The sequence below is a fragment of the Vibrio phycocola genome, from assembly GCF_054404255.1.
On record NZ_JBTAMQ010000017.1, the window covers coordinates 1 to 57,671 of the forward strand.

General features: G+C 41.6%; 50 protein-coding genes. 14 read left to right on the forward strand and 36 right to left on the reverse strand.

Going from position 1 to position 57,671, the window contains the following annotated elements:
- Nucleotides 1–101: 101 nt before the first annotated feature.
- The 18 genes from hemG to mioC form a co-directional block, all read right to left on the reverse strand.
- Nucleotides 102–626, reverse strand: a complete 525-nt coding sequence (hemG, locus tag ACXJY6_RS17805; RefSeq protein WP_458769156.1) for a menaquinone-dependent protoporphyrinogen IX dehydrogenase — start codon at nucleotides 624–626, stop codon at nucleotides 102–104.
- 22 nt (nucleotides 627–648) lie between these two features.
- Nucleotides 649–2,106 carry a TrkH family potassium uptake protein gene (locus ACXJY6_RS17810; protein WP_456052958.1) on the reverse strand — a complete coding sequence of 486 codons (1,458 nt, stop codon included), beginning with the start codon at nucleotides 2,104–2,106 and terminating at the stop codon, nucleotides 649–651.
- 15 nt (nucleotides 2,107–2,121) lie between these two features.
- Complete coding sequence (locus tag ACXJY6_RS17815) at nucleotides 2,122–2,760, reverse strand: YigZ family protein (protein WP_456052957.1); 639 nt, start codon at nucleotides 2,758–2,760, stop codon at nucleotides 2,122–2,124.
- Nucleotides 2,761–2,866: 106 nt separating this feature from the next.
- Complete coding sequence (gene glmU / locus ACXJY6_RS17820; RefSeq protein WP_458769157.1) at nucleotides 2,867–4,228, reverse strand: bifunctional UDP-N-acetylglucosamine diphosphorylase/glucosamine-1-phosphate N-acetyltransferase GlmU; 1,362 nt, start codon at nucleotides 4,226–4,228, stop codon at nucleotides 2,867–2,869.
- Between the two features lie 161 nt (nucleotides 4,229–4,389).
- Nucleotides 4,390–4,812 (reverse strand): F0F1 ATP synthase subunit epsilon, encoded by a 423-nt coding sequence (locus ACXJY6_RS17825; protein ID WP_456052955.1) that lies wholly within the window; start codon nucleotides 4,810–4,812, stop codon nucleotides 4,390–4,392.
- 18 nt (nucleotides 4,813–4,830) lie between these two features.
- Complete coding sequence (gene atpD, locus ACXJY6_RS17830) at nucleotides 4,831–6,234, reverse strand: F0F1 ATP synthase subunit beta (protein WP_456052954.1); 1,404 nt, start codon at nucleotides 6,232–6,234, stop codon at nucleotides 4,831–4,833.
- Nucleotides 6,235–6,269: 35 nt separating this feature from the next.
- Nucleotides 6,270–7,139, reverse strand: a complete 870-nt coding sequence (atpG, locus tag ACXJY6_RS17835; RefSeq protein ID WP_456052953.1) for a F0F1 ATP synthase subunit gamma — start codon at nucleotides 7,137–7,139, stop codon at nucleotides 6,270–6,272.
- Between the two features lie 43 nt (nucleotides 7,140–7,182).
- Nucleotides 7,183–8,724, reverse strand: a complete 1,542-nt coding sequence (gene atpA / locus ACXJY6_RS17840; protein WP_456052952.1) for a F0F1 ATP synthase subunit alpha — start codon at nucleotides 8,722–8,724, stop codon at nucleotides 7,183–7,185.
- Between the two features lie 12 nt (nucleotides 8,725–8,736).
- On the reverse strand, nucleotides 8,737–9,270 hold the full coding sequence (gene atpH / locus ACXJY6_RS17845; RefSeq protein WP_456052951.1) for a F0F1 ATP synthase subunit delta: 534 nt from the start codon (nucleotides 9,268–9,270) through the stop codon (nucleotides 8,737–8,739).
- 14 nt (nucleotides 9,271–9,284) lie between these two features.
- Complete coding sequence (atpF, locus tag ACXJY6_RS17850; RefSeq protein WP_456052950.1) at nucleotides 9,285–9,755, reverse strand: F0F1 ATP synthase subunit B; 471 nt, start codon at nucleotides 9,753–9,755, stop codon at nucleotides 9,285–9,287.
- Nucleotides 9,756–9,820: 65 nt separating this feature from the next.
- The gene (gene atpE, locus ACXJY6_RS17855; RefSeq protein WP_456052949.1) at nucleotides 9,821–10,060 is read right to left on the reverse strand and encodes a F0F1 ATP synthase subunit C; all 240 of its coding nucleotides are present in this window, start codon (nucleotides 10,058–10,060) and stop codon (nucleotides 9,821–9,823) included.
- A 37-nt stretch (nucleotides 10,061–10,097) separates the two neighbouring features.
- Nucleotides 10,098–10,880 carry a F0F1 ATP synthase subunit A gene (atpB, locus tag ACXJY6_RS17860; protein WP_456052948.1) on the reverse strand — a complete coding sequence of 261 codons (783 nt, stop codon included), beginning with the start codon at nucleotides 10,878–10,880 and terminating at the stop codon, nucleotides 10,098–10,100.
- A gap of 12 nt (nucleotides 10,881–10,892) precedes the next feature.
- Nucleotides 10,893–11,252 carry an ATP synthase subunit I gene (locus ACXJY6_RS17865; protein ID WP_456052947.1) on the reverse strand — a complete coding sequence of 120 codons (360 nt, stop codon included), beginning with the start codon at nucleotides 11,250–11,252 and terminating at the stop codon, nucleotides 10,893–10,895.
- A 139-nt stretch (nucleotides 11,253–11,391) separates the two neighbouring features.
- Nucleotides 11,392–12,285 carry a ParB/RepB/Spo0J family partition protein gene (locus ACXJY6_RS17870; protein WP_456052946.1) on the reverse strand — a complete coding sequence of 298 codons (894 nt, stop codon included), beginning with the start codon at nucleotides 12,283–12,285 and terminating at the stop codon, nucleotides 11,392–11,394.
- 21 nt (nucleotides 12,286–12,306) lie between these two features.
- A complete protein-coding gene (locus tag ACXJY6_RS17875; RefSeq protein WP_456052945.1) occupies nucleotides 12,307–13,080 on the reverse strand; it encodes a ParA family protein in 774 nt (257 codons plus the stop codon).
- Nucleotides 13,081–13,095: 15 nt separating this feature from the next.
- Nucleotides 13,096–13,728, reverse strand: coding sequence for a 16S rRNA (guanine(527)-N(7))-methyltransferase RsmG (gene rsmG / locus ACXJY6_RS17880; protein WP_456052944.1), 633 nt, complete (start codon nucleotides 13,726–13,728; stop codon nucleotides 13,096–13,098).
- The gene (gene mnmG, locus ACXJY6_RS17885) at nucleotides 13,728–15,623 is read right to left on the reverse strand and encodes a tRNA uridine-5-carboxymethylaminomethyl(34) synthesis enzyme MnmG (protein ID WP_458769158.1); all 1,896 of its coding nucleotides are present in this window, start codon (nucleotides 15,621–15,623) and stop codon (nucleotides 13,728–13,730) included. Before mnmG ends, rsmG begins: the two co-directional genes overlap by 1 nt.
- Nucleotides 15,624–16,046: 423 nt before the next feature.
- Complete coding sequence (mioC, locus tag ACXJY6_RS17890) at nucleotides 16,047–16,490, reverse strand: FMN-binding protein MioC (RefSeq protein WP_456052942.1); 444 nt, start codon at nucleotides 16,488–16,490, stop codon at nucleotides 16,047–16,049.
- A gap of 434 nt (nucleotides 16,491–16,924) precedes the next feature.
- On the opposite strand from mioC, the gene ACXJY6_RS17895 reads away from it, so the two are divergent.
- The 5 genes from ACXJY6_RS17895 to ACXJY6_RS17915 are packed head-to-tail and all read left to right on the forward strand — an operon-like array spanning nucleotide 16,925 to nucleotide 26,171.
- Nucleotides 16,925–18,379, forward strand: a complete 1,455-nt coding sequence (locus ACXJY6_RS17895) for a circularly permuted type 2 ATP-grasp protein (RefSeq protein ID WP_456052941.1) — start codon at nucleotides 16,925–16,927, stop codon at nucleotides 18,377–18,379.
- Nucleotides 18,380–18,382: 3 nt separating this feature from the next.
- A complete protein-coding gene (locus ACXJY6_RS17900; RefSeq protein WP_456052940.1) occupies nucleotides 18,383–19,327 on the forward strand; it encodes an alpha-E domain-containing protein in 945 nt (314 codons plus the stop codon).
- Nucleotides 19,324–22,677 (forward strand): transglutaminase family protein, encoded by a 3,354-nt coding sequence (locus ACXJY6_RS17905; RefSeq protein ID WP_458769159.1) that lies wholly within the window; start codon nucleotides 19,324–19,326, stop codon nucleotides 22,675–22,677. The genes ACXJY6_RS17900 and ACXJY6_RS17905 overlap by 4 nt, the downstream gene beginning before the upstream one ends.
- Nucleotides 22,678–22,710: 33 nt before the next feature.
- Nucleotides 22,711–25,293, forward strand: coding sequence for a circularly permuted type 2 ATP-grasp protein (locus ACXJY6_RS17910; protein WP_456052938.1), 2,583 nt, complete (start codon nucleotides 22,711–22,713; stop codon nucleotides 25,291–25,293).
- A complete protein-coding gene (locus ACXJY6_RS17915) occupies nucleotides 25,290–26,171 on the forward strand; it encodes a transglutaminase family protein (protein ID WP_458769160.1) in 882 nt (293 codons plus the stop codon). The genes ACXJY6_RS17910 and ACXJY6_RS17915 overlap by 4 nt, the downstream gene beginning before the upstream one ends.
- A gap of 60 nt (nucleotides 26,172–26,231) precedes the next feature.
- On the opposite strand, the gene mnmE is transcribed toward ACXJY6_RS17915, so the two are convergent.
- From mnmE to rpmH, 5 genes are all read right to left on the reverse strand, one after another.
- Nucleotides 26,232–27,584 carry a tRNA uridine-5-carboxymethylaminomethyl(34) synthesis GTPase MnmE gene (gene mnmE, locus ACXJY6_RS17920; RefSeq protein ID WP_456052936.1) on the reverse strand — a complete coding sequence of 451 codons (1,353 nt, stop codon included), beginning with the start codon at nucleotides 27,582–27,584 and terminating at the stop codon, nucleotides 26,232–26,234.
- 95 nt (nucleotides 27,585–27,679) lie between these two features.
- Nucleotides 27,680–29,302 carry a membrane protein insertase YidC gene (gene yidC, locus ACXJY6_RS17925; protein WP_456052935.1) on the reverse strand — a complete coding sequence of 541 codons (1,623 nt, stop codon included), beginning with the start codon at nucleotides 29,300–29,302 and terminating at the stop codon, nucleotides 27,680–27,682.
- Nucleotides 29,303–29,304: 2 nt separating this feature from the next.
- Nucleotides 29,305–29,562 carry a membrane protein insertion efficiency factor YidD gene (yidD, locus tag ACXJY6_RS17930; protein WP_456052934.1) on the reverse strand — a complete coding sequence of 86 codons (258 nt, stop codon included), beginning with the start codon at nucleotides 29,560–29,562 and terminating at the stop codon, nucleotides 29,305–29,307.
- Nucleotides 29,529–29,852: a ribonuclease P protein component gene (gene rnpA / locus ACXJY6_RS17935; RefSeq protein WP_456052962.1), complete on the reverse strand. Its 324-nt coding sequence runs from the start codon at nucleotides 29,850–29,852 to the stop codon at nucleotides 29,529–29,531. The genes yidD and rnpA overlap by 34 nt, the downstream gene beginning before the upstream one ends.
- 45 nt (nucleotides 29,853–29,897) lie before the next feature.
- Nucleotides 29,898–30,032: a 50S ribosomal protein L34 gene (gene rpmH / locus ACXJY6_RS17940; RefSeq protein WP_458769161.1), complete on the reverse strand. Its 135-nt coding sequence runs from the start codon at nucleotides 30,030–30,032 to the stop codon at nucleotides 29,898–29,900.
- A 709-nt stretch (nucleotides 30,033–30,741) separates the two neighbouring features.
- Between rpmH and dnaA the strand changes: the two genes are divergently transcribed.
- The 5 genes from dnaA to ACXJY6_RS17965 all read left to right on the forward strand — a co-directional run bounded on the left by dnaA (nucleotide 30,742) and on the right by ACXJY6_RS17965 (nucleotide 37,547).
- Entirely contained in the window at nucleotides 30,742–32,148 is a 1,407-nt protein-coding gene (gene dnaA / locus ACXJY6_RS17945; protein WP_456052932.1) for a chromosomal replication initiator protein DnaA, read from the forward strand.
- A 57-nt stretch (nucleotides 32,149–32,205) separates the two neighbouring features.
- Entirely contained in the window at nucleotides 32,206–33,306 is a 1,101-nt protein-coding gene (gene dnaN / locus ACXJY6_RS17950; RefSeq protein WP_456052930.1) for a DNA polymerase III subunit beta, read from the forward strand.
- Nucleotides 33,307–33,311: 5 nt separating this feature from the next.
- Nucleotides 33,312–34,391, forward strand: coding sequence for a DNA replication/repair protein RecF (recF, locus tag ACXJY6_RS17955; RefSeq protein WP_456052929.1), 1,080 nt, complete (start codon nucleotides 33,312–33,314; stop codon nucleotides 34,389–34,391).
- Between the two features lie 17 nt (nucleotides 34,392–34,408).
- Nucleotides 34,409–36,829: a DNA topoisomerase (ATP-hydrolyzing) subunit B gene (gene gyrB / locus ACXJY6_RS17960; RefSeq protein WP_458769162.1), complete on the forward strand. Its 2,421-nt coding sequence runs from the start codon at nucleotides 34,409–34,411 to the stop codon at nucleotides 36,827–36,829.
- A 283-nt stretch (nucleotides 36,830–37,112) separates the two neighbouring features.
- On the forward strand, nucleotides 37,113–37,547 hold the full coding sequence (locus ACXJY6_RS17965) for an Hsp20 family protein (protein WP_456052927.1): 435 nt from the start codon (nucleotides 37,113–37,115) through the stop codon (nucleotides 37,545–37,547).
- Between the two features lie 66 nt (nucleotides 37,548–37,613).
- Here the strand turns inward: ACXJY6_RS17965 and ACXJY6_RS17970 are convergent, their stop codons facing one another.
- The gene (locus tag ACXJY6_RS17970) at nucleotides 37,614–38,621 is read right to left on the reverse strand and encodes a substrate-binding domain-containing protein (protein ID WP_458769163.1); all 1,008 of its coding nucleotides are present in this window, start codon (nucleotides 38,619–38,621) and stop codon (nucleotides 37,614–37,616) included.
- A gap of 109 nt (nucleotides 38,622–38,730) precedes the next feature.
- On the reverse strand, nucleotides 38,731–39,222 hold the full coding sequence (locus ACXJY6_RS17975) for a gluconokinase (protein ID WP_456052925.1): 492 nt from the start codon (nucleotides 39,220–39,222) through the stop codon (nucleotides 38,731–38,733).
- A gap of 337 nt (nucleotides 39,223–39,559) precedes the next feature.
- Here ACXJY6_RS17975 and msrP point away from each other — a divergent pair, with 337 nt between their 5' ends.
- Both msrP and ACXJY6_RS17985 read left to right on the forward strand, forming a co-directional pair.
- Nucleotides 39,560–40,564: a protein-methionine-sulfoxide reductase catalytic subunit MsrP gene (gene msrP / locus ACXJY6_RS17980; RefSeq protein WP_458769164.1), complete on the forward strand. Its 1,005-nt coding sequence runs from the start codon at nucleotides 39,560–39,562 to the stop codon at nucleotides 40,562–40,564.
- Nucleotides 40,565–40,573: 9 nt separating this feature from the next.
- Nucleotides 40,574–41,167, forward strand: a complete 594-nt coding sequence (locus ACXJY6_RS17985) for a protein-methionine-sulfoxide reductase heme-binding subunit MsrQ (RefSeq protein WP_458769165.1) — start codon at nucleotides 40,574–40,576, stop codon at nucleotides 41,165–41,167.
- Here the strand turns inward: ACXJY6_RS17985 and ACXJY6_RS17990 are convergent, their stop codons facing one another.
- The 3 genes from ACXJY6_RS17990 to glyQ all read right to left on the reverse strand — a co-directional run bounded on the left by ACXJY6_RS17990 (nucleotide 41,168) and on the right by glyQ (nucleotide 45,556).
- Nucleotides 41,168–42,418 (reverse strand): valine--pyruvate transaminase, encoded by a 1,251-nt coding sequence (locus tag ACXJY6_RS17990; protein ID WP_458769166.1) that lies wholly within the window; start codon nucleotides 42,416–42,418, stop codon nucleotides 41,168–41,170.
- A 138-nt stretch (nucleotides 42,419–42,556) separates the two neighbouring features.
- Nucleotides 42,557–44,623 carry a glycine--tRNA ligase subunit beta gene (gene glyS / locus ACXJY6_RS17995; protein WP_458769167.1) on the reverse strand — a complete coding sequence of 689 codons (2,067 nt, stop codon included), beginning with the start codon at nucleotides 44,621–44,623 and terminating at the stop codon, nucleotides 42,557–42,559.
- Nucleotides 44,624–44,635: 12 nt separating this feature from the next.
- Nucleotides 44,636–45,556, reverse strand: coding sequence for a glycine--tRNA ligase subunit alpha (gene glyQ, locus ACXJY6_RS18000; RefSeq protein ID WP_458769168.1), 921 nt, complete (start codon nucleotides 45,554–45,556; stop codon nucleotides 44,636–44,638).
- Nucleotides 45,557–45,831: 275 nt separating this feature from the next.
- Here glyQ and ACXJY6_RS18005 point away from each other — a divergent pair, with 275 nt between their 5' ends.
- Nucleotides 45,832–46,086: a hypothetical protein gene (locus tag ACXJY6_RS18005; RefSeq protein ID WP_456052919.1), complete on the forward strand. Its 255-nt coding sequence runs from the start codon at nucleotides 45,832–45,834 to the stop codon at nucleotides 46,084–46,086.
- Nucleotide 46,087: 1 nt separating this feature from the next.
- Here the strand turns inward: ACXJY6_RS18005 and tusA are convergent, their stop codons facing one another.
- From tusA to ilvG, 5 genes are all read right to left on the reverse strand, one after another.
- Nucleotides 46,088–46,342 (reverse strand): sulfurtransferase TusA, encoded by a 255-nt coding sequence (gene tusA, locus ACXJY6_RS18010; RefSeq protein ID WP_456052961.1) that lies wholly within the window; start codon nucleotides 46,340–46,342, stop codon nucleotides 46,088–46,090.
- A gap of 322 nt (nucleotides 46,343–46,664) precedes the next feature.
- Nucleotides 46,665–48,194 (reverse strand): threonine ammonia-lyase, biosynthetic, encoded by a 1,530-nt coding sequence (gene ilvA / locus ACXJY6_RS18015; protein ID WP_458769169.1) that lies wholly within the window; start codon nucleotides 48,192–48,194, stop codon nucleotides 46,665–46,667.
- A 4-nt stretch (nucleotides 48,195–48,198) separates the two neighbouring features.
- Nucleotides 48,199–50,040, reverse strand: a complete 1,842-nt coding sequence (gene ilvD, locus ACXJY6_RS18020) for a dihydroxy-acid dehydratase (RefSeq protein ID WP_456052917.1) — start codon at nucleotides 50,038–50,040, stop codon at nucleotides 48,199–48,201.
- Between the two features lie 304 nt (nucleotides 50,041–50,344).
- Complete coding sequence (gene ilvM, locus ACXJY6_RS18025; RefSeq protein ID WP_456052916.1) at nucleotides 50,345–50,629, reverse strand: acetolactate synthase 2 small subunit; 285 nt, start codon at nucleotides 50,627–50,629, stop codon at nucleotides 50,345–50,347.
- 12 nt (nucleotides 50,630–50,641) lie between these two features.
- On the reverse strand, nucleotides 50,642–52,288 hold the full coding sequence (ilvG, locus tag ACXJY6_RS18030) for an acetolactate synthase 2 catalytic subunit (protein WP_458769170.1): 1,647 nt from the start codon (nucleotides 52,286–52,288) through the stop codon (nucleotides 50,642–50,644).
- Between the two features lie 475 nt (nucleotides 52,289–52,763).
- Here ilvG and ACXJY6_RS18035 point away from each other — a divergent pair, with 475 nt between their 5' ends.
- Nucleotides 52,764–54,293 carry a YifB family Mg chelatase-like AAA ATPase gene (locus ACXJY6_RS18035; RefSeq protein WP_458769171.1) on the forward strand — a complete coding sequence of 510 codons (1,530 nt, stop codon included), beginning with the start codon at nucleotides 52,764–52,766 and terminating at the stop codon, nucleotides 54,291–54,293.
- A 109-nt stretch (nucleotides 54,294–54,402) separates the two neighbouring features.
- On the opposite strand, the gene ACXJY6_RS18040 is transcribed toward ACXJY6_RS18035, so the two are convergent.
- From ACXJY6_RS18040 to ccoG, 3 genes are read right to left on the reverse strand one after another with little or no spacing between them, the layout of a single operon-like run.
- The gene (locus tag ACXJY6_RS18040) at nucleotides 54,403–55,014 is read right to left on the reverse strand and encodes a thiol:disulfide interchange protein DsbA/DsbL (RefSeq protein WP_456052897.1); all 612 of its coding nucleotides are present in this window, start codon (nucleotides 55,012–55,014) and stop codon (nucleotides 54,403–54,405) included.
- A gap of 32 nt (nucleotides 55,015–55,046) precedes the next feature.
- On the reverse strand, nucleotides 55,047–56,033 hold the full coding sequence (locus tag ACXJY6_RS18045; protein ID WP_458769182.1) for a serine/threonine protein kinase: 987 nt from the start codon (nucleotides 56,031–56,033) through the stop codon (nucleotides 55,047–55,049).
- 46 nt (nucleotides 56,034–56,079) lie between these two features.
- The gene (gene ccoG, locus ACXJY6_RS18050; protein WP_458769172.1) at nucleotides 56,080–57,498 is read right to left on the reverse strand and encodes a cytochrome c oxidase accessory protein CcoG; all 1,419 of its coding nucleotides are present in this window, start codon (nucleotides 57,496–57,498) and stop codon (nucleotides 56,080–56,082) included.
- Nucleotides 57,499–57,671: the final 173 nt, after the last annotated feature.

Sequence of the window (57,671 nt, forward strand, 5' to 3'; positions counted from 1 at the left end):
TAAATTGTTAAAGAGCGTTCTTCGTGACTCATCACTGAAGAGGCGGCTATTCTAGCGAGATAATTCTTAGTGTCAAATACTTTATGACAAAAAAATCTATTTTATTGCTGTTTAAACTTTTCGGTAAATTTATCGACTTTATCCCAATTGGTATATTCGACTTCTTTACTTGTATCCGTTTCACCTTTTGTGATTGTCATTATTAGTTTAATCATCATTTTATCGATGAATCGATAACGAGGATATCGAACAGCCCCCGCAAATACACCGATAAATTTTGGCTGCCAAACGGACTTTTTTAAAAACGTCTGCACATACACACTTCCTTCCGGAGTATCTTTTCCTTCGGCTTCTTTACGTGCTGTTAAGTTCACGCAAATAAAGGCTGCATTCAGTGATGTTAACTCTTTATGGTAACGCTCAACAAAACGGTAAAACAACCGATTCAGCTTGCCATATCTTATCGATGCTCCAATAAGAACCTTATCGTAAAGAGTAAAATCCATTTCGTTACATTGATGAATATCGACAAACTCCACCGTATCGTGATCAAACGATTGAGCTATGTGCTTTAAGATTTTTACCGTTTGACCTTCTCGTGTCGAATAAAGAAAAAGTAATTTCATCGTTAACCTTTAGTTTATGTACTTAGCTACGCCAGAATGCTGGGGTAAATAGAATGAGCAATGTGAATATTTCTAACCGCCCAAACAACATAGATACAATCAATACCCATTTTGCTTTGTCATTAATGTCGCCAAAATGTACCGCGACTTCTCCTAAACCAGGTCCAAGGTTATTTAACGTTGCAGCAACCGCCGAAAATGCACTTAATTCATCCATTCCAGTGGCAATTACAGCCAACATACAAATTACAAATACCAAGGTATAAGCAGAGAAAAATCCCCACACAGCATCAACCACTCGAGGAGGAAGTGCACTATCACCCAACTTTATAGGGAAAATAGCCCTAGGATGCACCAAGCGTTTCATCTCTCTCGCACCTTGAACTGTCAACAATAAAATGCGAATAACCTTTAATCCACCACCTGTTGAACCGGCACAACCACCAATGAATGAAGAAAATAGAAGAAGAACAGGAAGAAACAGAGGCCAGTCTGAAAAGCTGGTTGTCGTAAAACCTGCGGTCGTTGAAATGGATACAGTCTGAAAGAGAGCTTGATCAAAAGCTTCAAACGTTGAGTCATATGATTGATGCTGCAATAGCAGAACAAAGCATATAGCAAAAAGAATAAGCTGAATAAATAAAAATGCCCTAAATTCCTTATCTTTCCAATAGTATTTTGGATGAACCCCACCCGATGAAAACACAGCATAATGAAGGGTAAAGTTAGCAGAAGAGACAACAAGGAAAAATACGGTCACCATATTTATAGCGGGACTATCAAAATACCCCATACTAGCGTCATGAGTAGAAAAGCCACCAATTGCAATCGTTGAAAAACTGTGACAAATAGCATCAAAAGGTGTCATTCCAGCAAACCAAAAGCTCACTGCACACGCTATGGTAAGGCTAAGATAGATGTACCATAGTGCTTTAGCGGTTTCTGCTATACGGGGTGTTACTTTGGTATCTTTTACAGGACCTGGTATTTCTGCTCGATATAGCTGCATTCCCCCAATGCCGAGAACTGGAAGAATAGCAACAGCCAATACAATGATTCCCATCCCGCCAAACCACTGTAAAAACTGACGATAAAATAAAATAGCTTTGGGTAGTTCATCTAACCCAACGATTACCGTTGCTCCGGTCGTCGTTAATGCTGAAAATGATTCAAAGAAAGCATCAGTAATCGATACGCTGGGGTTATCAGCAATATAAAATGGTAATGAGCCAGCGCTACCGATAACGACCCAGAAAAGAACGACGATTAAAAAACCATCTCGGGCTTTAAGTTCGTGTTTGTGATAACGATTAGGAAACCAAGATATCCCTCCAATCAATAACAAAACAAAAAATGTCGTAATGAAGGGAACACCTGCACCATCTCGATAGATTAAAGCAACAAATGCCGGTGCTAACATTGAGATACTAAACAATGCGAGCAGTAACCCTACGATTCGAATTATTGACCTAAATTGCATATAACCATGGCTCGCTTAATTGTAATTCTCCTGTGATATAGATAAATCTTGTATCACTATTTTCGCACTACTTTTGTTAATGATTGCTTGGGTGAACGATTCAACATTGCGAACCTCTAATTCAACCACAAAAGTCACTGTATTTGAGTAATGTGATTCTATTTCAACCGCATCGAACAGCTTGAAAACTGATTGAGCTAATGCAACCAAATCATACTCTAATGTAAGAGTTCTTTGAGTGGTTACTTTTTTCTCAATTGTTTGTAACAATTTAAGTGCTGATTGAACTCCACCACCATACGCTTTTACTAAACCACCCGTGCCGAGTTTTATGCCTCCAGAATATCGCGTAACAACCGCACAGAGTTCTCCTACCCCAGAGCCAGATAACTGGGCCAACATGGGTTTCCCAGCTGTTCCTGATGGCTCTCCGTCATCACTAAAGCCCCACTTCATAGAGTCCTCAGGTCGCCCTGCAGCAAATGCCCAGCAATTATGGCGCGCATCAGGGTGCTTATTCTTAATGGTATTAACATATCTCTTCGCCTCTTCAATAGAAGAAACATGTTGAAGATAAGTAATAAAACGACTTTTTTTTATTTCCTCTTCAAAAACTACAGATTCTAAAGGGATTAAATAGGGCTGATCTTGCATGAGTTCCACTGATACATGGCTAAACTCGAAGTTTAGCGACAAAAAGCGAAGGAATCCTAGACAGTATCATAAAAAAGAAAAGCTCCCATATCGGAGCTTCCCTGATCTAGGCTTTTTTTGTTGGTCGAGGCCAATTTACGATTCTACGTTCCTTAGCTCGAGTAATCACTAATTCACCCTGTGCGACGTCCTTCGTCACAGTAGAACCAGCGCCTATTGTCACACCATCATCGATAGTCACTGGAGCTACTAACTGAGAATCAGATCCGACAAAAACATCATCACCAATGATGGTCTTATGCTTATTCGCACCATCATAGTTACAAGTAATTGTTCCAGCACCAATATTCGTACGTTTACCAATTGATGCATCACCAATATAGGTTAAATGATTCGCTTTAGATCCTTCACCTATCTGAGAGTTTTTAACTTCAACAAAATTACCTACATGAGCATCATTTTTCATTTCGGCACCAGGACGTAACCGAGTAAAAGGCCCAATAGTACAGTCCTCGCCAACGGTCGCACCTTCAATAACGCTATAGGGACGAATCAATGTATTGTCATCAATTTCACAATTAATCAATACACTACCCGCTCCAACGATAACGTTATCTCCCAATGTTACATTCCCTTCAATAACAACATTTACATCGATTTCGACATCTTGACCACATTGAATTTGTCCACGTAGATCGAAACGATTGGGATCTCTTAACATTACACCTTGAGCCAATAACTCATTAGCTTGTCTTAATTGAAATTGTCTTTCTAACTTAGCTAATTGAACGCGATCATTTACCCCTTCCACTTCCATAGTGTTTTGTGGGTGTACGGCCTCTATCCGACTTCCATCTTTATATGCCGCTGCGATCACATCAGTAAGGTAGAATTCTCCTTGAGCATTATTATTATCAAGGCCTGCAAGCCATTTATTTAAATTTTTCCCTGATGCGACCAAAACACCGGTATTGACTTCATTAATCAATTTTTGCTGCTCTGAGGCATCTTTTTGCTCCACTATGGCGATAACTTGATCATGATCGCGAACAATACGTCCATAGCCCGTAGGGTTTTCAAGTTGAACCGTAAGCAGAGCGATGCCATCTTGTGGCTGAGAATCCAGTAGTAGAGATATTGTTTCTTCCGAGATAAGCGGCACATCACCGTATAGAACGATTATCTGTTCATTATCCTCAAATAGAGGTGAGGCTTGTGCAACGGCATGTCCTGTACCAAGTTGATCGGCTTGTAAAACCCAATTAACTGACTCTTGTCCTAAGGTTGATTTCATCAATTCACTACCGTGGCCATACACTAGGTGAATATTATTCACACCAATGCTTTGGCAAGTATCGATTACATGCTTCACCATAGGTTTACCCACTAAAGTATGAAGAACTTTTGGTTTTTTCGAATACATACGAGTTCCCTTACCCGCAGCCAAAATAACAGCACTGAATTTCATTGAACAACCTTTGTAAATAATTGAATTATTATGATTCTAATAGTGAATAACCGCTAAGGTAACTTAAATCCGTTATTTTTGCGTGAAAATACAAATCTAATCTTATAGCTATTAAAAAGGCGACCCTAAGGTCGCCTTTTTTCTCACATCGATAAACTAAATTAACGACGTTTCTTAGTAAGCTCAATAACTCGTAACTGAGCCATGGCTTTAGCCAGTTCACTGGCCGCCTGTGCGAAGTCCATATCTCCGTGTGAAGATTTCATATCCTCTTCAGCACGACGTTTGGCTTCTTCTGCCTTGGCAGTGTCTAGTTCTTCCCCACGAATGGCAGTATCAGCAAGAACCGTTGAGGTTCTTGGCTGAACTTCTACTATGCCACCAGAAACATAAATAATTTCTTCTTCGCCGTGTTCTTTAACTATACGAACCATACCAGGCTTAACAGCGGTCAATAACGGAGCATGACCATGGTAAATACCAAGTTCACCTTCGCTACCGGTCACCTGAAATGTTTGAACGTAGCCAGAGAAAAGTTTTTTCTCTGCACTAACTACATCTAGGTGAAAGGTTATTGCTGCCATATCGCCTCCCAGTTAGCCTTACAGCTTTTTAGCATTCTCAACAACATCGTCGATAGCACCACAGTACATAAACGCCTGCTCTGGAATATCGTCGTATTCACCAGCTAATACACCTTTGAATCCACGTAATGTCTCTTTTAGAGATACGTAAACACCAGGGTCACCAGTAAAGACTTCTGCTACGTGGTAAGGTTGAGTTAGAAAACGTTCAATCTTACGTGCACGAGCAACGGTTAGCTTATCATTTTCAGATAGCTCATCCATCCCGAGGATCGCGATAATGTCTTTAAGCTCTTTATAACGTTGCAGAGTTTGCTGAACACCACGAGCGATATCATAGTGATCTTGACCAACAACCAAAGGATCAAGCATACGAGATGTTGAATCTAGTGGGTCGATCGCTGGGTATAGACCCATCGCTGCGATATTACGGTTAAGTACAACTGTTGCATCTAAGTGAGCAAATGTTGTTGCTGGTGATGGGTCAGTCAAGTCATCCGCAGGTACATAAACTGCCTGTACAGAAGTGATAGAGCCCGTCTTAGTAGAAGTGATACGTTCTTGAAGAACACCCATCTCTTCCGCTAGTGTTGGCTGATAACCTACCGCAGAAGGCATACGACCTAATAGTGCCGATACTTCTGTTCCCGCAAGGGTATAACGGTAAATGTTATCGATGAATAGCAGTACATCACGACCTTCATCACGGAACTTTTCTGCCATAGTAAGACCAGTCAACGCTACGCGAAGACGGTTTCCTGGTGGCTCGTTCATCTGACCGTAAACCATTGCTACTTTTGATTCTTCAGGGTTTTCGATGTTTACAACACCTGCTTCCTGCATCTCAAAGTAGAAATCGTTACCTTCACGAGTACGTTCACCAACGCCCGCAAAAACAGATAAACCTGAGTGTTGTAATGCGATGTTGTTGATAAGTTCCATCATGTTAACGGTCTTACCTACACCTGCACCACCAAACAGACCGATTTTACCACCTTTCGCAAATGGACAAATCAAGTCGATTACTTTTACACCCGTTTCTAAAAGTTCAGTTGCATTTGACTGATCTTCGTAGCTTGGTGCTGGTCGGTGAATAGAGTAAAGCTCTTCTGCACCAATATCACCACATTCGTCAATCGCATCACCAAGTACATTCATGATACGACCAAGAGTCTTAGTACCCACTGGTACTGAGATTGGAGCTCCAGTATTTTCAACTGTCATTCCACGACGTAAACCATCAGAGCTACCCATTACGATTGCGCGAATTACGCCACCGCCAAGTTGCTGTTGAACTTCAAGAACTAGACGCTCTTTAGATTCCGCAACATTCAGAGCACTATATACACTAGGTACATCACTCTGTGGGAACTCTACGTCGACTACCGCACCGATGATCTGTACGATCTTACCTGTAGCCATCGTTAATCCTCTAAACTAATTCGTTTAACCTAAGCTTAAACCGCTGCAGCACCTGAAACGATTTCTGATAGTTCTTGTGTAATCGCTGTTTGACGAGCTTTGTTATACACAAGTTGCAAATCATCTATCAAGTTACCTGCATTGTCTGTCGCCGCTTTCATTGCAACCATACGAGCCGCTTGCTCACAAGCAAGATTCTCTACGACCCCTTGATATACCTGAGACTCTACATAACGTTTTAACAACATATCTAGTAGAGGTTTTGGTTCAGGCTCATAAAGGTAATCCCATGAGTGCTGTCGCTCCGACAAATCTTCGCTGTCCGATTTAGGCAAAGGTAGTAATTGATCGATCGTTGGTTCTTGCGTCATAGTGTTTACAAATTTATTAAACACTACATACAGGCGATCCAACTCACCTTCATCATATTTCTTAAGCATCACGCTGACAGAACCTATCAACTCTTCTAGTGAAGGAGAATCCCCTAAACCAGAAACTTGAGCTGATAATTTAGCGCCACTGCTCTTAAAGAATGCTGTTGCCTTTGAACCAATAACGGCCAAATCAACTTCTGCACCTTTTTCCTTCCATGACTTCATGTCCAAAAGGGCATTTTTGAACAAGTTAATGTTCAAACCACCACATAGACCACGGTCGGAAGAAACAATGATATAACCAACACGTTTAGCATCACGCACTTCTAGATATGGATGTTTATATTCTAGATTTGCGTTTGCCACATGACCGATCACGTTACGCATGGTTTCAGCGTATGGACGAGATGACTCCATAGCGTCTTGACTACGACGCATCTTTGAAGCAGCTACCATTTCCATCGCTTTAGTAATTTTCTGAGTGCTTTTAACACTACCGATTTTACTACGTATCTCTTTTGCGCCGGCCATCGTTACTCTCCATTAGTAGGTGGCGTTAAAACCACCAACTTCATTACCAAGTTTGGGTTGCTATAAACTCATCAACAAGCGATTTTAACTTCGCTTCGATGTCATCGTTATAAGCACCGGTTTGGTTAATCTCAGCTGCTAAATCAGCATATTGATTGTGAGCAAACGATAGTAGTGCTTCTTCGAAATCAAGAAGTTTATCCAACTCGATATCCGTCAAGTAACCACGTTCAGCCGCAAAAATAACCAAGCCTTGAGCAAATACAGACATTGGAGCGTACTGTTTCTGCTTCATTAACTCTGTTACTTTCTGACCATGATCAAGCTGACTTTTCGTTGCTTCATCAAGATCTGATGCGAACTGTGCGAACGCTGCTAACTCACGATATTGAGCAAGTGCCGTACGGATACCGCCAGACAGCTTCTTAATAATCTTAGTTTGCGCTGAGCCACCTACACGAGAAACTGAAATACCAGGGTCAACTGCTGGACGTACGCCCGAGTTAAATAGCTCAGTTTGTAGGAAGATCTGACCATCGGTAATCGAAATTACGTTCGTCGGTACGAATGCAGAAACATCACCCGCTTGAGTTTCAATGATAGGAAGAGCGGTCAAAGAACCTGTTTTTCCTTTCACTTCACCATTAGTGAATTTCTCTACGTAATCTGCATTTACACGAGCAGCACGCTCTAGTAGACGAGAGTGTAAGTAGAAAACATCACCTGGGAATGCTTCACGACCTGGTGGACGTTTCAATAGCAGAGAAATCTGACGATACGCTACAGCTTGTTTAGATAGATCATCATAAACAATCAGAGCATCTTCACCACGATCTCGGAAGTACTCACCCATCGCACAACCAGAATAAGGTGCTAGGTATTGTAATGCTGCTGATTCAGAAGCTGATGCAACAACAATTACTGTGTTTGAAAGTGCACCGTGCTCTTCTAGCTTACGAACTACGTTAGCGATAGTAGAGGCTTTCTGACCAATTGCGACATAAACAGAGAAAATACCTGAATCTTTCTGGTTGATGATTGCATCGATCGCCATAGCAGTTTTACCTACCTGACGGTCACCGATGATTAGCTCACGCTGACCACGGCCGATTGGAATCATCGAGTCGACTGATTTGTAACCAGTTTGCACAGGCTGATCAACCGATTGACGTTCGATTACACCTGGTGCAATAACTTCTACAGGAGAAGTTAGTTTTGCTTCAATAGGACCTTTACCATCAATTGGCTCACCCAATGTATTTACTACACGGCCAAGCAATTCAGGTCCTACAGGTACTTCTAGAATACGACCAGTACCTGTTACTTTAGTGCCTTCCTTAAGGTCGGCATATGGGCCCATTACAACCGCACCAACCGAGTCGCGCTCGAGGTTAAGTGCTAGTGCATAACGACCACCCGGTAATTCAATCATTTCACCTTGCATCACGTCCGCTAGGCCGTGAATGCGAATAATACCATCGCTTACCGATACGATAGTACCTTCGTTGCGAGCTTCACTAACAACGCTGAAAGATTCAATACGCTGTTTGATTAGATCGCTAATTTCCGTGGAATTAAGTTGCATGCTCCATCCCCATTAAGACTGCAATGCATCGCCCAGGCGGTTTAAATTACCACGCACTGAGTTATCGATGACAAGGTCTCCGGCTCGAATTACAACCCCACCAAGTAGGGTCTCTTCTATACTGCAGTTCAGCTGTACTTTGCGTTCAAGACGCGCTTCCAGTTTTTTGCTGATGTCTGTAAGTTGTTGTTTAGAAAGTTTAGTTGCCGAAACAACTTCTACATCTAACGTTTTTTCGTAATCACTCTTAAGAGTAAAGTACTGCTCACAAACCTCAGGAAGGGCCGATAGTCGACCATTCTCAGCCATTACCTTTATTAGGTTCTGACCATATTCATCAAACTGTTCACCACAAACCGCAACAAATATTTCTGCAAGTTTATCTGCAGCCATAGAGCTATGTAATAACTCATGGACCTGTTCGTTTTTGGTAACTTCAGCAGCAAAGGTTAACATCTCAGCCCATTGGGTAAGTTGTCCCTTGTCTACCGCAAAGTCAAAAGCTGCTTTAGCATAGGGGCGTGCTATTGTTGTCAATTCAGACATTTACGCACCCCTCTTTAAAGTTTTGCAGTAATGTTATCAAGAATATCTTTGTGCGCATCTTTATCGATAGAACGCTCTAGGATTTTCTCGGCACCAGCAACAGCCAGATTAGCAACTTGCTTACGTAAGTCGTCTCGTGCACGAACGCGTAAAGCTTCAACTTCAGCTTCAGCTTGAGCAAGAATTTTTTCGCGCTCAGCTACCGCTTCTTCTCGAGCTTCCTCGATAATTTGTAACTTACGTTTGTTCGCTTGATCAACTACATCAGCAGCTGTTCTTTTTGCTTCTTTCATACGATCAGAAGCATTAGCCTTAGCTAGATCCAGGTCTTTTTCAGCGCGTTCCGCCGCTGATAAGCCATCTGCAATTTTCTTCTGGCGCTCTTCAATAGCAGCCATCAAAGGTGGCCACACATATGTCATGCAGAACCATACAAAGATTGCAAAAGCTATAGCCTGACCAACTAGAGTAGCGTTAATGTTCACCGCCGACTCCTCTATGTTTGCAAATTAAAATAAACACTAATTAAATCAGTGCAATTTGACGTTTCTTAGCCAGCTACTGCGAACATAACATACAGACCTAGACCAACAGAGATCATAGGAATTGCGTCCACAAGACCCATTACGATAAAGAACTGGGTACGAATGAGAGGGATAAGATCTGGCTGACGAGCTGCACCTTCTAGGTACTTACCACCGAGCATACCGATACCAATCGCTGCACCGATGGCTGCTAGACCCATCATGATTGCTGCTGCAATATACAAACTTTCCATTATTGACTCCAAGTAATAGCTAATTGAGTATTATTTTTAAATAAATTAATTAGTGTTCTTCTGATGCTTGAGATAAATAAACTACCGTCAATACCATGAAGATAAATGCTTGTAACGTGATGATCAGAATATGGAAAATCGCCCAAGGCACAGACAAAATCCATTGTGACCACCATGGTAACAAACCAGCGATGAGGATAAATATTAACTCCCCAGCGTACATGTTACCGAACAAACGAAGACCTAACGATACAGGCTTCGAAATCAATGTCACCCCTTCCAATATCAAGTTAATTGGAATGAATGCCCAATGATTAAACGGTTGTAGAGTTAACTCTTTAGCAAACCCAACAGGTCCTTTGATTTTGATACTGTAGAACAAAATCAATAGGAAAACACCTAGTGCCATCGACAGCGTAATATTTACATCCGCTGACGGAACAACACGTAGATAATGAACTCCAACCAAGCCAGCAACGTGCGGCAGGAAGTCCACTGGAATCAAATCCATTAAGTTCATTAGGAACACCCATCCAAAGATGGTTATTGCTAATGGAGCAACTAATGCACTTTTACCAGAAAATACATCTTTCACCGTGCCATCTACAAATTCGACGAGTATTTCGACGAAACATTGCAGTTTGCCAGGAACCCCACTTGTTGCATTTTTAGCAACGCGATAAAAGCCCCAAATCATAAAAGAGCCCAAGAGCACTGATATGATCATAGAGTCTAAATTTAGACTCCAGAAACCTTCACCCGTACTTAAAAATGTTAAGTGGTGAGAGATATATTCTTGAGAGGTTAGAGCGGCTTCACCTGAACCAGACATCGAATATCCTATCTATTCACGGATTAATGAAAAAAATGACGTTACGAACTGAACTACACCGCCGGCACAATAACAAACAATAAAAACCGCAGGGTCTACATCTATCTCTTTAAAGACATAAACTAAGAAACCCGCTGTCATTACTAATTTATATATATTACTCACATATGCACGACCAACCACAGCATGAGCATTGCTCGATGGTTTTTGCATATATGCGTTAGCTAAAAGTGTAGGACCACTGTACGCAAGCCCCCCTAGAAAAGCAGAAAAACCGCTTTTCTCATCTAACGTGTAGAAAAGAACGGTTGCAACTAACATAAAAAAACTGATTTGCCACAAAAATGACAATACAAACCATTTTTTTAACATAAGTTACCGTCCATTAACCACTCGTCGATTATACATCCGACCCTATCTATTACAAGAAAGTCGAATCTACAATTCCTTTAGATACATCACAAAACAACATGAATTGTAAAACAAAGTTCTCATAAATGATCTTTATGTATCAACTTTCAAGTTTTTGCATCATAGCTTGTAACATATCTTCTAAATTATTGTGATCACCAATACTAATAGTAATTTTGCCATTACCGTTACTATTTAAGGCAACCGATACATCCGCCTGCAATAACTCACCTAACTTTTCAGACAATTGAAGAGTATTATCCGTGGCTACAGGTTTTTCTTTAACTTCTTTAGGCGCTAAAGCTTTTTTAACAAGTTGTTCAGTTTGTCGAACCGTTAATTGCTTCTTTGCGACCTCTTTCGCGACATCAACTTGTTGATATCCGTCTAAGGCTAGGAGCGCTCTTGCATGCCCCATATCAATCTGTTTTTCTTCGACTAAGGTTTTAACATTGGCATCTAATTGATTTAAACGCAATAAATTACTCACAGCCGTTCGAGATTTACCTATAACATCAGCTACTTGCTGATGTGTCAATGCAAACTCATCTTGCAAACGAGCTAGAGCTCTAGCTTCTTCGATTGCATTTAAATCTTCACGTTGAATATTTTCTATTAACGCCATAGCAATGGCTGTTCGATCTTCAACGGACTTAATAATACAAGGGACTTTCGTCAAACCAGCGTGTTTAGCTGCACGCCATCTACGTTCACCCGCAATAATTTCAAAATTATCAGATTCTAGTGGCCTAACCACAATAGGTTGGATAATTCCTTGAGATTGAATTGAAGCGGCCAGCTCTTCCAATGCCTCGGGAGACATGTTTTTACGCGGCTGATAGACCCCTGGTTTAAGCAGAGAAGTAGCAATATCCGTTAAATCACCGTTCATTGATAAAGCTTGACTATGAGACGCTAATTGTTGTTTTTCTCTCGCTAATGAGCTGGTAGACAGCAATGCATCCAGCCCTTTACCTAAACCACGTTTTGTCATTCGAGCGAATTCCTATTAATTTTATGCGTGAACTTCTTCACGACGAAGCATTTCGCCAGCTAAGGCTAGATAAGATTTTGAACCGGCAGAATATTTATCATAATACATTGCAGGTTTGCCATGACTAGGTGCTTCGGCAAGACGTACATTTCGAGGAATAACAGTTCGGTAAACTTTATCACCAAAGTGTTTTTTCAATTGATCTGATACTTCGTTAGAAAGTCGATTACGTGGATCATACATGGTACGTAAAAGCCCTTCGATCTTAAGATCATTATTTACCACAGCAGCTAATTTACTGATCGTATCCATTAACGCTGTTAATCCTTCTAATGCATAGTACTCACATTGCATTGGCACTAAAACGGAATCCGCCGCTGCCATAGCATTGATTGTAAGAAGGTTTAGAGAAGGTGGACAATCTATAAAGATGAAATCATAGTTATCACGAACCGATGATAGTATATTTTTTAAACGAACTTCTCTCGCAAATACTTCCATAAGTTTGATTTCAGCGGCAGTAACGTCTCCGTTTGCCGCAATAAGATGATAATGGCCAGTGGTACTTTCACACACGACTTGTTCAAAAGTAGCATCTTCAACAAGCAGGTCGTAAGCAGTATAATCAACCTGATATTTATCGATACCGCTTGCCATCGTAGCATTTCCTTGCGGATCTAAATCAATTACCAATACTTTACGTTTGGTCGCGGCCATAGAGGCGGCTAAATTGACACAAGTCGTCGTTTTTCCTACACCACCTTTCTGGTTGGCAATTGCTACAATTTTACCCACTTTTTGCCTCGCTGATTAATCCCTACGCGATAAGACTACAAGATGTCGCTCACCTTCCAACTCTGGAACGGCCAAAGCTTTGACTTCTGTCACACAACACCAGTTTGGTAAGTGTTCTATCTCATCCCTTGGCATCTGTCCTTTCAGTGCTAAAAATATACCTGATTTCGATTTAGGTAAATGCTGACACCAACTTACCATATCAGACATGGAAGCGAATGCACGACTAAGCACTACATCAAATTTTTCATCTGGTTGAAACAGTTCTACTCGACTTTGTACTGTCGTAACGTTGGAAATACGTAACTCATGTAATACTTGCTTAATAAAACGAATTCGCTTTCCTAAACTATCAAGTAAATGAAATGATTTATCTGGATTCATTATGGCTAATGGAATTCCAGGTAAACCAGGCCCAGTGCCAACATCAATGATTCGCTCTCCATTAAGATACGGACTCACGACAATACTGTCCATAATATGTCGGATCAACATTTCCATAGGATCGCGCACTGAAGTTAAGTTATACGCTTTATTCCATTTATTGAGTAACTCTACATAACCCACCAATTGATCGCGTTGATGCTGGGAAACGTCTAAATCTGTTTGAGCAATAAGTTGATCCAGTTTAGCATGCAGATTCACCATTATGCCGCTTCCCCTTTTTTCAACATGCCATTCTTTTTGAGATAAACCAATAATATTGAAATAGCAGCTGGTGTCACCCCTGATATACGAGATGCAATACCTATGGTTTCTGGCTTAGAGTCATTAAGCTTAACAACCACTTCATTCGACAATCCATTCACGTGTTTATAATCTAAATCGGTCGGCAATTTTGTATTTTCATGGCGAAGTGACTTTTCAATCTCATCCAATTGACGATTAATATAGCCTTCGTATTTTACTTGAATTTCAACTTGCTCAGACGCTTGAGTATCCTCGATTGCAGGAGCAAAATGATCAAGGTTTGCAAGTTGTTGATAATTTAATTCTGGTCGGCGTAATAGATCTTCACCACTGGCTTCTCGAGAGATTGGGGTTTTCAACAACAAATTAAGTTTTTCAACATCCTGAGATTTAGGGTTAATCCAAATATCTTTCAAGCGCTGACGTTCTTTTTCAATATTTTCAATTTTTTGATTAAACCGCTCCCATCGAAGATCATCGACCAACCCAAGTTCTCGACCTTTCTCTGTTAAACGCAAATCGGCATTATCTTCTCGTAACAATAATCGATATTCAGCTCGAGACGTAAACATACGGTAGGGCTCTTGAGTGCCTAATGTTGAAAGATCATCAATTAATACGCCCATATAAGCCTGATCTCGACGTGGACTCCATCCTTCTTTGCCTTGAGCATATAGACTGGCATTCATACCCGCCATTAAACCTTGTGCGCCTGCCTCTTCGTAACCAGTCGTACCGTTTATTTGACCTGCGAAAAACAGACCAGATACAAATTTAGTCTCATAAGTTTGCTTTAAATCACGAGGATCAAAGTAATCGTATTCAATTGCGTAGCCTGGTCGAACAATATGAGCATTTTCAAAACCTTTCATCGATCGAACTATTTTCACTTGAACGTCAAAAGGTAAGCTCGTGGAGATACCATTAGGATAGAGTTCGGTCGTGGTTAACCCTTCAGGTTCAACAAAAATTTGATGACTGTTTTTATCAGCATACCTCATGACCTTATCTTCTATCGAAGGACAATAACGAGGTCCTATACCTTCAATAACACCTGAATACATAGGGCTACGATCGAGATTAGCACGGATAACATCATGAGTATTTTCATTGGTATGAGTAATAAAACATGGTATTTGTCTTGGATGCTGGCTGACATCTCCTAAAAATGAAAATACAGGTAATGGTGTATCACCATGTTGAACATCAAGCTGAGAATAGTCGACAGTATTTCCGTCAATTCTTGGTGGAGTGCCAGTTTTTAAACGATCAACTCGAAATGGCAATTCACGAAGACGTTGAGCTAGAGCTATGGATGGTGGATCCCCAGCTCGCCCCCCAGCAGAGCTTTCCATACCGATATGGATCTTTCCGCCTAAAAATGTTCCAACTGTTAACACGACCGCTTTAGAATGAATCTTAAGACCCATCTGAGTAACAACACCAATAACGTGATCATTTTCAACCAGTAGATCATCGGCAGATTGTTGAAATAAAGTTAAGTTTGGTGTGTTTTCTAATGCATTTCTAACAAATGATTTGTACAGAGCACGATCAGCTTGAGCACGAGTTGCTCTAACTGCAGGTCCTTTGGATCCATTCAATGTTCTAAACTGAATTCCAGCATGATCAATGGCTTGTGCCATCAACCCACCAAGAGCATCGATCTCTTTAACTAAATGTCCTTTCCCTATTCCACCAATGGCTGGATTACAAGACATTTGTCCTAAAGTATCAATATTGTGAGTTAGTAATAGGGTTTTTTGTCCTGTTCGAGCAGAGGCAAGTGCTGCTTCTGTTCCAGCATGGCCGCCGCCGATAACAATGACATCGAAGTTTTCGTGATAAAGCATGGAGCGACCTCAAGTAGTCAACAGTTAGAAATATTTGTTCAAGGGAGGCGTATTCTACCCTCTTTCCAATGACTAGAAAATCGCTTTTCGCGTTTTTGTTTTTCTACAGATCTTAGATAAATATTATATAGATCTTTATATAGATCTTTTTATTAGATCTACTATTAGGGAAGAGGATCTCTGTGGATAAGCGGAAAATGATCAATAAGATCATGGATCAAATAGAGATCAGATCATGTGATCAATCATTGATCTGATCATGTTTATATTGTGTTTAAGTCGCTTAGTTATACACAGACAATGCTGTAATAAAAAGATATTCATGGGATAACTATAGGATATTAACGGGATAAAATTATAGTTATGCACATTTGATCATTTTAAACTCTTAACTTGTGCTTAAGTATGTTGATATAAATTTTCCTATTGATTTACTAAAGCAAGCTTATTTTCATTAAACCATAGGCTAGCTGCGTCTTCCGGGACAGAATACTCCAATACATCAATTGTAAAACAATCCACAATCGAAGTTGCACCTATATCTTCGAGCAATGAATGGGCCGTTTTTCCTGCTTGACAAAATGTGTCGTAACTAGAGTCGCCAATTGAAATAATTGCGTATTTTAATTGGTCAGTTCGCGGAGGTGTGTCCTGTAATTCCGCAATAAAAGGCTGAATATTGTCTGGAAAATCACCTGCTCCATGAGTTGATGTGACGATTAACCAAATTCCTTGGACTGGAATATCCGATAAATTCGGTTGATTATGGATCACGCTCTCGATGCCTTCTTTAGATAGTAAGTCGCTAAGGTGATCGCCGACATATTCAGCACTGCCTAATGTACTTCCCGTAATTATTTGGATCATGGTTGTTCCTATCAGAAGGTTATATGACTGGTGTTGTTAAATTGTAATATAAGTTGAGTTTATGAGAAAGAATAGAGTGAAGATCCTGTAGTTAAGTTGTGCGCATATAATTTTAGGCAAGTGATAGCCGTACGTGTGAGGATCTTTGCATTAATTATTTATTTTGTGGATAAATGATCGTTTAAAGGACGTATTCGTGTTTTGCTATGAGTTATCGATACCTTTATTTATACCGTTAGTTAAGATTAATGGTTGTGGCTCGAACTTTGCTTTTCTTATTTATACCTGTTTAAGTGGTATCTGATTGTTGGTGATATGATCGTCATACATTCAATCAGTTAAGTAGAATAACAAATAAAACATGGCTACTAGTATGATGCTAAAAAGCGAATCCTAGGTAATCTTGGTCGTGATGTAAAAGGGATGGTACTCCGATGGAAAAAATGACTCGAGACTATGATTCAAAGGTTTTTTTTGATGAACTTATTGATAGTTCGCAGGTTCCGAGAAAGTCGGCAAAGCAATTATTTAAATATCTAGAATCTCTTTCAAAAGAAGAGCTTGAAAAAAGAAAGCTGACAGCTGAAGCAACTGTTCAGGAAATGGGAATTAGCTTTACTGTCTATACAGAAGAAGGAAATATTGATAGAGCTTGGCCGTTCGATATCATTCCGCGAACGATTGAAGCAAAAGATTGGCAGATAGCAGAAGCGGGGCTGAAACAAAGGCTTACAGCGTTAAATAGGTTTATTGATGACCTTTATCATGATCAATTATGTATTAAAGATGGCATCATTCCAGAGCATATAATTAAAGATTCTCAGAATTTTAGACCGGAATGTGTCGGTGTGTCGCCCGCTTTTGGTGTTTGGGCCCATATTTGTGGCACCGATTTGGTGCGTGCTGACGATGGTGAGTTTTATGTTCTAGAAGATAACCTCCGAGTTCCTTCTGGAGTGTCCTATATGCTCGAAAATAGGGCAATAACAAAACGCGTACTTCCCGAGCTGTTCGAGAATGATGATATTCTTCCTATTGATTCCTATACCTCTCAGCTTTTTGAAACACTTTCCGCGCTGTCTCCTCGAAAAATAGAACGTCCCGAAATCGTTGTATTAACGCCAGGAATCTTTAATTCGGCTTACTTTGAACATGCTTTCTTGGCTCAGCAGATGGGAGCTGAATTGGTTGAAGGCGATGATCTCTACGTATCTGATGATGATTGTGTCTATATGAAGACGATTTATGGCCCTGAAAGAGTTGATGTGATCTATCGTCGAATTGACGATATGTTTATTGATCCTGAAGTATTTAATGAAGATTCAATGTTGGGTGTGCCAGGTTTAATTAGAGCTTGGAAAGCAGGTAATGTAGCTTTAGCCAATGCACCTGGAGCTGGTGTTGCTGATGATAAAGTGGTGTATGCGTACGTTCCTGAATTAATCAGATACTATTTAGATGAAGAACCAATTCTTAAGAATGTTGAAACATTTCTATGTGAAGATCCCGAGCAACGAGAATACGTATTGCAAAATCTCGATAAATTGGTGGTGAAACCAGCGAACGAATCGGGTGGCTATGGAATGTTGGTCGGTCCTCATTCTACAAAAGAAGAACAAGACGTTTTCGCTAAGTTAATTGTTGAAAATCCGAGAAATTATATTGGACAACCAACATTAAAGTTGTCAACGGCCCCAATTTTAACTGATCAAGGGACGATTGAACCGCGTCACCTCGATCTACGACCATTTGTCCTTCAGAGTGATAAATCATACGTTACGACAGGTGGGTTAACTCGTGTGGCAATGACAAAAGGGTCACTTGTCGTCAATTCATCACAAGGTGGTGGCAGTAAAGACACTTGGATAGTGGGTACAAAAGGAGAGTAGATAATGTTATCTCGAGTAGCAGAACGTTTGTATTGGAGTGCCCGATATTTGGAGCGAGTGGAAAATATCGCTCGATTATTAAGTGTTTATGATGACTTGCTGTTTGATTTACCAAGAGGGATTAATATTTCTTGGTACAACCTTATTGAAATCAATGGCAGCATCAATGAGTTTAAAGATCTTTATCAAGATAAGAGTGAACGCAGTATCGTTAAGTACCTTCTGTGTGACACCGAAAATCCCAATTCTATGTTGTCATCTCTTCGTATGGTAAGAGAAAACATACGAACTACGCGAGATGTTGTTCCTAGCGAAACTTGGGAATTTATCAATGAATTGGATATTTTTGCTAAAAAGAATATCTATCGCGGTATCAGTCGTTCTGATCGTCATGAGTATTTGAATACCGTCATTGAAGGTTGCCAGAAAATTATTGGTTTACTCACCGGTGCGATGAGTCGTGATGCGGGCTGGAGCTTCTTTATTTTAGGTCGATATATTGAACGAGCCGATATGAATACCAGGGTATTAGATTCGGCGATTTCTTTGATGATGCAATCTCAAGCTGATGAGCAAGTTATGTTGGGGCAAGTCGTTTGGTCTAAGGTACTAAAATCACAAAGTGGTTATCTTAACTATAGAAGAAGTGTCCGGACATCAGTAACTGGTGCAATGGCGGCAACATACTTGATGACAGAGCCTAATTTTCCTCGTTCACAACTCTTTTGTCTTAAACAGATAAAAAATGCTGCCGAGTATTTACCAAGAGCAAACCAGATCATGGATCAAGTTGATGGGTTAATCAGTCGAACCCATGGTGTCGATAGATCAGAAGATTTGAATTATGAATTCAGTGCTTATTTGAATGATATTCAGTTGGAAATAATTTCACTTCATCAAGAGATAAGTGAGAATTGGTTTAACTTTGATCAAGGAACTGCGGCATGACCATTCGAGTAGCGCTACAGCACAAAACATTTTATGAGTTTGATCGCCCAGTAAATGTTTCTCCCCATATTTTACGTTTGCGTCCTGCACCGCATTCTCGAACACATATTCACGGGTATTCGTTAAAAGTTACGCCAGAAGATCACTTTATTAACTGGCAGCAAGACCCGTTTGGTAACTATCAGGCTCGATTAGTTTTTCCTGAAAAAACCACAAAAATGAGCTTTGAAGTCGAAGTGATTGCGGACATGACGGTTATCAATCCTTTTGATTTTTTTATCGAAGAGTACGCTGAAAAGTTTCCTTTTAAATATGACAAGGTATTAAAAGGGGAGTTACTTCCTTATCTGGATCTATCGGATAGTTGTGAATTGCTCGATGAGTGGTTGAAAACAATTGATCTTGAAAAAGAAATTGGTATTGCTGATTTTCTCGTGGAATTAAATAGCCGATTGGCTGCGGAAATTTCATATGGAATTCGAATGGAACCAGGGGTTCAAACGACAGAAGAAACACTCACTCTTAAAAAGGGTTCATGTCGTGATACATCTTGGCTATTGGTTCAAATATTACGTCATTTAGGTTTAGCGGCGCGTTTTGCATCTGGTTATTTAGTTCAGCTAACGTCTGATGTTGATGCACTGGATGGGCCTTCTGGACCCGATGAGGACTTTACGGATTTACACGCTTGGTGTGAAGTCTATATTCCCGGTGCTGGTTGGATTGGGCTCGATCCAACCAGTGGTTTATTCGCAGGGGAAGGTCATATTCCACTTGCGTGTACGGCGGATCCAATTTCTGCTGCTCCTATTACAGGATTTACTGACGAATGTGAATGTGAATTTGAATATGAGAATGTCGTTATTCGAATCCAAGAAGATCCTCGCGTTACTAAGCCTTATACCGAAGAAGAATGGGAAAACATTAAGAGTTTAGGTGAAGCTGTTGATGCCGACCTCGAAGCAGGAGATGTGCGCTTAACTATGGGTGGCGAACCCACATTCGTTTCGATTGATGATATGGATTCTGAACAATGGAATACCGAAGCATTAGGAGCGGAAAAGTTAACCTTAGCTAAAGACCTTTTATTGAGGTTAAAAGAAACGTTTGCGGCGAATGGGTTAATTCATTATGGCCAAGGCAAATGGTACCCAGGTGAAGAGCTTCCGCGTTGGGCGCTAGGGTGTTTTTGGCGTACCGATGGCGAGCCGTTATGGCACGATCATGATCTGTTAGCTCGAGTAGATAAAAATTATCAGCACAGTGAAATTGAAGCAAAAGAGTTTGGTGAAAAACTGTGTGAAACACTAGGGTTAGAGCCTAGTTACCTGCAAGCGACGTTTGAAGATTCGTTATACTATTTATGGATGGAACGTTCACTTCCAGATGATGTAAACCCTAGGAAAGCAAGCTTAAGTGATGATCTAGAACGCCGTCGTTTAGCTAAACTTTTAACGCGTGGTATTGAAAAACCAAGTGGTTATGTATTGCCTATTGAGTTTGATGGTACCTGTTGGAATAGTTCATTGTGGCCAATGCGAGCGGATGTTATTACCTTGATTCCAGGTGATAGCCCACTGGGATATCGCTTACCGTTAAATTCGTTACCAGAAATTTCGAAAGAAGAACAAATCCCAGATAGAGATCCTTTTGAGCCTCGTGATGCACTACCAAGCTATTTGTTGTCGAGTGGTGCTAAAACAGATCCTGTTGTAAAACAATCGCAACAGCCTCAGTCGGTATTGAAAAAAACGTCTTCATCGCGACAAATTATTCGTACATCGTTGTGTTTTGAAGCGAGAGAAGGGCGGTTACATGTTTTCTTCCCTCCATTAACTCATCTTGAGCACTATGTAGAATTACTTAACCACATTGAATGGGTGGCGAACGAGTTAAGTATGCCTGTTGTGATAGAGGGTTATGAGCCACCGAAAGATCCTCGAATGCAAAAGCTACTTATTACGCCGGATCCGGGCGTAATAGAAGTGAATGTTCATCCCTCTAAAAACTGGAGTGAATTGGTCTTTAATACAGAAGTTTTGTATGAGCAAGCGTATCTATCTCGATTAGGCACAGAGAAATTTATGATTGATGGACGTCATACAGGAACAGGAGGCGGTAACCACATTACACTCGGTGGTGCGACACCTGAAGATAGCCCATTACTTCGCAGACCCGATTTGCTTCGCAGTTTCATTACTTATTGGCAGCATCACCCAGGATTATCTTATTTATTCTCTGGTATGTTTATTGGCCCTACAAGCCAAGCTCCAAGACCGGACGAAGGACGTGATGAAGCCTTATATGAGATGGAAATCGCGTTCCAGAACTTCCCTGAAGGAATGGTTGATGAGCCATGGTTAGTTGACCGCTTAATGCGCAATTTATTGGTGGATATTACCGGGAATACTCACCGTTCAGAATTCTGTATCGATAAATTATTCGCAGCAGGCACAAGTACTGGTCGTCTGGGTATTCTTGAATTCCGTGGTTTCGAAATGCCACCTCATGCTCGGATGTCCTTAGTTCAAGTATTACTACTACGTTGTTTAGTCGCGCGATTCTGGAAAGAACCTTATACGCAACCATTGGTCCGTTGGGGGACATCTTTACACGATAAATTTATGATGCCGCATTATGTATGGCAGGACATAAAAGAAGTGGTTGATGACCTTCAACGTCATGGGTATCCATTTAAAATTGAATGGCTTGCTCCATTCGAAGAGTTCCGTTTTCCACATTATGGTCGCTTGGATGTGGATGACATGGAATTGGAGCTGCGCTGGGCCGTAGAACCTTGGCATGTATTGGGAGAAGAAGTGACGGGATCGGGTACTGCTCGTTACGTTGACTCTTCCGTAGAACGTTTGCAGGTTCGTTTAAGTGGTTTTACAGAAGGACGTTATGTCGTTTCATGTAATGGCCGTCGCGTACCGTTGCGTTCTACAGGGCGAAAAGGGGAAGCGGTTGCTGCTGTTCGTTATAAAGCATGGGATCCAGTTTCTGCTCTTCACCCAACATTGAATATGGATACGCCGTTGGTGTTTGACATTATCGATACTTGGAACGGTGTTTCTGTAGGTGGATGTACTTATCATGTGAGTCATCCTGGTGGTCGTAGTTATGAAGGCCGACCAGTAAATGCCAACGAAGCGGAAGCTCGTCGAATCAATCGTTATTGGGATCATGGTTTTACTCAAGGCGTTTTAACACCGCCACCAGAATTTCAGGCTTTACGACATTTTTATCCAAATGAAGACATACCTAGACCAATGGCTCCGCCAGAAGAAGAGGTAAGTCATGAATATCCTCATACATTAGATTTAAGGAAGCGGTATACTAGACTGTAATTGATATATTAATAAGTAGTTAAATAAATAATCATGCTTAAACCGCCGTCTTCAAGTCAAAGTCAAAGTCAGCAAGGAAACTTGCCGGCTCTGACTTCTTATCCAAAAATTCCCTATGCCTATGATGAGGCTTTTGACGATGCTCGCTTTATTCGTTCCCATTGGACGCGGATATTCGAGAACTTAAATAAGTTAGGTTCTAAAGGGATTATTGATAGGCAATTACGTGCTCAACGTATTTTGCGAGATGATGGGGCAACGTATGATTTAAAAAACGACCCTCTTTCACCTGCGGTATGGTCATTAGATATTGTTCCGTATGCTATCGATCATACTGAGTGGGAAGGAATTGAAGCAGGTGTAGCTCAAAGAGCTAAGTTATTTGATTTAATTTTAAATGACCTTTATGGCGAGCAAACTTTGCTAAAACAGGGGATTATTCCTTCTGAAATTATTTTTAGCCATCCTGGTTATCTGCGAGAGTGCCATGATATTGCTATGCCGCTAGAAAAAAAACTAATCATGCACGCAGTTGATATGGTGCGTGAAGCGGATGGTACACCTGTAATTATTGGCGACAGAACTCAAGCACCTAGTGGATTTGGTTATGCATTAGAAAATAGAACGGTAGTTTCTCGTGTAATGCCAAGTTTATTTAGAAATAGCCAAGTTCGACGGTTATCGCATTTTTTCAATTCTCTGCGAACCACTCTTACTCAGTTAGCCAGCCACAAAACAGATACACCGAGGATTGTCGTATTAACGCCAGGTGCTTATAGCAGCACCTACTTTGAACAAGCATATCTCGCTAACTATTTAGGTTATTCGTTGGTTCAAGGTGGCGATTTAACAGTGCGAAATGGCAAAGTTTGGATGAAGTCTTTGCAAGGGTTAGCACAGGTGGATGTCATTCTACGGCGAGTTGATGACATCTATTGCGATCAAGCAGAGCTTAAGTCGGACTCAATGTTGGGTGTCCCAGGTTTACTTGAAGTGGCTCGATCGGGCAATGTTGTCCTCGCTAACCCATTAGGTTCGGGAATTTTAGAAGCGCCTGCATTAATGGCATTCTTACCACAGATAAGCCAATTTTTGCTTGGTGAGCCTCTTTTAATTAAAAATGTACAAAGTTGGTGGTGTGGTAATCCCGCCGATTTTGAGTATGTGCAAACCAATTTAGATTCGCTGATTATTAAACCGGCATATCGAAGTTTCGAAAGTAAAAGCTTCTATGGTCATACTCTAAGTGAAGATGAAAAAGTAGAATTACTGGAAAAAATCAGGAAAAGACCACACAAATTTGTCGCTCAAAGTTACATTCCTGGTTCACAAATGCCGATTTGGAATAATGGTAAGCTCGAGTCTCGTCCTAGTTTATTACGACTATTTTCTGTTTACAGTGATAACGACTATGAAGTGATGCCTGGCGGGTTATGTCGAGTCGCAGAATGCAATCAAGAGTATATTGTTTCAAAGCTGTCAGGTACTTGGAGTAAAGATGCATGGGTACTTTCTCAAGGTCCGGATCTTAGTCATCAATCTCGTCTTGATAATAACAGCGCGATAGAAGAAGCTGAACAATCCAATATCCCTAGCCGGGTTATCGAGAACCTATTTTGGTTTGGGCGATACGCTGAACGTGCTGAAATGAACCTTCGTTTACTGAGAACCGTTTTTAAGCAGCTTAATGGTATCGATCCGCTGCCCGCGGAGAGCAAATCATTACTGCTTAAGTCGATTTCCATTCAAACAGGGTGTTTACCGGGCTTTACTGAGGAAAACACAGAGTTATTCGACAACCCAGATGAAGAGTTGGCCGATTTGGTTATCAATGCAAATCGGATGGGGTCGATTAAATCGAATCTTTTGGCCATGTTATCTTGTGCCGAACAAGTAAAAGAGATGCTATCGGCTGACACTCGGATAATTCTGAATGAATTACGAGATCATATAGCGGATGTTGATCAGGCATACTCAGATGGTTTACCAGAGGTTCCTGAAGAATCATTGGACAGCTTGGTTACTTCATTATTGGCGTTATCAGGTCTCAATCATGAAAGTATGCTCAGAGGATTAGATTGGACGTTCCAGGAAATAGGGCGTCGCACAGAAAGAGCATTGCAAACCACGACGTTATTGAAATCAACCCTTACAAGCACGCTCCCTACTCTGCAGCAACAGCAAATACTAGAGTCGGTCTTATTAAGTGTTGAAGCATTGATATCATTCCGTCGTCGTTACCGTACTCGAGCTCGAGTCGCCTTTGGCCTTGATTTACTTATGATTGACCCAACAAACCCACGTTCACTCATTTACCAAGTTGAACGTTTACGCGAGTACTTACAAGTTTTACCATCGACACAGGGATTCACTGCTGGGGGATTGTCGGATGAAAGCAAAATGATAATCCGAGCAAAAAGTCAGATCCAATTGGCCAGTTTAAATGAGTTAGCACAGGTCGATGAGGTTGAGAATAAACGAGTTAAATTAGAAGCGTTAGTTGTAGAAGTTGCGGCTTTATTAGAAGAGTTTACGTCTGCAATTAGTGATAAATATTTTGACCATACTGCTGGGCCTCAACAACTTATTAAACCTAAATGGAAGCTGGATGTATGAGATATCGAGTTAGGCATACAACAGAATATAAATATAATGCGCCAGTAACGCTGTGCTACAACATGGCTCATTTGCTACCCAGAGATACTGATAATCAGCGTTGTACTTCTCATCGAATCAATGTTTCACCGACACCTATTTATCAACGAGAAGGCGTCGATTATTATGGCAATTCAACTTTTTATTTCTCTATTCAGGAGCCACATAGTCGACTGATGATTGATGTGGTGAGTTTCTTTGATATTGAAAATACGGGTTATTCTGAGTTGGTGAATACTCACTTACTAACCTGTGGTCAGGTTAGAACTATGTTGGCAGAAGCTGCAACCCCTGAACTCCGAATGGTAAAAGAGTTCGTATTAGATTCAGCACAAATTAAGTTATCTGAGTCTCTTGCTGATTATGCCAGAGAAGTATTTAGTGATGACAAACCCATATTGAAGGCCTCATTAGAATTTACTCAAAAAATATTTAATGAATTTAAGTTTGATCCCACGGCAACCAATGTAACAACACCACCAGAACAAGTACTGAAAGAAAAACGAGGCGTTTGTCAGGATTTCGCTCACCTCGCGATTGGATGTATTCGCTCTGTGGGCTTACCTGTGCGCTATATGAGTGGCTACATAGAAACTATTCCACCAGAAGGCCAAGTTAAATTGGTTGGTGCTGACGCATCTCACGCTTGGTTTTCTGTCTATGTGCCAGATTTAGGCTGGGTTGAATTTGATCCAACCAACAATATTATGCCTTCAGACCAACATATTGTGACTGCTTGGGGACGGGATTATGCCGATGTCACACCATTACAAGGGGTTATTTTTGATGGTGGAGATTCACAAGCATTGAGTGTATCTGTAGACGTTGCACGGATATAAAATAAGAAAAAACCGTTTTTTAACTTAACGGTTTTTCTTAAATAAAGTGATAGTAAGTGATTACTTACCTATGCAGAATGATGAGAAAATTCGACCTAGCAAATCATCAGAGCTGAACTCACCAGTTATTTCGTTGAGATACTGTTGAGTCAGTCTTAGCTCTTCAGCCAAAATCTCTCCTGCCATATAGCCTTCTAATTGCTGTTGACCTATTTCCAAGTGCTGGGATGCATTTTCTAGTGCATCTAAGTGGCGTCTACGGGCCATAAAGTTACCTTCTTGACCTCCTTGGAATCCCATACATTCTTTAAGATGTTCCCGGAGATCATCCACGCCTTGTCCAGTTTTTGCTGATAATCGGATCAATGTTGGATTGGATAATCCTAATTCTTCGTTGGTTTGATCAGCTTTATTGCGAATAACGGTTATGCCAATATTTTTAGGCAAGCGATCGACAAAATCAGGCCAGATATCTTTAGGGTCGGTTGCATCGGTGGTGGTGCCATCAACCATAAATAACACGCGATCTGCTTGTTCAATTTCTTGCCATGCGCGTTCAATACCAATACGTTCAACTTCATCAGAGGCGTTACGTAACCCAGCGGTATCAATAATATGTAAAGGCATACCATCGATATGGATATGTTCGCGTAGTACGTCTCGGGTTGTCCCTGCGATATCGGTTACAATCGCGGATTCTTTTCCAGACAAGGCATTTAAAAGGCTCGATTTACCAGCATTTGGACGGCCTGCTATGACTACCTTCATCCCTTCGCGCATGATTGCACCCTGGTTCGCTTCTTGGCGTACAGCGGTTAAATTATCAATAATAACTTGAAGATCCTTCGACACTTTACCATCGGCAAGAAAGTCGATTTCTTCTTCTGGAAAATCAATAGCCGCTTCGACATACATGCGTAAATAAATGAGAGATTCGACAAGCTGATGTATGCGAGAAGAAAATTCACCTTGAAGAGATTTTAGAGCGGACTTTGCAGCTTCTTCTGAGCTAGCATCGATGAGATCAGCAATGGCTTCTGCTTGCGTTAAATCTAACTTATCGTTGAGGAAAGCTCGTTCAGAAAACTCACCAGGTCTTGCCACTCGCAATCCTGGTATGGCTAAAATTCGTTTAATCAGCATATCCATGACAACAGGGCCTCCATGGCCTTGAAGCTCTAATACATCTTCACCAGTAAACGAATTTGGATTCGGAAAAAATAGCGCAATGCCTTGATCTAGCTCCACGCCATGTTCATTCACAAATGGAAGGTATTCAGCATATCGTGGCCGCAAAGATTTTCCGGTAATCGAAATGGCGACTTGTGCAGCTAAAGGGCCAGAAACCCGAATAATACCCACACCACCTCGACCGAGGGGCGTAGCTTGAGCAACGATAGTGTCTGTAGTCATAGTTATGTGGTCTGTAGTTGTTTATTTGGACAATTGTAATCAGCAGTAAATAAAAAGGCGACCCCTAGGCCGCCTTTATCATCTATTTAAATCATTTATTTCTTGGAGTGTAAGCCTTTCTTCTCTAACGCTCGGTAAATCAATGTTTGTTGAATTAACGTTACGATGTTAGATACCAACCAGTAAAGAACTAGACCAGATGGGAAGAACAAGAAAAATACCATAAACATAAGAGGCATGAACGTCATGATCTTCTGTTGCATTGGATCCGTTACAGTAGACGGGCTCATCTTTTGAATGACGAACATACTGATACCCATTAGTATCGGTAGAATGTAGTACGGGTCTTGTGCTGATAGATCGTGAATCCAACCGAAGAATGGTGAATGGCGAAGTTCAACAGATTCCATTAATGCCCAGTACAGCGAAATAAAGATCGGCATTTGAAGTAGAATTGGTAAACAGCCACCTAGTGGGTTCACTTTCTCGGTTTTGTAGAGCTCCATCATTTCTTGGCTCATACGCTGACGGTCATCGCCAATACGCTCACGCATTGCTTGTAGCTTAGGCTGAAGCATACGCATTTTAGCCATAGACGTATATTGTGCTTTGGTTAGCGGGTACATGGCACCACGTACAATAAACGTCAAACAAACAATGGCTAAACCCCAGTTAATAACGAAGCCTTGAATCGTTGATAGCATCCAATGAAGTGGTTTTGCAATAAACCACAACCAACCATAATCCACTACAAGATCGAGGTTTGGAGCAACGGCAGCCATTTCGTCTTGAAGTTTAGGACCAACCCATAATGTTGCGTCAAATTCAGCATTTTGGCCGTTTTCGATGGTGCGGTTTGGTTCTTTAATACCAATATCGCCAACATTACCTACGATACGAGAAAACAGCACTGAATTATTTGCGTTACGAGGAACCCACGCTGCGGCAAAGTAGTGTTGAATCATTGCAGCCCAACCTTGCCCATTTGTCAGGGTTTCATTTAGGTTGTGATCTTCCATATCGCTGAAGCTGAATTTTTTATAACGAGTATCTTCTGCAGAATAGGCGCCGCCACGATAAGTAGGCATTGCAAGGCTGCCTCCTGAATCTAATAGGTTTTGACGTAAATGAGCATAGATACCGACTTCTGCAGGACTTCCTGATTGGTTATCAATCGAGAAGTTTACATCAACAGCATAACTGTTGCGTTTTGCGATAAACGTTTTGGTGTAGGTAATCCCATTCTCTTGATAAGTTAGAGGGATTTCTATTTGATCTTGACCATCTTCCAAAGTGTAACTCGTTTGAGCATATTGGTACGCTGGGCGGCCACTACTACGATCAATACCCTGAGGGCCGATAATACCGCTTTGGGCAATGAACTTATGATCAGGAGTATTTTTCAGTAGAACAAAACGTTCTTCAGAATCGAACTCGGCAGCATATTGGTTAAGGTCAGCATGAATAACATCACCACCGACTGTGTCAATAGACAGAGTCAGAACATCTGTTGTTATCGTAACTATTTCACCTGATGTCCCCTGAGTAGATAGAGCTTCAAATTCATCAGTGGTTGCTACAGGACTAGGTACTGAGCCATTTGTTTGTGCCTGTTCAACTACTTGAGGTGCTGGGTTCTTATAAACATTCCATTGTTGGAATAGTAAAAAAGAAACAATAGCTAAAGCAATTAACAGGAGATTACGTTGAGAATTCATCGTTATTTATCTCTGTCTTGTTTTTGTTTGGGGGGAACAGGATCATACCCACCATCGTTTAATGGGTGGCATTTTAATAGACGTTTGCCAGATAACCAACCCCCTTTTATAAATCCATGTTCTTTTAATGCTTCTATTGCATAGATTGAACAGGTTGGGGTATAGCGACACCTTGGTCCGATTAGAGGGCTAATCAACCATCGATAGATGTGGATTAGTCCAATGACTATCCACGCGAAGGGCGAGACAGGCGTTGCCATAATTTATCAAATAACCTAAATATTTCCTCATTGCTTAACTCTTGAGCGCTCTTTTTAGCAATAACGACAAAATCTTTATGGGGTAATTGATGTTGTTTTAAACGAAAACTTTCTCGAGCAATACGTTTAAATCGATTACGACCGACAGCTGTCTTTATTTGTTTTTTGGGAACGGCTAACCCTAATCTGGGATAAGGAAGAGAGTTTTTACGGGCAATGATGGTGAAATGAGGCGAACCAGCACTATGAGCTTGCTGGAAAACATATCGATAATGCTCGGGAGTTAGCAGACGTAACTCCCGATGAAAAGTGTGCTTAATCAAAATAAGTATTTATTATTTTGATAGACGAGCACGACCTTTAGCACGACGTGCATTAATAAGCTTACGACCGTTTTTAGTTGCCATACGAGCACGGAAACCGTGAGTACGTTTGCGCTTTAGAACGGAAGGTTGAAAAGTGCGTTTCATTGTTTATACCTTACTGATCAGTAGTTTTTAGGCTTGTTAAACCCGGCGTGGGTCTAGCATCTATTATCAATTTAAGAGAACAGACATTCCGACGCCTCTCAACAAAGAGGCGGAATTGTAATCACAGACACTTTAGGTGTCAATGATTCGCTGGCTTCAGAGGTGAATCTTTTAAAATAAATTCTCAGCTGTTGCCAAATTAGTGGCAGGATTATACTCATGGCGAGCAAAATCACAAGGATCTATCGTGCGATCATCTGTGTTGCGGAAGATAAATATGTTGATCAAATGTGGATAATGATTGATAAATCGGTGAATAAGATGAGTTGATCATTTTTTCTTTTTCTTTAACGTATTGAAACTATATATAGTTAGGCTCAATATCCTTGTAGATAAAAAATAAATGATAAAATGTGCATAACTTTGAATAAATATGAAAAAAATTAGAAAATTATCATTTGATACTTGATCTATCGAGGCAGTCAGGTGCAAACTGGCTTGGGGATAACTAGAGCAAGATCGTCTTTTTGTGGATCGTTTTGTGGGTAACCTTTGTTCAAATTGTGTAGATCGAGGCTATTTGGCATTAAAAGTGTGAATAACTTTGATCTTTCTTTTAGGATCATGCAACTAACGCTGGCGATCTAAGTTATCAACAGGTAAAATTGCCGGTCTTTAAACGTGTTCATTTATGATGAGTGAGGGCAACGTGTCATCTTCGCTGTGGTTGCAGTGCTTGCAACAATTCCAAGAAGAGCTGTCAGCTATCGAGTTTAGTACTTGGGTTCGACCATTACAGGCTGAACTAAATGACGATACTCTCACTTTATATGCGCCGAACCGTTTTGTTCTCGATTGGGTACGAGATAAATATCTACACCGCATAAATAGCTTATTAAAAGAATTTAGCGGGAATGATGTTCCAAGCTTACATTTTGAAGTTGGTCGTCTTTCTACTTCTCCATCTTCTGTTACCACTCGTACTCGCACTAAAGCCGATGTTGCGGCTGAATCGTCGGCGCCTGCTCAACTTCAGGCAAAGAAACCCGTGCATAAAACATGGGGCGACGAAAGTGCCCCTGTTGAAATGAATTACCGCTCCAACGTTAATCAAAAACATAAATTTAATAACTTTGTTGAAGGTAAATCGAACCAACTAGGTTTAGCAGCCGCAAAACAAGTTTCAGATAATCCTGGCGCAGCCTATAACCCTCTATTTTTATACGGGGGAACAGGTTTAGGTAAAACTCACCTGCTTCACGCTGTTGGTAATGCCATTGTCGATAATAATCCCAACGCAAAAGTGATATACATGCACTCAGAGCGTTTTGTACAAGATATGGTAAAAGCGTTGCAAAACAATGCAATTGAAGAGTTTAAACGTTACTACCGTAGTGTTGATGCATTGTTGATCGATGATATTCAATTTTTTGCCAATAAAGAGCGCTCTCAAGAAGAGTTCTTTCATACCTTTAACGCTCTCCTTGAAGGTAATCAACAGATCATTTTAACTTCCGACCGATATCCTAAAGAGATAAATGGTGTTGAAGATCGCTTAAAATCTCGCTTTGGTTGGGGGTTAACGGTTGCTATCGAACCGCCAGAACTAGAAACTCGCGTTGCGATTTTAATGAAAAAAGCAGAAGACCATAAAATCCATCTAGCTGATGAAGTGGCGTTTTTTATTGCGAAGCGTTTGCGTTCAAATGTTCGTGAATTGGAAGGAGCTCTTAATCGAGTGATCGCGAATGCCAATTTTACTGGCCGCCCAATTACGATTGATTTTGTTAGAGAAGCACTACGCGATTTATTAGCTCTACAAGAAAAATTAGTCACGATTGATAATATTCAAAAAACAGTCGCCGAATATTACAAGATTAAAGTCGCAGACTTACTTTCGAAGCGCCGTTCTCGCTCAGTGGCGCGTCCTCGTCAATTAGCAATGGCATTAGCTAAAGAACTCACTAATCATAGCTTGCCAGAAATCGGTGATGCCTTTGGTGGCCGTGATCATACAACGGTACTCCACGCTTGCCGAAAAATTGCTCAACTTCGTGAAGAAAGTCATGATATCAAAGAAGATTATTCGAACTTGGTTCGAACCTTATCATCTTAATCCGTTGTCTCTTATTTAATACGATATAGTTTAGATCTCGAACCAGAAGAGTAGATTATGAAGTTTACCATTGAACGTAATCATTTGATGAAATCCTTACAACAAGTATCCGGTACGGTTGGGGGAAGAGCGACATTACCTATTTTGGGTAATTTGTTGTTGAAGGTCGAAGGAGCGGAGCTTTCAATTACCGCAACAGATCTTGAAGTTGAATTAGTTGGTAGCGTTACTCTTGAAGGTGAATGTGAACCTGGTGCCGTTACAGTACCAGCACGGAAGTTTCTCGATATTTGTCGGGGGTTGCCTGATGACGCCATTATTCGATTTATTTTAGAAGGCGATCGTGTTCAGCTTCGCTCTGGACGTAGTCGTTTTACACTGGCGACGCTGCCAGCACATGATTTTCCTAATATTGAAGATTGGCAAAGTGAGTTAACGTTGACTCTGACCCAATCCGAGCTACGTGGTTTGATTGAAAAAACACAATTTTCAATGGCTAACCAAGATGTTCGCTATTACTTAAACGGTATGTTATTCGATATTGAAGAATCAACAATTCGTTCCGTTGCTACCGATGGCCATCGTATGGCCGTTGCACAAACCCAATTATCTGAAACCTATGCTCAGACGCAAATAATTATCCCTCGTAAAGGTATTTTAGAGCTGGTGAAGTTGCTCGATGCTCCGGAGCAACCAGTGGAGTTACAGATTGGTTCTTCAAATGTTCGAGTTCAAGTTAATCAGTTTATTTTTACGTCAAAACTGATTGATGGTCGTTTTCCTGATTATCGTCGAGTATTGCCGCAAAATACTAATAAAACTCTTATTTCTGAGTGCGATATATTGCGTCAATCATTTTCACGGGCCGCTATTTTATCGAACGAGAAATTTCGTGGCGTGAGATTGAATATTGCTGATGGTGAAATGCGAATAACTGCAAATAACCCTGAACAAGAAGAAGCGGAAGAAATCTTGGATGTGAGTTATGAAGGCGATGAAATCGAAATAGGTTTCAATGTTAGCTATGTCTTAGATGTACTTAACACGCTTCGTTGCGAGCAAATTCGACTTTCAATGCTGGATGGAAATGCCAGCGCCTTGATTGAAGATGTGGCCGATGAAAGTGCGATGTATGTGGTGATGCCGATTAGGCTATAACTTTCATGCCCCTAACTCGGTTAGCGATACAACAATTTAGAAATATTAAAGCCTGTGATATCGAATTATCATCAGGCTTTAACTTTCTTATTGGGCCCAATGGCAGCGGTAAAACAAGCTTGTTGGAAGCGATTTACTTTTTGGGGCATGGTCGTTCATTTAAAAGTGCATTAACTGGACGTGTTATTCAAAATGAGAGTTCTGAGCTGTTTGTTCATGGGCGATTCTTGAATTCAGACCAATTTGAGATACCAATCGGCATCAATAAACAGCGAGATGGTTCTTCAGAGGTTAAAATAGGCGGTCAATCTGGCCAAAAAATTGCTCAATTAGCCGATGTACTTCCGTTGCAACTGATTCACCCTGAAGGGTTTGAGTTACTTACTGATGGCCCGAAGCAGCGACGAGCATTTGTCGATTGGGGTGTTTTTCACACTCAGGCTGGATTTTATGATACTTGGTCTCGATTTCGTCGCTTAGGTAAGCAGCGCAATGCATTACTAAAAAATGCAACAAGTTATCGAGAACTCAAATCATGGGATATTGAACTTGCCCGGCTTGCTGAGTTGCTGGATGAATGGCGTAAAGATTATGTTGAACAAATATCTCGTGTAGCACATGACATATGCCGCACATTTTTACCTGAATTTGATATCCATTTAACGTATTATAGAGGTTGGGAAAAAGGTAAAATTTATCAACAGCTTCTTGAAGATAACTTTGAACGCGATCGAGCGTTAGGTTACACCTTTAGTGGCCCTAATAAGGCCGATGTAAGAATTAAAGTGAACGGCACTCCGGTGGAGGATGTGTTATCACGAGGTCAGTTGAAGTTAATGGTTTGTGCACTTCGAGTCGCACAAGGAGAACATTTAACTTCTCTGACGGGAAAGCAATGTATTTATCTTATCGATGATTTTGCTTCCGAATTAGATAGCGAACGTCGCAAACGTCTAGCGGATTGTTTAAAAGCGACCAAAGCACAAGTTTTTGTAAGCTCTATTACTGAAGGCCAAGTCAGCGACATGATTGAATCAGATAGCAGACTGTTCCATGTGGAAAATGGCCAAATAGAGCACGGATAAAGTTGAGAGAGTAACTCATGTCGAATAATTACGATTCATCGAGTATTAAAGTATTAAAAGGTCTCGACGCCGTTCGTAAGCGTCCTGGAATGTATATCGGTGATACGGACGATGGTACTGGCTTACACCACATGGTTTTTGAGGTGGTGGATAACTCAATTGATGAAGCGTTGGCAGGCCACTGTTCTGATATTATCGTGAAGATTCACGAAGATAACTCTGTTTCGGTTCGAGATGATGGTCGTGGTATTCCAACCGAATTACACGAAGGTGAAAATGTATCGGCTGCTGAAGTTATTATGACAGTACTTCACGCAGGCGGTAAGTTTGATGATAACTCTTATAAAGTATCAGGCGGCTTGCACGGCGTTGGTGTCTCGGTTGTAAATGCATTGTCTGAGAAAGTCGTATTAACGATTAAACGTAATGGTCACATTCATAGCCAAACCTATCGCCATGGTGTTCCAGACGAGCCATTAGCCGTGATTGGCGACACAGAAGAGACGGGTACTGAAATTCGTTTCTGGCCAAGTGCTGAAACATTCTCGCAAATAGAATTTCATTACGAAATCCTGGCAAAGAAACTACGTGAATTATCATTCTTGAACTCAGGTGTATCCATTAAGCTTTCTGATGCTCGCGAAGAAGATAAATCTGATCACTTTTGCTACGAAGGCGGTATCCAGTCTTTCATCGAATACTTAAACAGAAATAAATCTCCGGTTCATCAGAAGATATTCCATTTTACGGTTGATGGCGAAGATGACATAAGTGTTGAAGTGGCGATGCAGTGGAACGATGGCTTCCAAGAAAACATCTACTGTTTCACCAATAATATCCCTCAACGCGATGGTGGTTCTCACTTAACCGGTTTCCGTGGTGGTTTGACGCGTACGTTAAATGCTTACATGGAAAAAGAGCTTGCTAAACTTAAAAGCGGTAAAAATAAGACTTCTACAGAAGGTGGTGATTCTCGTGAAGGATTAACAGCGGTTATTTCTGTTAAAGTGCCCGATCCTAAGTTTTCATCACAAACGAAAGACCGTTTAGTTTCTTCAGAAGTTCGTCCAATAGTAGAAAGTGCAATGAGTGAAAACTTGCAGAACTTCTTATTGGAGAACCCATCTGAAGCTAAAATCATAACTTCTAAAATTATTGATGCAGCACGTGCGCGAGAAGCAGCACGCAAAGCACGTGATATGACTCGCCGTAAAGGTGCACTAGATTTAGCGGGCTTACCGGGGAAATTGGCAGATTGCCAAGAAAAAGATCCTGCTCTTTCTGAATTATATATTGTGGAAGGAGACTCTGCTGGCGGATCTGCCAAGCAGGGGCGTAACCGTAAAAACCAAGCTATTTTGCCACTTAAGGGTAAAATTCTAAACGTTGAAAAAGCACGTTTTGATAAAATGCTGTCTTCTCAAGAGGTTGCAACCCTAATTACCGCATTAGGCTGTGGTATTGGTCGTGATGAATACAACCCAGAGAAGCTTCGTTATCATAATATTATTATCATGACGGATGCGGACGTCGATGGTTCTCACATCCGAACGCTATTGTTGACTTTCTTCTATCGTCAAATGCCAGAGCTTATCGAGCGCGGTTATATTTATATTGCTCAACCACCACTTTATAAAGTGAAAAAAGGTAAGCAAGAGCAGTATATTAAAGATGAAGATGCAATGGATATCTATCAAGTATCGTTGGCTCTCGATAATGCTGCTTTGCACGTTAACCCAGAAGCACCAGCATTATCTGGGGCGGCTTTGGAAGGTTTGGTTAATCGTTATAATGAATCGATAAAACTGATCCAACGTATGAGCCGTCGTTATCCATACGCCTTAATTCATGAGTTTATTTACATTTCTCGCCTACAGGATTGTACTGACGAGTCTCAAGTAGACGCTTGGACTAAACGCCTCGTTGAGCAGCTAAATGCAAAAGAAGTGGGTGCGAGCCAATACTCTTATTCAGTCGACTTTAATGAAGAACAGAATGTCTATACACCTAGAATAAAAGTACGTACCCATGGTGTGTCTTACGAGTACCCATTGAGTATCGATTTATTGAACTCAAAAGAGTACGAAAAACTGGCAAACTTATCAGAAGAGCTCGATGGCTTGATCGAAGAGGGAGCATACGTTAAACGTGGAGAGCGCTCTCAACCAGTGACTAATTTTGTAGATGCTTTAGCTTGGTTAGTGAACGAAAGTCGCCGTGGTTTGAGCATTCAGCGCTACAAAGGTTTGGGAGAGATGAACCCTGACCAATTGTGGGAAACCACTATGGATCCAGACTCACGCCGTATGATGCAGGTAACCATTGAAGATGCTGTTGGTGCAGATGAATTGTTTACTACACTAATGGGTGATCAAGTTGAACCGCGTCGAGCATTTATCGAAGAAAATGCATTAAAAGTGGCGAACCTCGACGTATAAACCTATCTGGTTTCGCTAATCGTCTATCAATGCCATCTCATCGAGGTGGCATTTTTTTTAACTTTTTTTGGTTGAAACCTTGAAAGCCCATTTTGTGACCTTATATATGTAAGTAAGAAAGATGCCGATTGGATCTTTCATGAATGTGGTCATTCTTGCTCGTAAGAGGAGATAACTGGCTGCTAAATGTAACGAAGCTGTTTTTCTTGTTCGAAGAAAGAAGGGAAAAACGACCTCTTAGCTTATTGGCTAAGACTATTGCTTAAATATTGAGGATAGTACTATGAGAACTGTAGATTTTACCCCCCTATACCGTAACGCTATTGGTTTCGATCGCCTATTTAACATGATGGAAAGTGCGAACACCAAGAGTAACTCAGCGGGATACCCTCCCTACAACATTGAACAAAAAGCTGAGAATCAGTATCGCATCACGATGGCCGTTGCTGGGTTTGCCGATGAAGAAATCGATATCACTCAACAGGAAAATACCTTATTGGTTCGTGGTGAGCGTAAGCCAGAAGAAGGGAAGTCTTACGTATATCAAGGTATCGCAGAGCGAGACTTTGAGCGTAAATTCCAACTTGCTGATTATGTTAAGGTTACCGGCGCAACTCTGGAACATGGATTATTACACGTTGATTTAGAACGAGAAATTCCAGAAGCGATGCAGCCGCGAAAAATCGCGATTAACGGTAAAAATTTGCTAGAGAGTTAATTATTTCTTTCTAAATGATGTGAAGAGCGCTGAATGGCGCTCTTTTGATATTTAAAGGGGAATAACTTAAAGGCTTTCACCTAAGAACATTTTTGTTTGTAGTTCAATAACCTGGTCGGTAATGGGTTCATTTGGATTGAGAATTCTTTTTAATAATTGCTCGGCTGCAATTTTTCCCATCTCTTCTCGCGGAGTGATGACGGTTGCAAGAGTTGGCGACACGACTTTTGTAATGTTGTGGCCATGAAAGCCAATAATTGATATATCTTCGGGTACTTTAAAACCTTGTCTCAAGCATTCGAACAGAGCACCGATGGCCAAATCATCATTGGTACAATATATGCCATCCAATTTAGGGTTCTCTTTTCTGGCTAAACAAAATAGCTCTGCTCCAACGGAATAAGATGAGGCTTGTTTGGTACTAATGACAATAGGTCTAAGCCCTGCATCTTTAACTGTGTGCTCAAACCCTTCTATTTTTTGTTTCGTTCGCTCATCCATTCTTGCTGCAAGATACGCAACGTTTTTTCTATTTTTAGAGAGCAGTAACTTTGTCGCCGTTACGCTTGTCGCGTAATTATCAAATCCAACAGCTTGCTGAAGTGGAGGTGAAGCTGAATCCATTATTTCGACGATCGGAACTCCAGAAGCTTGGAGCATTTTTATGGATCGCTCTGTGTGAAAGCTTTCAGATAGAATAATGCCATCGACATTGTATGAAAGAAGCGTTTCAATGCGCTTTTCTTCGATCTCTTTGCTGTAACTGTAATGAGCCAACATCGCTTGGTAGCCTAAGGGCTCGATAACCGTCTCTATGCCTTTTAATACTTCATCAAATACTTGGTTAGTTAAAGAAGGGAGCAATACACCAATGGAGTAACTTTTTGCTTTAGAGAGAATATCTGGAGCTCTATTTGGAACGTATCCGAGATCTTCAACTGTCTGAGCGATCTGTTCTCCTACCAATGGGGATACTTTTGATGGATCTCGAAGATAACGACTAACCGTCATTTTTGTTACACCAACTTGATCAGCGATGCTTTGTAGAGTGGGACGTTGCTTCTTCACTGTCATGGTTTGAAATACTTAATAGCAAGAGGTTAGGAGATTTAGAACAATCATATTGCAAATCTGATTATTACCAAAGTGCCAATGCGGCTAAATGGGAGGTTATTGCAGCCGCTTAATTTAACTCTAGCTGAGTAATTATTGTTGTTATGATAGCTTGTGGTGTTTGACGTATATCTATAATTAATGCCTCTTCTTTACTTGGTTCTACCAACGTTTCAAACTGACTCACAAGCATCGAGCGACCACTGAAGTAGTGATTTTCTCGCTTTTGATGGCGAGCCCAAATAGTGTCAAACCCTCCTTGCAGATAAATAAACGTCAATTCAGGATTCCCCTGTTTTAGTTGTCGACGGTATTCTGGTTTTAGCGCAGAGCACGCGAGTACCAATTCCTTTTTTTCTCGAACGAGATCATTAAGCGTGTGAAGCCATGAATAGCGATCATTATCGTTAAGTGGTTGACCACTTTGCATTTTGGCGACATTGTGTTTCGAATGAAAATCATCTCCATCGAAAAAGGGAACATTAAGAGTTTGTGCTAATTGGGAGCCTATAGATGATTTTCCACACCCAGATACCCCCATTACGACATATTTGTTGTTCATAACTTTTTCTCATTTCAAGTTAGAGATCGCGATTTCCACCACATGGAAACTCCAGAGAAGATAAACGAAGATTTAAGTAGCAATAAAGCAAATAGAGGAATGAAAACCCCTCCTAAGCACATCTCAATATGTTATTCGGGTTACTACAAGTGTTATCGGTAACACGGTGGTTTTTCTGTTATTGCAGTCACATATTGATGAGTAATTATTTTTTTGCAAAAAAACTAAAAAAATTTGCTGAGAACTGTAATATTTGTTGTTCTAGCACGTCTAATAAGTAAATAACGTAATGCGGAGATCCGTCTTACGTCGATGTGATAAGCCAATGGAGCGTATTATGCTAATAAAGAAACGATCAGATTTATCTGAATCGGATGTTACCCCAGAAGATATCTACCGCTCACGACGTCAATTTATGAAAGGTTCATTCGCACTTGGGGCTGGTGCGTTATTACCCAGTGGCTTGTTGCAAGCAAAACCTAGTATTTCGGAAGGAGAGTTGCGACCGGATACTCCTTTATGGCTGCAAGAGCAGATTGGCTCTGCAAGTGCGAATACGTTAGATATTAACGACAAATTGACCCCATTTATTAACGCGACAACATACAATAATTTCTATGAGTTTGGTTTTGATAAAAGTGACCCAGCCAAGCGGAGCGAAGACTTTAAACCTTTTCCATGGCAAGTTGAAATCAGTGGTGAGGTCGCGAATCCAGGTAATTATCATTTAGAAGATTTGATGAAAGGAATTCAATTAGAAGAGCGAATTTATCGCCTTCGTTGTGTTGAAGCCTGGTCGATGGTGATTCCGTGGATTGGTTTTCCATTGGCAAATTTGCTGAAGCGTTTTGAACCAACAAGCCGTGCAAAATATGTCTCCTTTACTTCAATACAGCGGCCAGAAGAGATGCCTGGTCAAGCGAGTCTATTTAGTTCTATTGACTGGCCTTATGTCGAAGGGTTAACGATTAAGGAAGCCATGCATCCACTCACGTTGATGGCGGTTGGGTTATACGGTAAATCTCTACCGAATCAAAATGGTGCGCCGTTTAGACTTGTTGTGCCATGGAAATATGGATTTAAGAGCATCAAATCTATCGTTAAAATTGAATTTACCGAAACTCGACCAAAAACAACGTGGAATCAGTTGGCTCCGGCAGAGTATGGCTTTTATGCGAATGTGAACCCTGGCGTTGATCATCCTCGTTGGACACAAAAAAGTGAACGACGCTTACCATCGGGATTATTGAGTCCTAACATTATTCCAACGGAACTGTTTAACGGATATAAAGATGATGTTGAGAGCCTTTATACAGGGTTAGATTTAACGCGCAACTACTAAGGACAAGCAATGTCAGTGCGATGGCGGAGAGTCGTTATTTTTATCTTGGGGTTATTGCCCTTGGCAAGTTTGGTTATTGCCGGAGTAAATCAAACTCTGGGTGGCGACCCCGCAAAAGCGATTGTCCTTTCAACAGGGGAGTGGGCATTACGCTTCCTTCTCATTACTCTTGCAGTTACTCCATTGGTTCGTGTGGTTAAGTGGCGATGGGTGATGATTCACCGTCGTATGTTGGGTTTGTATTCCCTGTTTTACGCTTTTCTTCACCTTGTCTCTTATTACCTATTTATTCTCGGAAGTAATCTCGAACTATTAGTCAGTGAAACCATTAAAAGGCCATATATATTAGTGGGAATGCCAGCATTGATTATTTTGGCGTTACTAGGAGTGACATCGACTAAAGGTTGGATGAAGCGTTTGGGTAAACGATGGCAGCGGTTGCACCGGTGGGTGTACCCGGCCACTTTATTAGCGTTGGTACACCTTATTATGCAAATTCGCTCTAGCTACTATGAAGCAACGGTTTATGGCGCATTTGTCCTATTGTTGCTTGGCTATCGAGTATTCGAATGGCGAAAGAGGACAAATGCTAGGCGGCGCTAGTTACTCTTGATAAGCTTTTTGGACTTCTTCAGCAATTATAGCAATGCCCTTATCAATGACTTCTTTATCCTGAACGTAGTTAACTCGCAAGCATTGTTGAGTGTGATCCCACCCTTTTTCTGGCTGACCAATAAAGAAAAACTCTCCGGGGATCACTAACACACCTCGCTTTTTAAGTCTTTCATACAGCGTCATGGTACTTATTGGCAGCTCATCAAACCAAAGCCAAAGAAAAATAGCCCCTTCTGGCTTATGAATTCGAAAGCGCGGATCGGGAATCGCAGATTGCAGCTGTTCGACAACTTGAGATGCTTTGTTTTGGTAGAACGGTTGGACGATATCATTACTCAGTTTCAGCAACTGACCTTTATCAATCATATGTTTTCCCAGAGCAGGACCAAAGCTGCCAGGAGTTAGGCTAATAATGCCATTCATATTACTAAGTGCTTGAGTGATTGCTTCACTGGCGATCACAATGCCACATCGAATACCCGGTAGGCCAAGCTTAGATAAGCTCATGCAGAGAATCGTATTCTCGTTCCAGAAAGGCTTAACGTCTTCAAAAATAATATTTGGGAATGGCAGGCCATAAGCGTTATCGATAATTAATGGGATATTATTCTCACGCGCGAGTTGGTCAAGTTTTCTCACTTCGTCATCGGTAAGGACATTTCCGGTTGGATTGGTAGGGCGAGAAGCACAAATCGCGGCTACAGATTCATCAATTTGAAGCGATTCAAAATCGACATGGTATTTAAACTGGCGGTTGTCCAATAGCTCGATTTCAGGTCGATATGAGATAAACATATCTTCACTTAAACCAGAGTCGGCATACCCAATATATTCAGGTGCAAGTGGGAGCAAAATCTTCTTATGCGACCCATCTGTTTGTTGTCCTGCTAGTAGGTTAAACAGATAGAAAAAACCACTTTGACTGCCGTTGGTCAAACTGATGTTCTTTTCGCTAATGTCCCAGCCATAGTTCTCTTTAAATAAGGTCACCAACGCTTGAATAAAACTGGTTTTCCCTTGAGGCCCATCGTAATTAGTAATAGCTTCGATTAATTCACCTTCGGTAAGCATTTCGCTACAAGCTTGGTGAAAGTAATCGAGCATCGCTGGAATTTTTGCAGGGTTTCCGCCACCCAGCATCACCGCTCCTGGTGTTTGCAAGCCCTGATTGAGGTCATCCATAAGACGAGTAATACCAGAATAACGATTAAATTTTTCACCAAAGGAAGAGAACTGCATAGGAATATACCTAAATGTGTTAAATGCTGAACGATGTGTGAGTCAAGATACCGTAATGACCAAGTTCAGAAAAGGAGTATTTTGGAAAAAATAAAGCCCAGCAATGCTGGGCTTAGTAAGTACTGCCTATCTCGAAGATTACTTCTGTAACACTGAAATATCTGCGATTTCTAAGAACAAGTTACGCAGCTTGTTCAGTAAGGTGAGACGATTTTTCTTAAGCGCTTCATCATCTACCATCACCATCACATTATCGAAGAATGCATCGACTGGCTCACGCAGTTCGGCAAGTTGAGCAAGTGCTTCGGTGTAATTGCTGGTGGCAAATGCAGGTTCCAATGCTTCCGCTAAAATTTCGACTTTCTCGGCTAACGCTTTTTCTGCATCTTCGGCTAATAATGCCAAATCGATATCAGCAGTAAGCTCACCATCGAATTTCGCTAGGATGTTACCCACACGCTTATTTGCGGCCGCGAGAGACTCGGCTGCATCCAACTCACGGAACGACGATACGGCTTTTACGCGTTGATCGAAGTCTGTTGGCTTGGTTGGGTGACGGGCTAATACGGCTTGAATCACATCGACACTAAAGCCTTCATCTTGATACCAAGCACGGAAGCGCCCTAACATAAAGTCAACGACATCGCTCTCAACATTTTGGTTGGTGAGCTTGCTGCCAAATAGGGACTTCGCTTTGGTGATTAGATCAATTAAGTCTAATTGATATCCGTACTCAACAATAATACGCAATACACCGAGAGAGGCACGACGCAATGCAAATGGGTCAGAGCCTTTTGGTGCTTGGCCAATGCCAAAGATACCGACGATAGTATCGAGTTTATCAGCCATGGCAATCGCAGAAGAAACACCGTTGCTTGGTAGGTCGTCGCCGGCAAAGCGAGGCATGTACTGCTCATAAAGTGCAACCGCGACTTCTTCATCTTCATTATCATGGCGAGCGTAGTGCATCCCCATAACACCTTGAGTTTCAGTGAACTCAAATACCATTGAGGTCATGAGATCGCATTTTGCTAATAGACCAGCACGCTGTGATTTCTCGACATCGGCACCAATTTTTTCAGCAATGTAACCCGCTAACTCAGTAATACGATCGGTTTTATCTTTGATGGTTCCTAACTGTTTTTGGAAAACAGCATTTTCCAACAGAGGAAGGTGATCAATTAGAGGTTGCTTACGGTCAGTATCAAAGAAAAATTCAGCATCGGCTAAACGTGGGCGAACCACTTTTTCATTTCCTTCGATCACATGGCGTGGCTCTTTGGACTCGATATTCGAGACAAAGATAAAGTTTGGCAGCAACTGCTTGTTATCATCGTAAACAGGGAAGTATTTTTGGTCGCCTTTCATGGTGTAAACCAAAGCTTCAGACGGCACTTTAAGGAATTTTTCCTCAAACTTCGCGGTAAGGACTACTGGCCATTCAACCAAAGAGGTGACTTCTTCAACTAAGTCATCTTCAAGATCGGCGGTTCCACCCACAGCTTGTGCTGCTTTTTGTGAATCAGCGATGATAGTGGCTTTACGAGCATCATAGTCGGCAATGACTTTGCCACGCTCTTCTAAGATTGCTGGATACTGCTCAGCTGAGTCGATAGTGAACTCTGCTTCACCCATGAAACGGTGTCCGCGAATGACTCGTCCAGAGCTGACTCCAAGGATTTCACCTTCAATGAGTTCATCACCCATTAAGATCGTTAATGTTTTAACCGGGCGGATAAATTGTGTTTCTTTATCGCCCCAACGCATTGGTTTTGCGATTGGTAGGTTGGCTAATGCTTTGGCAGCCAGATCGGTAATTACTGCTTTGGTTTGTTGGCCCTTTACTTCTTGTTTGAAAAGCAACCATTCACCTTTATCGGTGACCAAACGCTCTGCTTGTTCAACTGTAATACCGTTACCACGAGCCCAACCTTGAGCTGCTTTGGTTGGATTGCCATCGGCATCAAATGCAACCGAAATCGCGGGGCCACGCTTTTCAACGACTTTATCTTGTTGGCTTTCGGCAAGCTCGGTGACTTTTAAGGCTAGACGACGAGGTGTCGCGAACCATTTTATGTTGCTATAAGCCAGTTCTGCTGTTTTTAGTTCTTTTTCAAAGTTATCTGAAAATGCTTGCGCGAGCGTGCGTAGTTGAGTTGGTGGAAGTTCTTCCGTACCAAGTTCAATTAAAAATTCTTTTGCCATGAGTCTATTCCCTTATGCCTTATCGTCTTGCTTTTTGCACATAGGGAAGCCCAAAGCTTCACGTGATGCATAATAAGCTTGCGCAACCGACTTCGTTAAATCTCGAATACGAAGAATGTAGCGCTGACGCTCTGTTACCGAAATGGCTTTACGAGCATCAAGTAAGTTAAAAGCGTGTCCCGCCTTTAGAATGCGTTCGTAAGCCGGCAATGGTAGTGGCTTTTCGAGTTCAAGGAGTTGTTTACACTCTTTTTCACACTGGTCAAAGAAGGTGAAGAGGAAATCAACATCAGCATGTTCGAAATTGTAGGTAGACTGCTCGACTTCGTTTTGATGAAAAATATCACCGTAGGTCACTTTTCCAAGTGGGCCATCAGTCCATACTAGGTCGTAGACAGAATCAACACCTTGAATATACATAGCGAGACGTTCAATACCGTAGGTTATTTCTCCTGTAACCGGCTTGCACTCAAGACCGCCAACTTGTTGGAAGTAAGTAAACTGAGTCACTTCCATACCATTTAACCAAACTTCCCAGCCTAATCCCCAAGCACCTAGAGTTGGGTTTTCCCAGTTGTCTTCAACGAAGCGGATATCATGAACCGTTGGATCGATGCCCAATACAACTAAAGAACCTAGGTAAAGCTCTTGAATGTTGTCCGGCGATGGCTTAAGCACTACTTGAAATTGATAGTAGTGTTGAAGACGGTTAGGGTTCTCACCATAACGGCCATCGGTTGGACGACGAGATGGTTGAACATACGCTGTAGACATCGGCTCTGGGCCAATGGCACGCAGACATGTCATTGGGTGGGAAGTTCCGGCACCCACTTCCATATCAAGAGGTTGAACAATGGTACAGCCTTGTTGGGCCCAGTAATCCTGCAGCGCGAGGATCATACCCTGGAAGGTTTTAACGTCATATTTTTGCATAGTCGGGTTCGCGCAATTCTTGTCAATGAATGAAATAAAATAACGATAAAGTATACCGAGATATTGCGTGTCGGAGTAGGGGTAATATTGGTTAATTCAGGCTCAACGTGTCGTTTTAGTGCATCCGAACTCGGTTTCTTGTTTTTTATCGGGCTTTTGATGCTCAAAATTGTGGTTTTACTCAAAAAGGCGGCCATATTCATTTAATCGACACATTTATAAGGATGAAGTTTTGATAACCTGTGAATCCTAAATCGACGAAAAGGAGTACAGTTATGCTAACTCGTTACATGAATATGAGCGTGAAAAGTCAAAGCTACTTATTTAGCTTTGGTCTACTTCTTACTTTTCTTGGAATGGCTTTAACGGATCTGTGGCTACCGATGGTTGTGGGGGCGTTTGTACTGACGGCTTTAACCGTAGAGTCGTGGGTGCGGATTTTACATATTATTCCTATGCATCGAGAAGTTAACCGATTACGCGATCACGTTGAACAGCTCAGTAAAGAGATTCGAAAGAAGGAAGAGTAATTTACGCTTCCTTCATTCCTTTTCGAATCAGATACTGAAAAGGCAGTGTCTCTGTTTGAGCGGAAATGAGTTGATGATCCATAAAGCGACAAAAGCTGGGAATATCTCGCGTTGTCGAGGGATCATCGGCAGTTACTAACAATGTTTGCCCATCTTCCATAGTACGAATTGCTTTTCTCACCATCATTACGGGCTCTGGACAACGAAGCCCTTCTGCCTCAAGTTTCACATTCGCTTTTTCTATATAAGTATTCATTAGTGATAGCTTACTCACAAAAATTCATTTCAAGAGATTATTTTACCGTAAAAGACGGTTTGCCTCTTGATTTGTTAACGGTTGGGTAATATATTATTAACATATAGTTAACAATTACTGCTGGCTATATCAGTCTGAGAGACTTCTTATCATTCAGTTGAATCACAGACAGCTTCCATAGCACTCCTATATTACTCTATTTCTTGGGCTTCCCCGCTGATCACTCAGCGGGAATTTTTTTGCCTACTACTTTTTGATTTATGTTACTTAAATGTTAAATATTAGTAACATTAGTGATTGGGTAAAGTAACATTCTTATTTATCAGGATAAGAAGAATTTGTAGGCAGGATTATCCGTTTCATCTTTATATTGATAGCCAAGTTCGACCAAATGAGCAGAGAAACGAGGTAGATTGTCTTCTGTGAGCTCAAATCCACATAAAACTCGTCCATAATCCGCACCATGATTACGATAATTAAACAGGCTAATATTCCAGTGAGTTCCTAATGTGCTTAAAAACTTCACTAGTGCGCCTGGATACTCTGGAAACTCAAATGCGTAGAGGCGTTCATTAAGCTGTTTGGATGGTTTCCCGCCTATCATATAGCGAATATGCTGCTTAGCCATTTCATCGTCAGATAAGTCTTCAACAGGATACCCACCCGTTCGAAGATCTTGAATGATGCTGTTTAACTCGTCTTGACCACCATTTAATCGAATACCGACAAACACATTGGCAAGTTGATCATCATTGTAACGATAGTTAAATTCAGTCACTGCGCGATCACCAATGATTTGGCAGAACTCGAAAAATGCCCCTTTGGTTTCTGGAATAGTAACCGCAAGTAAACCTTCCCGTTTTTCACCAAGCTCACAACGCTCTGAAACGTATCTCAGGCCATGAAAATTGGTGTTGGCACCAGATAGGACTGCACTAAGCTGTTTATCCACCAGCTTATTTTGTTCTGCATATTTCTTTAGGCCGGCAAGAGCAAGTGCGCCAGAAGGCTCAGCAATTGCTCGAGTGTCTTCAAAAATATCTTTAACTGCAGAGCAAATTTCGTCGCTTGATACCGTGATATGACCATCTAAGTATTTCTGACAAACTCGGAATGTCTCATCGCCGATGCGCTTAACGGCAACACCATCAGCAAACATGCTTATTTGGTCTAACACCACTGGTTTCCCAGCATCAAGAGCCGCTTTTAGACAGGCAGAGTCTTCTGGTTCAACGGCAATCACTTTAACGTCAGGCATGAGCTGTTTGATCAATACAGCCACACCAGCCGCTAGACCACCACCACCAACAGGGACAAAGATATAATCTAAGTGGCCATTTTGTTGCAGCATTTCCATGCCGATAGTACCTTGCCCAGCGATAACCAATGGGTGATCAAAGGGAGGAACAAAGGTGTAACCTGATTCAATTGCTAGACGCTCAGCTTCTGCTTTTGCTTCATCAAAATTACGACCAAATAAAACCACGTTGCCGCCGAAACTACGAACAGCATCGACTTTTATCGATGGCGTCGTTTTGGGCATAACAATTGTTGTTTTGATGCCTAATTTTGTACCAGAAAGAGCCATGCCTTGAGCGTGGTTTCCTGCGGAAGCTGCAATAACACCAGAGTATTTTTGTGCGTCGTCTAGGCTGGTGAGCATAGTGTATGCGCCGCGCAGCTTAAACGAATGTACCGGTTGGCGATCTTCACGTTTGAGTTGAACTCGATTGTGAATTCGTTCCGCTAGGCGGGGCATATCTTGAAGTGGCGTAATTAACGCCACTTCATAGACAGGAGCGCGCAGTATTTGACGCAGATAATCCGCGCCAGTTGGTTTTGCGTCACCCATTTGACTAGCCCTCTAGTTTAGACTTGTCTCTTACCGCGCCTTTATCTGCACTCGTTGCCATGCTTGCGTAGGCTTTTAGAGCAAATGAAACTTCGCGCTCACGAGAGACTGGTTTCCATCCGAGCTTATCTTGTTCGGCACGGCGGCTTGCCATTTCATCTTCTGAGATTTCTAGTGAAATGCTACGGCCAGGAATGTCGATTGTGACCATATCACCATCTTTAACTAGGCCAATGGCACCGCCATCGGCTGCTTCTGGAGATGCGTGACCGATTGAAAGACCAGAGGTTCCGCCAGAGAAGCGACCATCGGTAAGTAGGGCACACTCTTTTCCTAATCCCATCGATTTTAGATAGGTTGTAGGGTAAAGCATTTCTTGCATGCCTGGACCACCTTTAGGGCCTTCGTAACGAATAATAACCACATCACCCGCTTTTACTTTTCCACCTAAGATGCCTTCAACAGAATCTTCTTGGCTTTCAAATACGACTGCTGGGCCTTGGAATTTAAGAATGCTCTCATCAACACCTGCAGTTTTAACGATACAACCGTCGAGTGCAATGTTGCCGCTTAGTACTGCTAAGCCACCATCTTGGCTAAAGGCATTTTCTTTTGTGCGGATACAACCACCTTCGCGGTCATCATCTAGAGTTTCCCAACGACAATCTTGGCTAAAGGCTTTCGTGGTACGAATTCCAGCTGGTCCAGCACGGAAGAAGTCTTTAATTTCTTGAGACTCAGTCGTCATGATGTCGTATTGAGCTAATTGCTCTTCTAATGACATGCCAAGAACAGTGCGAGTGTCGCTATTTAATAAGCCAGCACGGTTTAGTTCACCTAAGATAGCCATCACGCCACCAGCACGGTGGACATCTTCCATGTGATAAAGCGGTGTTGATGGTGCTACTTTACATAAGTGTGGTACACGGCGAGACATTGCATCAATATCGGTCATAGTGAAGTCGACTTCGCCTTCTTGTGCAGACGCTAATAAGTGAAGAACCGTGTTGGTTGAACCACCCATTGCGATATCTAGAGCCATGGCATTTTCAAATGCGGCTTTAGTAGCGATGTTGCGTGGTAGAGCACTTTCATCATCTTGCTCATAGTAGCGCTTAGTTAATTCTACGATACGCTTACCAGCATTTAAGAACAGAGCTTCACGGTCAGCGTGAGTCGCAAGCATAGAACCATTACCCGGTTGAGATAAACCTAGAGCTTCAGTTAAGCAGTTCATTGAGTTCGCAGTGAACATGCCAGAACATGAACCACAAGTAGGACATGCTGAGCGTTCCACTTGCTCGCTTTGTGCTTCAGGAACATTAGGATCGGCACCTTGCATCATTGCATCAACAAGATCGAGCTTAATAATTTGGTCTGAAAGCTTAGTCTTACCGGCTTCCATTGGGCCACCTGACACGAAAATTACTGGAATATTAAGGCGTAAAGCCGCCATCATCATTCCCGGAGTAATTTTGTCACAGTTAGAGATACATACCATTGCATCAGCACAGTGTGCGTTCACCATATACTCAACAGAGTCAGCAATTAGCTCACGTGAAGGTAGAGAGTAAAGCATGCCGCCATGGCCCATTGCGATACCGTCATCGACAGCGATGGTATTGAATTCTTTCGCAATACCGCCCGCTTTCTCAATTTCAGCTGCAACCAATTGGCCCATGTCTTTTAGGTGAACGTGGCCAGGTACGAACTGTGTGAATGAGTTCACTACGGCAATAATTGGTTTTCCGAAATCTTCATCTTTTACACCTGTTGCGCGCCATAAAGCACGAGCACCAGCCATGTTACGACCGTGTGTGGTTGTCGCCGAACGATATTTTGGCATTCTCTATTCCCTCAATGATTTTGCTAATGGGTAAATTGGTAATGTAAAGCAGTGGCATAAGCTTACTTTACCCACTGTGACTTGGTCTACGTTACAAACGGGAAGTTACTTTGCAACTGTCCTGTTCATATGCGTATTAATTTCCTCAATGCACGGCAAAATTGTGTTTTACCTGCGTTGTTTTGTGTTGTTAACATTCAACATAACGGTAGCACGAGTAATACCGTTAAAAATTGAGCTAGATGTCGGTGATAAGAGGATTATCTTCGTTATTCAGAAAATAATCCTGGAATCTCAATACTAACTAGGCACAAATCTTTTGTTGTAAGTTGTTGTTTGGTAAATCGTTGCTACTAATCTCTGTTACATCAACAGAGCGAATATCCCACAATTTTTCTATTTGATTGACCAGCATTGAAATAGAACGATCGCTGTCGACAATGATTTCGACGCTGGCGACTTTGCTTTCATGGTTTTGAGTCGCAGCAACCTGCTTAATGACAAACCCACGATGACGAACTACACGGAGAACGCGTTCTAATAGAACCGGTTTATCGTCGGCTTTGATGTCGAGTAGATATCTTTCCATTAGTGAGTTCTCCTAAGTATTTTCTAACATTTCGTTGTTTGCAGCACCAGGTGGTACAAGTGGCCATACATTTTCTTCTTCATCTATAACTATATGAAGCATGTAGGCTGTTTTGCTTTCGAGCATCTCTTTAAGGGCTGGTTCGACTTCTTCTTTTGTAGTGATAGTTTTCCCTGGGATATCAAAGGCTTTCGCAAGCATGACGAAATCCGGGTTATCATCCAAAATGGTTTCACTATAGCGGTTTTCAAAGAAGAGAGACTGCCATTGACGCACCATACCCAAGCGTTGATTGTTGATTAAGACCATCTTCACAGGGATGTTATAGCGTTTAAGGGTAGCAAGCTCTTGAACGTTCATCATAAATGAACCATCACCAGAGATTAAAATAGATTGATCGTCTGGGCGTGCTTTAGCGGCCCCAAGAGCGGCTGGTAAACCAAAGCCCATCGTGCCTAAGCCTGCAGAAGTAATAAAATTCTGCGGTTCGCGAGGCTGAATGTGTTGAGCTGCCCACATCTGATGTTGGCCAACATCGGTCGAGACTACGCTAGAGTCCGGCATCATATCTGAAAGTTGCTTTAGCATTAACGGCGCATAAATCAGATCACCTGGGTGGTCGTAACGCCATTTGAAACCACTACGTAAGCTTTCACTATGATGGAGCCACGGCGAAATATCTTTACTCATTTCAAGTTGAGGTAAAACGGTATTAATATCACCGCGTAGAGAAACGTTCGCAAGGCGTAATTTGTTTAACTCAGCAGCGTCAATATCAAGATGAATCACTTTCGCATGAGGCGCGAAGGTATCCAGTTTTCCAGTCACTCGGTCATCAAAGCGAGCACCGATAGCAATCAGCAAGTCTGACTCTTGTACGATAAGGTTTGCGGCTTTAGTGCCATGCATTCCTAACATACCTAGATAATGCGGATCATTACGCTCAATGGTTCCCAGCCCTTTAAGAGTACTTACCGAAGGCATTGGGTTGATGCGCAAGAATTCACGTACAGTATTCGTTGCTTTGCCAAGTTGTACCCCACCACCAACGTATAACACCGGGCGTGTACTGCTATTTAGGAGTTCTTGTGCTTGGCTAAGTTGATCGGTTGTAACTTGTGGTACTGGCGCTGGAGTGATCTCGGGGTTGCTCACCACTGGTGCCATTGCGAGTTGTACATCTTTTGCGATATCAACAATTACTGGGCCTGGTCGTCCTGAAACGGCGACTTCGAATGCTTCTGCTAATGTTGCTTCAAGTTCGTTAATATCGGTGACGAGATAGCTGTGTTTGGTACAAGAAAGCGACATCCCAATAACATCCATTTCTTGGAACGCATCGGTACCAATTAATGGGCTTGCTACTTGACCTGTAATGGCAACAACAGGGATTGAATCCATAAATGCATCAGCTAAACCAGTAACCAGGTTTGTGGCACCCGGACCAGATGTTGCTAGGCAGACCGCGACACTTTGAGTAGAACGCGACATGCCAATAGCGGCCATCGCAGCACCTTGCTCATGACGGCATAAAATGTGTTCGACACCGCATTCATACAAGGCATCATAGATCGGCATGATGGCTCCACCTGGGTAACCAAAAACGGTCTTAATTCCTTGTTTCTTTAGTGCTTCTACGACAAGCTTTGCTCCAATCATTGTCGCCCTCCAATGGCATAACGTTGAACGTTACGTGTTGTTCTGTAAATGCACGGCATGTGCGGCTCCCGTTCTTTTCGCTTGATGTGATTAACTAATCAACATGCGAATTCTATTTTAATAGTTGTAAAAAAACCCCCGGACTTTTCAGTGCGGGGGTTTTGTGATTCTTTTGTCTATCGTTTATCCACTAGCCCCTGCGCGGTATCAATAATGACCACCACGACAATCAGGTTAATCAGTGCAGAAATGTAAACGCTAAAGTTCATTAAATTGTGAGCTCTTTTCGACATATTTGTTGGACATTTAATCCGATGCCGTAGTGGTACCATACTATTCCATCGTATGACAAGTAAAAACTCATTCTTTTTTCATATTTAGTCACCTTGAAAGCAGGGTATAAATATCATTCAAGGTTCGAACATGGTTGTATTTCAGCCTGATAATTCCACGTAATCAATGAGAAAGGAAGAATATGGGACTTGCTATTATCCATAGTCGTGCATGTGTTGGAGTGGAAGCACCGGAAGTGACCATCGAAGTGGATATCAGTCATGGTATGCCCGGCTTTGCTTTAGTCGGCTTGCCCGAAACTACAGTGAAAGAGTCACGTGATCGAGTAAGAAGTGCGATAATGCACTCACGTTTTGAGTTTCCACCAAGGCGTATTACGGTAAATTTAGCACCAGCCGATCTCCCAAAAGAAGGTGGGCGTTTTGACTTACCTATCGCATTAGGCATTTTAGTTGCTTCTGAGCAAATTCCAGCTGATCTTATTGAAGGATACGAATTCTTAGGAGAACTGGCACTGTCCGGTGATCTACGTTCTGTAAAAGGCGTCATTCCTGCGGCATTAGCGGCGCGAACCGCGAAACGAAGTTTAGTTGTTCCTCAAATGAATGGTGCGCAAGCTGCACTCGTCGGGAGAGATACTCATCGTTCTGCAGTAACGCTATTAGATGTTTGTGAAGCGCTTTGTGGTTCTAGTGAGCTGGCACTACATGAAGAGAGCCGCGTTGTGGTACAAGAAACTCATGGTCGAGATTTACAAGATATTATTGGACAGCAACAGGGTAAGCGAGCATTAGAAATTGCGGCTGCAGGTAACCATAATCTTTTATTTTTAGGGCCACCAGGAACAGGAAAAACCATGCTCGCTTCTCGTTTGCGTGATTTGCTCCCAGATATGAATGAAAATGAGGCGATGGAAACCGCTGCCGTGGGCTCTTTGGTTCAGCAAGATATTAATCAACATAATTGGAAGCAGCGCCCTTTTCGTTCACCTCATCATTCAAGTTCAATGGCGGCGTTAGTTGGTGGTGGTTCTAATCCTAGACCCGGAGAGATTTCTCTTGCTCATAATGGGCTGCTTTTTCTCGATGAGATGCCTGAATTTGAACGTAAGGTACTGGATTCGCTTCGAGAGCCTTTAGAGTCTGGTGAAATTATTATTTCCCGTGCGCAAGGCAAAACAAGGTTTCCTGCTCGATTTCAGCTAGTTGGTGCGCTTAATCCAAGCCCTACAGGGTATTATCAGGGAAACGAAGCCAGAATTAATCCACAAAGCATACTGCGTTATTTAAGCCGTTTATCGGGTCCTTTGTTGGATCGGTTTGATATGTCGATCGAGATTCCTGCACTGCCACAAGGTACGTTGGCTAATGGTGGTGACCGAGGTGAATCAACCGAAGTGGTAAAGTTAAGAGTACAGCAAGCCAAGGAGAGAATGGAGAAGCGACAAGGAAAGGTCAATGGTTTATTAACGAGTCGAGAGGTGGAAAAGCATTGCTATCTAGAAAAACAAGACGCAGAGTTTCTTGAAGCAACCTTACACCAGTTGGGACTATCGATACGAGCGTATCATCGAATTTTGAAAGTGGCACGTACCATTGCCGATTTAAATGAAGATGTGATGATTCATCGGACACACCTTGCTGAAGCCTTGGGGTATCGTTCAATGGATCGATTATTAAAGCAGCTCAGCTCTCAGACAGTATCATTTTAGATGGGGTTGTTAGTGAAGGCTTTCTAATGATTAGTGTTATTTAAAGTAAAAACTGAGAGCTTTATCGCTCTCAGTTTTAATTCTATTGTTCACGAATCTATCTTGGTGACTACAGAGTCAGGAGGTAGTTGACCAATGCAGTATATTTCTCGAAGGAATCAATATCCTGAGTAAGTACTTGATATTTACCATTAACAACAACAGAAGGTACGCCCCTTAAACCTGTTTCACTAAAGGCTTGATCAAATCGACGCACCATGGAATCCACAGCAAAACCGTTAAACGTCGCATCAAATTTGTCGCCATCGATACCATTGTCGGTAAAGATCAGGCGTAACTCTTCAACATTGTTAGGTATTTGTTTCTTAACATGTATGCGGTCAAACATAACAGGGACCATGGTATCTTCAACATTCAGTGAAACCATTGTTGCATAGGCTTTACTCATGTTTGAGCCCATGTTGCCACCCATGAAAGATACATGACTTTTTTCTAACGCTGTTCCTTCAGGGAGTTCTTGCTTTAATTGTTGAATCAATGATTCGAATTGAAAGCAGTGTGGACAATAAAATGAAAAGAACTCCGTAACGAGAGACTTATCAGATTTAGGAAGATCTAACACATTGTAGTGCTTTCCTTCATCAAATTGAGCTGCATGTAATGATAGGCTCATTAGTAAAGTCGCGGCGAATGCGAGCAGTTTCGCTGTTACTTTGGTCATTATTTTCTCCATTTATATAATTATATTTTTATTTACCACTGCGGCAGCAAGCTTAATGGTGCTTCTTCTAGGGCAGCTATTTGTTCTTTAAATGCGAGTACTTGGCTTTCCCAATATTTGGGGTCATTAAACCAAGGAAAAGCATTTGGAAAAGCAGGATCAAGCCATCGCTTTGCTAACCAAGACATATAGTGGACCATCCTAAGACCTCGTAATGGCTCTATAAGTTTCAATTCAGTGGGATTAAAATCGCAAAACTCTTGGTATCCTTCAAGTAAAATATCGAGCTGAGTTAATTTATCATGTCTTTCTCCATGCAGCATCATCCAAATATCTTGTGCTGCTGGCCCATTTCTCGCATCATCTAAATCTACAAAGATCGGCCCTTCACGCCACAGAATATTACCAGGGTGACAGTCACCATGAAGTCGTATTGGCTGCCAGTTATCATACCAATGTTGCTCTAGTCGGGTTATCAATAAGTCCAAATCACTAAAAAAAGCGTTTTCTAAATGTGAAGGGATAAAGCTTGATGCTTGGAGTATTTCTCTTGGTTGATACAAATAGTCATGAAGGTCAACCGTTGGTCGCTGCGAAAAGAGCTCCGCTTGTCCTACTTTATGAATGCGCCCTAAAAACCGACCAACCCATTCAAGTTGGTCTAAGTTATCGATCTCAAATTGCCGACCACCGACACTATTAAATAATGAGAACCAGTAACCGTTATACTGATGCAGAGTTGCGCCATTGATTGAAACGGCCGCTGCAATGGGAATCTCTGCTTCGACTAACTGATTAGCAAAATGGTGCTCTTCTAAGATCTGCTCTTTGCTCCAGCGTTCAGGGCGATAGAATTTAACGACATAACGTTTCTTTTCCTCGTCAATGAATTGATATACTCGGTTTTCATAGCTATTGAGAGCAAGAAAACCTGACTCGGCACGGATACCAATACTTTCTAGTGCGTACCACATGCAGTCAGGAGTGAGAGCGTTGAAGTTAAAACTGGCTTCGGTCATTATAAAAAAAGGGCTCATTACTGAGCCCTTTCCATTATTTATCGAGTTACAAGTCTTTAATAAATCGACTTTCGACTGCGATAGTAAATTGTTGGCTGTCTTCGAGTATAAACTGAATCTTGGTGACAGACGAATCGAGTTGATCGGATTTTATTCCTAGGCTTAATGGGAAGTTGAGAACTTCTCCAGGAGATACCTGTATTTGTTGCTTGCCATACCATGATACTCCATCAATACCTTCAACGCTCAATTGATAGACTTGATCCTGCTGGGTTTTATTGATGATTTTTAAGTTATAGGTATTTTCTATCTCGCCTTGTCTATTTTCTCTAAACAGCTGAGAGCGATCTCGAAGGACCGATAACCCGACCGGCTCGACCGTCACGATTTGTGTAACGAAAAGCCCACACATAATGATCATAATCAGGCCATAGCCGATAAGCTTAGGTCGCATTATCTTAGTGCTTTTTCCAGCTAGGCGGTGTTCGGTGGTGTAATCAATAAGGCCTTTTTCATACCCCATACGATCCATGGTTACATTACAAGCATCGATACATGCTCCACAGTTAATACACTCATATTGTAAGCCATCTCGAATATCGATTCCTGTTGGACAAACTTGAACGCAGAGGTTGCAATCAATGCAGTCCCCAAGCCCTTTTTCTTTTGGGTTGTCTTTGCGTCCGCGTGGCCCTCGGGTTTCACCACGCTTCGTATCGTAACCAACAATAAATGTGTCTTTGTCGAACATAGCAGACTGAAAGCGCGCATAAGGGCACATGTGAATACATACAATTGAACGCATCCAACCAGCATTGGCATAAGTAATGATTGCAAAAAATAGCATCCACATAACGGGTGCCATGTCTGCGTTAAATGTGGCGATATTAACAACAAAATCTTTGATAGGGACAAAGTAACCAACAAAGGTTAGCCCCGTGATCAGTGCGATGCCAAACCAAGCTAAGTGCTTTAATGTTTTTCGCCACAGCAGTTTTGGGGTGAGTTTTCCTGAATCTTGCTTGCGGCGTTTATTCGCAGCGCCTTCTAGCTTTTCTTCAAACCAGATATACATGAAGGTCCACACCGTTTGTGGGCAGAGGTAACCACACCATACTCGGCCTAAAAACGTGGTAATAAAAAACAAACCGAATGCCGCTATCATGAAGAGCAGGGCCAATATCGTCAGGTCCTGTGGATAGAGAGTGGTGCCAAAGAAATTAAACTGTTGATTGCCAAGGTCGAGTAAGACTGCTTGACGTTCACCATAAGGAAGCCAAGGAATGGAAGCAAATAATACAAGAAGGAACCATGCTCCGTAGCGTCTAAGTTTTTGGTACGCTCCTTTTGCCGCTCTAACATAAATACGATTGTTGGGGTTAAAGCGATCGTCTTGGCCTTTATGAGTCTTGGGGTTATAAACCTTGGGCGTAACATCTTTTACATCGATTTTCTCGTGACTCATAACCCTTCCTTTGTATGTCTATTTTGTCGTGATTTTTATTATTATCGAATGAATAACTTTTATTAGCATATGGTGAAGTACAAGTATAACCGTGTTTGAGGTTAATTAACTTTACACTTATCAATATTTATCAACATAGATCACAAGCCTTTAACTCATAGTGAAAGGAGAGC

Excerpts from the sequence above, each read along its gene's own strand:
- rpmH (WP_458769161.1), bottom strand. The coding sequence starts at position 30,032 with ATGAAACGCACTTTTCAACCTTCCGTTCTAAAGCGCAAACGTACTCAC.
- ACXJY6_RS17970 (WP_458769163.1), bottom strand. The coding sequence starts at position 38,621 with ATGACAGTGAAGAAGCAACGTCCCACTCTACAAAGCATCGCTGATCAA.
- atpG (WP_456052953.1), bottom strand. The coding sequence starts at position 7,139 with ATGGCCGGCGCAAAAGAGATACGTAGTAAAATCGGTAGTGTTAAAAGC.
- recF (WP_456052929.1), top strand. The coding sequence starts at position 33,312 with ATGCCCCTAACTCGGTTAGCGATACAACAATTTAGAAATATTAAAGCC.
- ACXJY6_RS17865 (WP_456052947.1), bottom strand. The coding sequence starts at position 11,252 with ATGTTAAAAAAATGGTTTGTATTGTCATTTTTGTGGCAAATCAGTTTT.
- ACXJY6_RS17870 (WP_456052946.1), bottom strand. The coding sequence starts at position 12,285 with ATGACAAAACGTGGTTTAGGTAAAGGGCTGGATGCATTGCTGTCTACC.
- hemG (WP_458769156.1), bottom strand. The coding sequence starts at position 626 with ATGAAATTACTTTTTCTTTATTCGACACGAGAAGGTCAAACGGTAAAA.
- ACXJY6_RS17895 (WP_456052941.1), top strand. The coding sequence starts at position 16,925 with ATGGAAAAAATGACTCGAGACTATGATTCAAAGGTTTTTTTTGATGAA.
- ACXJY6_RS17990 (WP_458769166.1), bottom strand. The coding sequence starts at position 42,418 with ATGCAGTTCTCTTCCTTTGGTGAAAAATTTAATCGTTATTCTGGTATT.
- mnmE (WP_456052936.1), bottom strand. The coding sequence starts at position 27,584 with ATGACTACAGACACTATCGTTGCTCAAGCTACGCCCCTCGGTCGAGGT.
- ACXJY6_RS17965 (WP_456052927.1), top strand. The coding sequence starts at position 37,113 with ATGAGAACTGTAGATTTTACCCCCCTATACCGTAACGCTATTGGTTTC.
- gyrB (WP_458769162.1), top strand. The coding sequence starts at position 34,409 with ATGTCGAATAATTACGATTCATCGAGTATTAAAGTATTAAAAGGTCTC.
- ACXJY6_RS17815 (WP_456052957.1), bottom strand. The coding sequence starts at position 2,760 with ATGCAAGATCAGCCCTATTTAATCCCTTTAGAATCTGTAGTTTTTGAA.
- glyQ (WP_458769168.1), bottom strand. The coding sequence starts at position 45,556 with ATGCAAAAATATGACGTTAAAACCTTCCAGGGTATGATCCTCGCGCTG.
- ACXJY6_RS17975 (WP_456052925.1), bottom strand. The coding sequence starts at position 39,222 with ATGAACAACAAATATGTCGTAATGGGGGTATCTGGGTGTGGAAAATCA.
- ACXJY6_RS17900 (WP_456052940.1), top strand. The coding sequence starts at position 18,383 with ATGTTATCTCGAGTAGCAGAACGTTTGTATTGGAGTGCCCGATATTTG.
- ACXJY6_RS17985 (WP_458769165.1), top strand. The coding sequence starts at position 40,574 with ATGTCAGTGCGATGGCGGAGAGTCGTTATTTTTATCTTGGGGTTATTG.
- ilvD (WP_456052917.1), bottom strand. The coding sequence starts at position 50,040 with ATGCCAAAATATCGTTCGGCGACAACCACACACGGTCGTAACATGGCT.
- yidD (WP_456052934.1), bottom strand. The coding sequence starts at position 29,562 with ATGGCAACGCCTGTCTCGCCCTTCGCGTGGATAGTCATTGGACTAATC.
- mioC (WP_456052942.1), bottom strand. The coding sequence starts at position 16,490 with ATGATCCAAATAATTACGGGAAGTACATTAGGCAGTGCTGAATATGTC.
- msrP (WP_458769164.1), top strand. The coding sequence starts at position 39,560 with ATGCTAATAAAGAAACGATCAGATTTATCTGAATCGGATGTTACCCCA.
- rsmG (WP_456052944.1), bottom strand. The coding sequence starts at position 13,728 with ATGGTGAATCTGCATGCTAAACTGGATCAACTTATTGCTCAAACAGAT.
- ACXJY6_RS17910 (WP_456052938.1), top strand. The coding sequence starts at position 22,711 with ATGCTTAAACCGCCGTCTTCAAGTCAAAGTCAAAGTCAGCAAGGAAAC.
- glmU (WP_458769157.1), bottom strand. The coding sequence starts at position 4,228 with ATGAAATTCAGTGCTGTTATTTTGGCTGCGGGTAAGGGAACTCGTATG.
- ccoG (WP_458769172.1), bottom strand. The coding sequence starts at position 57,498 with ATGAGTCACGAGAAAATCGATGTAAAAGATGTTACGCCCAAGGTTTAT.
- ilvM (WP_456052916.1), bottom strand. The coding sequence starts at position 50,629 with ATGGAAAGATATCTACTCGACATCAAAGCCGACGATAAACCGGTTCTA.
- ACXJY6_RS18005 (WP_456052919.1), top strand. The coding sequence starts at position 45,832 with ATGCTAACTCGTTACATGAATATGAGCGTGAAAAGTCAAAGCTACTTA.
- ACXJY6_RS17915 (WP_458769160.1), top strand. The coding sequence starts at position 25,290 with ATGAGATATCGAGTTAGGCATACAACAGAATATAAATATAATGCGCCA.
- atpH (WP_456052951.1), bottom strand. The coding sequence starts at position 9,270 with ATGTCTGAATTGACAACAATAGCACGCCCCTATGCTAAAGCAGCTTTT.
- ACXJY6_RS17810 (WP_456052958.1), bottom strand. The coding sequence starts at position 2,106 with ATGCAATTTAGGTCAATAATTCGAATCGTAGGGTTACTGCTCGCATTG.
- ilvA (WP_458769169.1), bottom strand. The coding sequence starts at position 48,194 with ATGGGTGACGCAAAACCAACTGGCGCGGATTATCTGCGTCAAATACTG.
- ACXJY6_RS17825 (WP_456052955.1), bottom strand. The coding sequence starts at position 4,812 with ATGGCAGCAATAACCTTTCACCTAGATGTAGTTAGTGCAGAGAAAAAA.
- ACXJY6_RS18040 (WP_456052897.1), bottom strand. The coding sequence starts at position 55,014 with ATGACCAAAGTAACAGCGAAACTGCTCGCATTCGCCGCGACTTTACTA.
- ACXJY6_RS18035 (WP_458769171.1), top strand. The coding sequence starts at position 52,764 with ATGGGACTTGCTATTATCCATAGTCGTGCATGTGTTGGAGTGGAAGCA.
- ilvG (WP_458769170.1), bottom strand. The coding sequence starts at position 52,288 with ATGATTGGAGCAAAGCTTGTCGTAGAAGCACTAAAGAAACAAGGAATT.
- glyS (WP_458769167.1), bottom strand. The coding sequence starts at position 44,623 with ATGGCAAAAGAATTTTTAATTGAACTTGGTACGGAAGAACTTCCACCA.
- ACXJY6_RS18045 (WP_458769182.1), bottom strand. The coding sequence starts at position 56,033 with ATGACCGAAGCCAGTTTTAACTTCAACGCTCTCACTCCTGACTGCATG.
- dnaN (WP_456052930.1), top strand. The coding sequence starts at position 32,206 with ATGAAGTTTACCATTGAACGTAATCATTTGATGAAATCCTTACAACAA.
- ACXJY6_RS17905 (WP_458769159.1), top strand. The coding sequence starts at position 19,324 with ATGACCATTCGAGTAGCGCTACAGCACAAAACATTTTATGAGTTTGAT.
- atpD (WP_456052954.1), bottom strand. The coding sequence starts at position 6,234 with ATGGCTACAGGTAAGATCGTACAGATCATCGGTGCGGTAGTCGACGTA.
- tusA (WP_456052961.1), bottom strand. The coding sequence starts at position 46,342 with ATGAATACTTATATAGAAAAAGCGAATGTGAAACTTGAGGCAGAAGGG.
- mnmG (WP_458769158.1), bottom strand. The coding sequence starts at position 15,623 with ATGCTTTATCACGAAAACTTCGATGTCATTGTTATCGGCGGCGGCCAT.
- atpA (WP_456052952.1), bottom strand. The coding sequence starts at position 8,724 with ATGCAACTTAATTCCACGGAAATTAGCGATCTAATCAAACAGCGTATT.
- atpB (WP_456052948.1), bottom strand. The coding sequence starts at position 10,880 with ATGTCTGGTTCAGGTGAAGCCGCTCTAACCTCTCAAGAATATATCTCT.
- yidC (WP_456052935.1), bottom strand. The coding sequence starts at position 29,302 with ATGAATTCTCAACGTAATCTCCTGTTAATTGCTTTAGCTATTGTTTCT.